This is a genomic window from Streptomyces sp. NPDC054813 (assembly GCF_053611365.1).
On sequence record NZ_JBSHAF010000042.1, the window covers coordinates 12,721 to 66,181 of the forward strand.

The following is a 53,461-nucleotide window of genomic DNA, read 5'->3' on the forward strand; positions in this document are numbered from 1 at the left end:
CCACAAAACTCAACACCACACACGAGACACACCCCCCCCGCGCGCGCGCCGCGGGCGCGCGCGGTCTTCCCGGCCCCGCCCCGCGCCCCCCCCCCGCCCCGCCCCCCCCCACCCATCCTTTGCTGTCAGGGAGCGTCAATCACTGTGGCTCGGCTCAGTCCCAGCCGCCCCCGCCCCAGCCGCCGCCGCCCCAGCCGCCGTAGTTGTCGTCGTCGCCCCAGCCGCCCCAGCCGCCGTGGCCGCCGCCACCGTAGCCACCGCCACCGTAGCCGCCGTAGCCACCGCCACCGTAGCCACCGTGACCGCCGCCACCGTAGCCACCGCCGCCGTGATCGCCGCCGCCGTAGCCACCGCCGCCGTGGCCACCGCCACCGCCGCCGTGACCGCCGCCGCCGCCGTGGCCTCCGCCACCGCCGCCGTGGCCTCCGCCACCGCCGTTGTCCTGGTACGCGACAACGTGGTCAGGCGCCGCGTGGGTGGCCGCGCTGGCGACTCCGGCTCCCGCGGCAAGCGCCAGGATGGGTGCCGAGATCGCAGCGATGGCGACCCTCTTCATACGTGTGGTGTGCGCGCGCATGATTCGCCCCTCTCCGAGGGTGTGGTTGTGTTACGGCGGCGCTCGAGGCCGCCCTGCGTGCACTCCAGAGCCTGCGCGCAGCCCTGAGCGCGTCCGCCGCCCTTGATGCCGGTTCTCCGCACCGCACGGGCTCTCCGGCGGACCACGTCACGTCCTAGGTTGAAACGGACATTAGTGACGTTCATGTATAAACCTACGGCGCGGGCGTGACGAAGTCAAAAGCAGGACCGAACCCAGCCAAAGAAGAACAAGTAAAGCCTCCGGGACCGCCGTTCAGGCCGACATCTTCCGGCCGGACGGGGTGCCGGGATAGCCTCGGAGGCGCGGCATCTCTGACTCAGTCAACCATCGGGGTCCAGCCATGACCGTCCAGGACATCCGTGCCTTCAACCGCTTCTACACCAACGTCATCGGCGCCCTCGACTACGGCCGCCACCTCTACGCCCCGTACACCCTCACCAAGGCCCGGGTGCTGTACGAGCTCGCGCACTCCGCCGACACCGACGCGGCCGACCTGCGCACCGATCTCGCGCTGGACGCCGGGTACTTGAGCCGGATCCTCAACAAGTTCGAGGAGGCCGGCCTGGTCGAGCGCTCCCCCTCCGAGAAGGACACGCGACGGCGGCGGGTGTCGCTCACCGCGGACGGCCGGTCCGCCGCCGAACTGCTCGACGAGCGCGCCCGGGACTCGGTCGGCTCGCTGCTGGGCGCCGTCGACCCCGGTGCCCGGCCACGGCTCGCCGAGGCCATGCGCACCATCCGTACGATCCTCGGCGACGCGCACACCCCCGACGGCGCCGGCGAGGTCGTGCTGCGCGAGCCGCACCCCGGCGACCTGGGCTGGATCGTGCAGCGCAACGCCGCCCTGTATGCGTCCGAGTACGGCTGGAACACCGACTACGAGGGCCTGGTGGCCCGGATCGTCGCCGACTACGCCGAGGACCACGACCCGCACCTGGAGCGGGTCTGGATCGCCGAGTGGGCGGGGCGGCCCATGGGGTGCGTGATGTGCGTACGGGACGACGCCCCGGGCACCGCACGGCTGCGGCTGCTGCTCGTCGAACCGGAGGCGCGGGGGCTGGGCATCGGGGACCGGCTGGTCACCGCCGTGATCGACTTCGCGCGCGGGGTCGGCTACCGCGACCTGGTGCTGTGGACCAACGACGTCCTCGCCGCCGCCCGCCGCCTCTACCAGCGGCACGGTTTCGTCCTCAGCGCCGAGAAGCCGCACCGCTCCTTCGGCAAGGACCTGGTCGGACAGGACTGGCGACTGGACCTGCACGGAACCGGTGGCTGAGAAGTAGGTTGGTGGACATGAGGTTCGCCTTCTCCACCCTCGGGGTTCCCGGTCTGCCGGTGCCGGACGTGCTGGCGCTCGCCACCACCCACGGCTACCACGGCGTCGAGCTGCGCGCCCATCCGGAGGAGCCGGTGCATCCCGGCCTCGGCCCGGCCGCACGGGCCGACGTGGCCGCCGAGTTCAAGGCGGCCGGGGTGGAGGTCCTGGGCGTCGCCGGGTACGCGCGCGTCGCGGCCCCCGGCGAGGACGCCCCGGTCCTCGACGAGGTGCGCCAACTCCTCCAGCTGGCGCACGACCTGGGCGCCTCCTTCGTCCGTGTCTTCCCCGGCGCCGACCCGGCGCTGCCCACCGCCGAGTCCGACGCGACCGCCGCCCGGCGGCTCGGCACGGTCGCCGAGGACGCCTCCGCGCTCGGTGTCCGGGTCCTGCTGGAGACGCACGACTCGCACCGCACCGGCGCCGCCGCGATCCGCATCCTCGGCCCGGTCGGCCACCGCATGGTCGGCTCCCTCTGGGACGTCATGCACACCTGGCTGGGCGGCGAGCAGCCCGCCGATACCTACGCGGCGCTCGCCCCGCACCTCGGCTATGTCCAGGTCAAGGACATCGCCTCGGCCGAGGACACCACCCCGCTGCCGCTCGGTGCCGGGGTCCTGCCCCTGTCCGAGTGTGTCGAGGTGCTCTCCCGGCACGGCTGGGACGGCTGGCTGTGCTGGGAGTACGAGAAGCGCTGGTACGAGGCGGCGGCCCCGCTGCCCGGCCTGCTGACGGCGGGCCGGGACCACCTGGCACGCCTGCTCAACGAGTCGGCGTGAACGGAACGACCGGCCGCCGCGAGCGGTAGGCCCCCGGCGCCGAGGTCACAGCGCCCAGGTCAGGCGCCGAGGTCACAGCGCCCAGGTCAGGACGCCGAGGTCACAGCGCCCGGGTCACAGCGCCCAAGTCAGGCGCCGACGTCACAGCGCCGAGGTCACCGCGCCGTCGTAAGAGATTCCCCACCCCGCGGCCAGCTCCCCGAAGGCCTCGTGGAAGTCCGGGAACGTCTTCTTCACGCGCCCAGGGTCGTCGAAGGAGATCCCCGGCGTGCGCAGGCCGGTCACCGCGAAGGACATGACGATGCGGTGGTCGCCGAAGGTCGTGATCCCGGCCGGGGCGGGGGTGCCGGGCCGGATCTCGATCCAGTCCTCGCCGGTGCCGACCCCGATCCCCAGCCTGCGCAGGTTCTCCGCGCAGGCGTCCAGCCGGTCGCACTCCTTCACCCGGGTGTTGGCGACGTCCTCGATCCGGACGGGGCCGTCCGCGAAGGGGGCGATCGCCGCGAGGGTCGGCATGGTGTCGGAGATGTCCCGCATGTTCACGGTGAGGCCGCGAAGCCGGCCCGTCCCGCGGACGGTCGTCCGGTCGGCACCGATCTCCACGTCCGCGCCCATCCGGCGCAGTACGTCGACGAAGCCCAGGTCGCCCTGGAGCGCGCCCCGCCCGAGCCCCGGGACGGTCACCTCGCGGCCCGTGACGGCCGCCGCGGCGAAGAAGTAACTGGCGGTGGAGGCGTCGGGCTCGATCGCGTAGGTGGTGGCCCGGTAGCCGCCGGGCGGCACCACGAAGACGTCCCCCTTGTCCTCCTCCCGCGCCACCGCCACCCCGAACGACCGCATCATCGCGATCGTGATGTCCACGTACGGCGCGGAGACCAGGTCCGTCACCCGGATCCGCAGCCCCTTGCGGGTCAGCGGGCCGAGCAGGAGCAGGGCGGTGAGGTACTGCGAGGCCTGCCCGGCGTCGAGGGTGACCTCGCCGCCCTCGACCCCGGCCGCCTCGATGCGCAGCGGGTGGTGGCCCTCCGCCTCCTCGTGCCGCAGGTCGACACCGAGGTCGCGCAGGGCGCGGGTGAGCGGGGCGAGGGGGCGGCGGCGCATCTGCTCGGAGGCGTCGAAGCGGTAGCTGCCGTGGCCGGCCGCGGCGAGGGTGGGCAGGAAGCGGGCGGTGGTGGCGCCGTCCCGGCAGTGGACCTCGGCCTCGGGCAGCGCGGGGCCCTGCGGGCGGCCGTCCACCTGCCAGGTGTCCGGGGTACGGCCGACGCGGTAGCCGAGCCGGGTGAGGCCCTCGGCGAAGCCCTCGGTGTCGTCGGAGCGGAGGGGGCGGAGGAGGGTGGTGACTCCGTCGGCGGCGGCCGCGAGGAAGAGGGCGCGGGCGGTGACGGACTTGGAACCGGGGATCGCGACGAGGGGCATGCCCTTCATGATCGCCGGTTTTCCGGAGCGGGGGATGTCTGTCCACGGGGCGGAAGCGGTTGTTCGTCGTGTGCGGGCCCGTGGGGGTCGATCGCGCCCACCCGGCGGAGCCGTATACCGATACGGCCCCGCGCCCCTGAAGGGGGCGCCTCACTCACGTCCCTTGCATACCTTCCGTCCCGACTTCCCTGAGTCGGGAACCCTGCCTCCTTCCGGTCCGTCCAACCCTCAGGCTGTCGGAAGAGTCTCCGTGGTGCGGTGTCGGCCCTCGCTGCTGGCTGCGATGCCCGACCTACCCTCTCCGCCGCACCACGGCCGCCGGCCCGCCGCCATCGACGTGCCCCCCTCCAATGCGCCGATGGCGGCCCCTTTCTGGTTACTGTGCATTCCCTTGACGGAAAGAAACTTCCCGAATATTGGTGTGCCTACGGAAGTTTCCTTCAGCCGGTTCTCCACCGGAAGGAGCGCACGTGCCCTCCAGACGCACCGTCCTCGCCGCGACCGCGGGCGTCACCGCGGGACTGACCGTCGGCAACAGCGCGTACGCCTTCGGCTCCGACGACAAGAACGCCGGCCACCGGAACGCCGACGACAAGAAGCTCCGCTCGCTCATCTCCCGTATGTCCCTTGAGGAGAAGGTCGGCCAGCTGTTCGTGATGCGGGTCTACGGCCACTCCGCCACCGCCCCCGACCAGGCCGACATCGATGCCAACCTCGAGGAGATCGGCGTCCGTACGGCCGCCGAGCTGATCGCCCGGTACCGCGTCGGCGGGATCATCTACTTCACCTGGACGCACAACACCCGGGACCCGCGGCAGATCGCCGAACTGTCGAACGGCATCCAGAAGGCCTCCCTGGACCAGCCGCGCGGCCTCCCCGTGCTCATCGCCACCGACCAGGAGCACGGCGCCGTCTGCCGGATCGGCACGCCCGCGGCCCTCTTCCCGGGCGCGATGGCCATGGGAGCGTGCGGTTCGCGCGCCGACGCCCGTACCCTCGGCCGGATCTCCGGCGCCGAGCTGCGGGCGATGGGTGTCCGGCAGGACTACTCCCCCGACGCCGACGTCAACGTGAACCCGGCCAACCCCATCATCGGCGTACGGTCCTTCGGGGCCGACCCGGACGCGGTCGGCGCGCTGGTCGCCGCCGAGGTGCAGGGATACCAGGACGCCGGGGTCGCGGCCACCGCCAAGCACTTCCCGGGCCACGGCGACACCGCCGTCGACAGCCACACCGGCTTCCCGGTCATCACGCACAGCCGGGAGCTGTGGGAGAAGCTGGACGCGGCCCCCTTCCGGGCGGCGGTGGAGGCGGGCATCGACTCGATCATGACCGCGCACATCCAGTTCCCGGCGCTGGACGGCTCCGGCGACCCGGCGACCCTCTCCCACCCGGTCCTCACCGGCATCCTGCGCGGTGAACTCGGCTACGACGGGGTCGTGGTGACCGACTCGCTGGGCATGGAGGGCGTGCGGACGAAGTACGGCGACGACCGGGTCCCGGTGCTCGCCCTGAAGGCCGGGGTCGACCAGCTCCTCAACCCGCCCACCCTGGAGGTGGCCTGGAACGCCGTCCTGAAAGCCGTTCAGGACGGGGAGCTGACCGAGGCGCGGCTGGACGAGTCGGTCCTGCGCATCCTGCGGCTGAAGTCCCGGCTGGGGCTGCTGGACCGGCCGTACGTCAACGCCAAGGACGTCGACCGGGTGGTGGGCACGGCCCGGCACCTCGCCACCGCCGACCGGATCGCCGAGCGCACCACCACCCTGCTGGTCAACGAGGGCGGGCTGCTCCCGCTGTCCCGCCGCACGCACGGCAGGGTGCTGGTGGTGGGCGCCGACCCGGCCTCCCCGTCCGGTACGACGGGGCCGCCCACCGGCGTGCTCGCCGCCGCCCTCACCGAACTCGGCTTCACCGCGACCTCGTTGGCCACGGGTACGGAACCGTCCGCGGCGACGATCGACAAGGCGGTCGCGGCGGCCCAGGGCGTGGACGCGGTGGTCGTCGGGACGTACAACGTGACGGCGGACAGCGGACAGCGGCGGCTGGTGGAGCAGTTGCTCGCGACCGGCCGGCCGGTGGTGGCGGTGGCCGTGCGCAACCCGTACGACATCGCCCAACTGCCCACCGTGCGGGCCTGTCTGGCGTCCTACTCCTGGACGGACGTCGAACTGCGGGCCGCGGCCCGGGTGATCGCCGGCCGGGTCGCGCCGCGCGGCAGGCTGCCGGTGCCGGTGCAGCGGGCGGACGATCCGGCGCAGGTGCTGTACCCGATCGGCCATGGGCTGACGTACTAGACGTACGTAACGGATCGGGCGTAACACCCCCAATAGGCGGAAAGCATCCCGCACAGCTGGCGTGGGCCGTGATCGCGGGCCACGCTGGCAGGGGGGTTGGTATGAGGAGCAGACGTTTCGCGGGGGTGCTGGTGACGCTCGCCGTCACCCTGCTGTCGGCCGGGTGCCGGCTGTCCTCGTCCGGGGAACCGGCGGGCAGCGCGCGGCCGGCGGCGAGTCCGGCGGCCTCCGGGTACGGCGCCCGGTTCCTCGCGGTCGACGAGTGCAGCTCGTTCGGGACCGCCAGTTTCACCGAGGTGCCCTGCACCGGCGAACGGGCGGCGGCCCGGGTCGTCGCCCGGTACGACGGAACGGTCGCCGCCGGCCCGGCGTGCCCGGCCACCACCGACTTCGTGCTGCACATCAGCGCCCAGCGCACAGGCGGCGACGTGGACGGTGACGGAACGATCCCTCAGGGCTACGCCTGCATGCGCAACCTGGAGCCGCCGCATCCCGGGGACCCCGGCGGAGGCGGTGGACCGCGCACGATCGTCGGCGACTGCGTCTACGGCTCGGGCCACGGCCAGGTCCGGGAGACCGCCTGCGACGGCTCGGGAAAGCGGAAGCCGCAGTACGAGGTGGTGCGGGCGGTGACCGCGCGGGACGGGTGCCCGGCGTCGACGGCCCTGTACGTCCGGCTCGGCGGCGAACGGCCGGTGGGCTGCGCCCGCCGCGTGTGAACGCTCCGTGTCGGCCTCGGCCGCACAGGTGATCCGCACGACGCCGGCGACCGGTCACAGCGTCAGCACCGGCGACCGGTCACGGCGTCAGCAGAGGATCCATCCCGAGCTGACCGAGCTCCGCCCCACCGCGCCCTTGACCCAGATGCACCGGTGCCCGGCGTGCACGGTCACCGGGCCCGCGTGGTACTTGTACTTGCCCTTGTCGACGACCGGCCGGTTGCCGCGGGCCTGGACGCTGACGGACATCATGCGTTTGCCGCCGGACGACTTGGGGAGCGTGATCGCGCAGACGTAGCCGCCCTGCCGGTAGATGTGCACGGTGCCGGTGGCGAAGGGCAGGGTCCGCACCTGGCGTCCGGCGCAGTCGGCCGCCGTCACGGCCTGGGCCTCGGCCGGCGCCACGAGGGCGAGCGCCCCGGAGGCGGCCAGCACGGCCGCACCGAGCGCCAGCCGCCGCCGTATCGCACCACTGTCCACAGTCGTCCCCTCCCGCACCGCACCGCAGCTGTGCCCCAGCCATGACCGTACTGATGTACGGACGCACGACATATGTCGGATGGTTGCACGACCGTCAGCGACCGCATGACCCGCCCTGGACCACAGCAGGTCACGACGTCGGCGGCTCAGCGGGTGGCGCCGACCGGTTCCTCCGGTTCCTCGGACTGGCCGATGAAGGTGCGCCACAGGTCGGCGTAGCGGCCGTCGCGGGCGAGGAGTTCGTCGTGGGTGCCGTCCTCGGCGACCCGGCCGTGGTCCATGACCACCACGCGGTCGGCGCGGGCGGCCGTGGTCAGCCGGTGGGCCACCACAAGGGTCGTACGACGGCCCGCGAGGCGGTCGGTGGCCAGGTTCACCTGGGCCTCCGTCGCCAGGTCCAGGGCCGCCGTCGCCTCGTCGAGGAGCAGGACGTCGGGGTCGACGAGTTCCGCGCGGGCCAGCGCGATCAGCTGGCGCTGGCCGGCCGAGAGGTTGCGGCCGCGCTCGGCCACCTCGTGGAGGTAGCCGCCGTCGAGGGTGGCGATCATCTCGTGGGCGCCGACCGCGCGGGCCGCCGCCTCCACCTCGGCGTCGGTGGCGTCCGGGCGGCCGTAGGCGATGGCGTCCCGGACGGTCCCCTGGAAGAGGTAGGCCTCCTGCGGAACGACCCCGAGGCGATGGCGGTACGCGGTGAGGTCCAGGGTGCGCAGATCCCTGCCGTCGACCGTCACCCGGCCGCCCGTCGGGTCGTAGAACCGCGCGACCAGCTTGACGAGGGTGGACTTGCCGGCGCCGGTCTCGCCGACGAAGGCGACCGTCTGCCCGGCGGGGATGGTCAGGTCGATGCCGCCCAGGGCCTCTTCATCGGCCCCGTACGCGAAGTGCACGTCCTCGAAGGCGATCTCGCCCCGGAGTTCGGGCACCTCCCTCGGCTGGTCCGCCGCCTGTGTCGACGTCCGCTCGCGGAGCAGTTCCTGGATGCGGCCGAGGGAGACGGTGGCCTGCTGGTAGCCGTCGAAGACCTGGGAGAGCTGCTGGACGGGGGCGAAGAACAGGTCGATGTAGAGGAGGTAGGCGACCAGCGCGCCGGTCGTCAGCGTCGCCGCCTCGACGCGGTGGGCGCCCGCGATCAGGACGCTCGCCGCGGCCACCGACGACAGCAGCTGCACGAACGGGAAGTAGACCGAGATCAGCAACTGGCCCCTGCGACGGGCCGCGCGGTAGCTCTCGCTGCGCTCGGTGAAGCGGCGGCCGCTGTCCTGCTCGCGCCGGAAGGCCTGCACGATCCTGAGGCCCGACACCGACTCCTGGAGGTCGGCGTTGACCACCGACACCCGCTCACGGGCGAGTTCGTAGGCCTTCACGCTGGCCCGGCGGAAGAAGAAGGTCGCGACGATCAGCGGCGGCAGGGTGGTGAAGACGACCAGCGCGAGCTGTACGTCGATCACCAGCAGGGCGACCATGATGCCGAAGAAGGTGACGACGGAGACGAAGGCGGTGACCAGGCCGGTCTGCAGGAACGTGGAGAGGGCGTCGACGTCCGTCGTCATCCTCGTCATGATCCGGCCGGTCAGCTCCCGCTCGTAGTAGTCGAGTCCGAGCCGCTGGAGCTGGGCGAAGATCTTCAGGCGGAGGGAGTAGAGGACGCGTTCGCCGGTGCGGCCGGTCATCCGGGTCTCGCCGATCTGGGCCGCCCACTGGGCCAGTACCGCGACCAGCCCGAGCAGCGAGGCCGCCCAGACCGCGCCGAGCGCCATCTTGGTGACGCCCTGGTCGATGCCGTGCCGGATCAGCACCGGCAGCAGCAGGCCCGTGCCGGCGTCCACGGCGACCAGCGCGAGGCTGACGAGCAGGGGGCGCCCGAAGCCGCGCAGCAGCCGGCGCAGACCGTAGGAGTCCTCGGGCCGTACGGCCCGGGCCTCGTCGATGTCGGGGGTGTCGGTGGCCGGGGGCAGCGCGTCGACCTGGGCGAGGAGTTCGGGGGTGGCCGGGGTGCCGGCGAGGGCGAGGTCCCTGGGCGTACGGTCGCCGGTCCACAGGCGCGGGGTCACGCCGCGCTCGGCGTCGAACTCCGCGTCCAGTTCGTCCCTGACGGACGTGTCCTCGTGCGGGACGGCGGGGAGGGCGTGGCCCGGGGAGACGCCGCCCAGCTCGTCGGGGTCGGTGAGCAGCCGGCGGTAGAGCGCGGACCGCTCCTGGAGCTCCTCGTGGGTGCCGATGTCGGCGAGCCGGCCGCCGTCGAGGACGGCGATGCGGTCGGCGAGGTTGAGGGTGGAGCGGCGGTGCGCGATGAGGAGGGTCGTCCGGTCGCGCATGACGTGTTTGAGCGCCTCGTGGATCTCGTGCTCCACGCGGGCGTCGACCGCCGAGGTGGCGTCGTCCAGGACCAGCAGCCGGGGGTCGGTGAGCAGGGCGCGGGCGAGGGCGACGCGCTGGCGCTGGCCGCCGGAGAGGGTGAGGCCCTGCTCGCCGACCTTGGTGGCGTAGCCCTCGGGCAGCTCGGCGATGAAACGGTCCGCCTGGGCGGCGCGGGCGGCCTCGTGGATCTCCTCGTCGGTCGCGTCGGGGCGGCCGTAGGCGATGTTGCTGCGGACCGTGTCGGAGAAGAGGAAGGAGTCCTCCGGGACCAGGCCGATGGCCGCCCGCAGCGAGTCGAAGGTCAGCTCGCGGACGTCGTGGCCGCCGACCAGGACGGCGCCGTGGGTCACGTCGTAGAAGCGCGGCAGGAGCAGGGAGACCGTGGACTTGCCGGAGCCGGAGGAGCCGACGACGGCGAGGGTCTCGCCCGGCCGGATCTCGAAGCTCAGCCCCTTCAGGACCGGGCGGTCGTGGTGGTACCCGAAGGACACGTCGTCGAACTCGACGGTCGCGGGCGCGTCGGCCGGCAGGGTCTTCGTGCCCTCCTTCAGGGTCGGCTCGGTGTCGATCAGCTCCAGGACGCGCTCGGTGCCGGCGCGGGCCTGCTGGCCGACGGTGAGGACCACGGCGAGCATCCGGACCGGGCCGACCAGCTGGGCCAGGTAGGAGGAGAAGGCGACGAAGGTGCCGAGGGTGATGTGACCGCGGACGGCCAGCCAGCCGCCGAGCGCCAGCATGGCGACCTGGCCGAGGGCCGGGACGGACTGCAGGGCCGGGGTGAACCTGCTGTTCAGCCGGATGGTGCGGAGCCGCCCGGCGAAGAGCCTGCGGCCGACCTCGCGGAGCTTGCCGGTCTCCTGGTTCTCCTGCCCGAAGCCCTTCACCACGCGGACGCCGCTCACGGCGCCGTCGACCACGCCGGCGACGGCCGCGGCCTGGGCCTGGGCGTACCAGGTGGCGGGGTGGAGCTTGCTGCGGCTGCGCTTGGCGATCCAGTACAGGGCCGGGGCCACGGCCAGGGCGACCAGGGTGAGCGGCGGCGACAGCCAGGCCATGATGCCGAGGGAGATCAGGAAGAGGAGGACGTTGCCGATGGTCATCGGCAGCATGAAGAGCAGGCCCTGGATCAGCTGGAGGTCGCTGGTGGCCCGCCCGACCACCTGGCCGGTGGACAGCTCGTCCTGCTGCCGTCCGTCGAGCCGGGTGATGGTGGCGTACATCTCGGTCCGCAGGTCGTGCTGGACGTCGAGGGCGAGCCGGCCGCCGTAGTAGCGGCGGACGTAGGTGGCCGCGTAGACGAGCACGGCGGCGCCGATCAGGGCGCCGGCCCAGGGCCCCATGGCGCGGCTGTGACCGCCGATCACGTCGTCGATGATCACCTTGGTGATCAGGGGTACGAAGGCCAGCACGGCCATACCCGCCAGCGAGGACCCGAGCGCGAGGACGACGTCCCCGGGGTGCCGCCAGGCATACCCCGCCAGCCTGCGCGCCCAGCCCTGCTGCTCCCCCTGTTGCGCTGTCACGCGGCCGCCCTCCGTTTGCCCTGATCTTCCGCATCGCCACAACACGGACGGAACCGGATTTCATCCCTCCGCAACAAAAACTCGGTCGCTGGTCGCAGGGGACTCGGTCCACGGACCTGGGCCGCCGTCCCTCCGGCCGGCGGAACCCGGCCTCGTGGTCGTCCTCCGTGCACGGCGGCGAGATCCGGGCCGTGCTCGTCTACCAGCTGGAGTCCTACCGGTACTGGCGCAAGCAGCTCGGCCGCGACGACCTGACCTTCGGGAGCTTCGGGGAGAACTTCACCGTCGACGGCCTGCCCGACGACGAGGTGTGCATCGGCGACCGGTACCGGATCGGCGAGGCCGCCCTGGGCGTCCCGGCCGATACCGACGCCTATCTCTGCGGACCCACCGCCTTCATGGACGACTTCGGCGGCCTGCTGCGCGCTCACGGTCTGCGCCCCGAGCGGATCCACACGGAACGCTTCAGCGCGCTCGCCGCCGTCAACCCCGGCGTCACCCCCACCGCCGCGGTCCGGCCGCACCAGCCGTCCGGTCCCCCCGGCACCGGCCCCCTCGTCACCTTCGCCCGCAGCGGCGTCTCCACCCCGTGGTCCCCCGCCCACGGCTCGCTCCTCGACCTCGCCGAGGCCTGCGACGTCCCGACCCGCTGGTCGTGCCGCACCGGCGTCTGCCACACCTGTGTCACCCCCCTGGTGACAGGCGACGTCGACTACACCACCCCGCCGCTCGAACTCCCCGAGCCCGGCACCGTCCTCGTCTGCTGCAGCACACCGGCCACCGAGACCGTCCTCGACCTCTGACCCGGGCGGCACGGCCGCGACAGCCGCGGTGACGCGGCACCGCCGCCGTCGGCGCGCCGGTAACGACTAGTCAAACCCTCCCCCGCCCGTACAACCATTCGTGCGAACTCGCGAGTCAATCCGGGTATGACTCACCGGATATCCAGACGCGCCAAGGTGCTGGTGGCGATCGCAGGCGGGGCCGCGTTCACCGCGGGGGTGGCCGCACCCGCCTCGGCAGCCGCTCCCACCGTCAGCTGCACGTCCGCGAAGACGGGCCTGGCCGCGAAGCTGAAGAAGGACATCACGGCGGCGATGGCGAACCGCAGGGGGACCATCGCCGTCGGCCTCTACGACCGTTCCACGAAGACCACTTGCACGCTCCGGGCCACCACGCACTACGACTCGGCGAGCACCGTGAAGGTGACCGTGCTGGCCACGCTGCTGTGGGACGCCAAGAAGCACAACCGCTATCTGACGGCCACCGAGGCATCGCTGACCAAGGCCATGATCACCAAGTCGGACAACGACGCGACCACAAAACTGTGGAAGCAGCTCGGCCTGACGAAGATCAAGGGGTTCCTGACCGCCGCCGGGATGACCCAGACCACCCCGGGCGCCAACGGCTACTGGGGTCTCACCCAGATCGACGTCCACGACGAGCAGCGGCTGCTCACCCTGATCACCGCCAAGAACACGGTCCTGAGCGACAACTCACGGGCGTACATCCAGAAGCTGATGGGGCAGGTCGTCTCGTCCCAGCGCTGGGGCACCCCGTACGGCGCCCCCTCCGGGGTCTCCGTGCACGTCAAGAACGGCTGGCTGCAACGCTCCACGCACGGCTGGCGGGTACACAGTCTCGGCACCTTCAAGGGCGGCGGCCACGACTACATGATGACCGTGCTGACCCACGACAACAGCACCATGAACTACGGGATCACCACGATCCAGGGCATCGCGAAGGCCATCCACAAGGACCTGGCGGCGAGTTGAGCCCGCTCGGGTCATGGCGGGAGCGCGCTCCGGCCATGACCCGACCGTGGTCGTGCCGTGATCCGGCCCCGGACCGGCGGGTGGCCCGACCCTGACCCCACCTTTCACGAGCGGGTCTCCGGTACGCCTACCGCACCGACGACCCGACCCTCGGTGTCCCCGAGGTCCAGGCCCTCCCCGACGGCCGTCTCCTCGTCCTGGAGCGCGTGTTCACCTCCGGCGTCGGCAACACCGTCCGCCTCTTACCCATATCTCACGCACCCACAGCCTGCGCCCAGGATCGGCACAGCCCTCACCCATCGGCCGTCTGCATGGTGGGCTGGTGACATCTGCCACCGATCCCATTCCCCCCACGACCGTGTCCCCCGACTGGGCGCCGCCCACGGCGACCCCCGCGGCTCCCCTGCCGGACAAGGCACCGCGCTGGTCGCTGCCCGCGCTGATCGCGATCCTGGTCCTGGCGGCGGTGCTCTACTCCTGGAACCTCTCCGGTTCCAACATGAACACCTTCTACAGCGGCGCCATCTGGGCCGGTACGAAGAGCTGGAAGGCCTGGTTCTTCGGTTCCCTGGACCCGGGCAACTTCCTGACCGTCGACAAACCGCCGTTCGCGACCATGGTCATGAGCCTGTCGTGCCGGATCTTCGGCTTCGGCACCTGGCAGATGATGGTGCCGCAGGTCGCGGCCGGCCTCGGCACGATCTGGATCCTGCACGCGAACCTGAAGCGGATCTGGGGCCACGGCGCGGCGACCGTCGCCGCGCTGGTGCTCGCGCTGACCCCGATCACCGTCGCGATCAACCGCGACAACAACCCCGACACGATCCTGGTCTTCCTGATGGTCGCGGGCGCGGCGCTGGCGTTCCGCGCCACCCGTGACGAGAAGCTGCTCCCGCTGCTCGGCTCGGCGGCCTGCTTCGGCCTCGCCTTCAACACCAAGCTGCTCGCGGGCTGGATCGCGCTCCCGGCCGTCTTCGCGCTCTACCTGTACGCGTCGAAGGCCCCGTGGGTGAAGCGGATCGTCAACCTGGCGCTCGCCGCGGTCGTGCTGGCCGTCTCCAGCTTCTGGTGGGCGATCGCCGTCTCCCTGGTCCCGGCCTCCGACCGCCCGTACATCGGCGGCTCCACGGACGGCTCCGCCTGGGACCTGATCATGGGGTACGACGGTCTCGGCCGCGTCTTCGGCGGCGAGGGCAACGGCGCCGGGGGCGGAGGCGGCGGCGGCGGCTTCTCCGGCTCCGCCGGTCTCGGCCGGATGTTCAACGACATCCTCGGCGGCCAGATCTCCTGGCTGCTGCCCTTCTCCGCGATCGCCCTGATCGGCGGCCTGGTGCTGTGCGGCCGGGCTCCCCGCACCGACCTCCGCCGGATGGCGCTGATCCTGTGGGGCGGCTGGACCCTCCTGCACTACGTGATCTTCGCGACCGCGCAGGGCACCATGCACCCGTACTACACGACCGCACTGGCCCCCGGCATCGCGGCGCTGTGCGGCGGCGGTGGCGTGATGCTGCTGCACGCGTTCCGCACCGACAAACGGTGGATCTGGGTCCTCCCGGCCGCCTTCGGCGTGACCGGCATCTGGGCGATCGTCCTGCTCCGCCGCGCCTCCGGCTGGAACACCTGGCTGTGGCCGACGATCGGCGTCCTGACGGTGGCCGGCATCGTGGGCATGATCCTTTTTCGGTCCGGCAACCGGGCCCGCCTCCTCACGGCCTCGGTGGCGACGGCCGTGATCGCGGCGCTGGCCGGTCCGACGGCATACGCGGCGGCGGACCCGTTCGGCGGCTCCAGCGGCGGTGGCATGGGCGGTACGAACCCGACGGCCGGCCCCTCGACCGGTAGCGGCGGCTTCGGCGGCGGTCCCGGCGGTGGCGGCGGCAACCGGGGCGGCTTCCCGGGCGGGCAGAACGCCGAGGCCGGCGGCGAGATGGGCGGCGGCTTCCCCGGCGGCACGAACGGCGAGGCGCCGGGCGGCGGTACGGGCGCGACCGGCGGCAGCGGCGCCACCGGCGGTCCTGGCGGTACCGACGGCCAGGCGCCCGGCGGCACCCAGCAGGGCGGCGGCTTCCCCGGAGGCACGAACGGCGAGCTGCCGGGCGGCGCGGCCGGCGGCTCCGGTGGCACCGGCGAGGCGGGCGGCACCCCGCCGAACGGCACCGGCGAGGCAGCCGGCGGCACCGGTCAGCGCGGCGGCTTCGGCGGCGGTGGCATGGGCGGCGGTATGGGCGGCGGCGTGAGCAGCGACCTGATCGCCTATCTGAAGAAGCACATGGACGGCGCCACCTGGCTGCTCGCGGTCTCCAACTCCCAGTCCGCGTCCCAGATCGAGCTGAGCGCCAAGGAGCCCGTGATCTCCATGTGGGGCTTCACCGGATCCGACAAGGCGATGACCGTCGCCAAGCTGAAGGAACTGGTGAAGGCGGGCAAGCTGCACTACATCCAGGTCGGCGGCGGCGGTATGGGCATGGGCGGCAACAACACGCTCAGCTCCGAAGTGACCAGCTGGGTGCAGAAGAACGGGACGGCGGTGAAGGAGAGCGCGTACAGCAAGAGCACGGGCACGACGGAGAACTCGAACTCCAAGTCCTCGACATCTTCGTCCACTTCGTCTTCTTCGTCTTCCTCGTCCACCTCGACGCTCTACCGGCTCGACCCGTCGGACGTCAGCTGACGTATCCCGACACCCGAAGAGACCCCCGACCACACGGTCGGGGGTCTCTTTTTACGTCCCGTTCACCGCGCCGTCCTCATGTTCATGTCACCCTCCTTCTTGCCGCCTCATCAACCCGCGTAGATGGGAAACTCTTTATGCTGGCGACACGAATCCGGCGCTGGAAGTCGGTGGCCCTGACGACCGCCGCCGTCCTGGTCGGCCTGACCGCCCCGGCGCTGACGGCGACTCCGGCCGCCGCCACGACGACCGCGTACGACTCGACGTACTACAAGAACGCGATCGGCAAGTCAGGGACGAGCCTCAAGTCGTCCCTGCACACGATCATCAGCGCGAACGTCACCAAGCTGTCGTACTCGGCCCTGTGGGACGCCCTGAAGAAGACCGACCAGGACCCGAACAACAGCAGCAACGTGATCCTGCTGTACTCGGGCATCTCGCGCAGCAAGACCCTCAACGGCGGTGACAGCGGCGACTGGAACCGTGAGCACGTGTGGGCCATCTCGCACGGCGACCTCACCACGTCCACCGGCCCCGGCACGGACCTGCACCACATCCGTCCCGAGGACGTGGCGGTCAACGGCAAGCGCGGCAACCTCGACTTCGACGAGGGCGGCTCCACCTTCACCAACAGCGGCGGCAGCAAGGCCGACTCGGACTCCTTCGAGCCGCGCGACGCGGTCAAGGGCGACGTGGCCCGCATGATTCTCTACATGGCCGTCCGCTACGAGGGCGACGACGGGTTCGCGAACCTGGAGCCCGACGACAAGGTCAACAACGGCTCCAACCCGTACATCGGCAAGCTCTCGGTCCTCAAGCAGTGGAACGACGAGGACCCGCCGGACTCCTTCGAGGAGAACCGCAACGACGTCATCTACAGCACCTACCAGCACAACCGGAACCCGTTCATCGACCACCCGGAGTGGGTCGACGCGATCTGGTAGGAGAGCCGGTCCTACTACTTACCTCACACAGGTGAAGTCGATCTTGGACTCGGGCGTGTCCGTGTGATCGCCCAGGAGCATGGGGGCGCCCCGGCAGTTCCTCCGGGGCGTCCCCAACTCCCTTTTACGGAGAGTCCCGTGAAGCTTCGTACCTGGTCCCTCGCCGCCGCGCTCGCGCTGACCGCGCTGGTGGTGCCCGCGCAGAGCGCCTCCGCGCAGGCCGCCGCCCCCTCCTGTCCCGACGGCTCGGTGTGCTTCTGGAGCGGGGAGGGCTTCGGCGGCGACTACTGGGAGTGGACGGCCCGCAGCGGATACCGCGACATGCCGCCGGGCCTCCACGACCACGTCGGCTCCTTCGTCGCCTCCACCCGTGCCTGCCTCGTCAACTGGTCCCCGACCGAGAAGCGCGACGTCTTCAACGGCGACTGGCGCTCCCAGTACCTCGGCGACTTCGGCGGCCGCATCGACGGGGTGGGCGCCGGCGCCTGCTGAACCGGTCACCGTCCCCGGGCCGGCCGGTAGGGCGGCCTGCCCGGGGCACTTCGCACTCAGCCCAGATGCGTCGGCGCGAACATCCGCAGCAGTGCCGGGAGCACGACCACCGAGGGGCCCGGTGCGGCCAGGGCCTTCGCCAGGTCCGTCTCCAGGGTTTCGGGGGTCGTGCGGACGCCGGGGACGCCGAAGGACTCCGCCAGGGCCACGTAGTCGGGGCGGGCCAGTTCCGTCGCCGTGGCCTCGCCGAAGGAGCCCGTCATGTACTCGCGCAGGATGCCGTAGCCGCCGTCGTCCACGATGAGCCAGGTGACCGGGAGGTCGTGCTGCCGCGCCGTCGCCAGTTCCGCGATGGAGTAGAGGGCACCGCCGTCGCCGGACACCGCGAGGACCGGTCGGGTCGGGTCGGCCGCGGCCGCGCCGAGCGCCGCCGGGAAGCCGTAGCCGAGACCGCCGGCGCCCTGGGCCGAGTGCATGAGGTTCGTGCCCTGAGGGTCGAACGCCGACCATGCCCAGTAGGCCAGGATCGTCATGTCCCAGAAGGAGGGGGAGGTCCGCGGCAGGGCCCGGCGGACCGCCGCCAACACGTCCTGTTCCAGGGTGAGTTCCTGGGCGGCAATGCGCTCCGAGACGCGGGACAGCAGGTCCCGTACCCGGCCCGCGGCCGTGTCGTCCTCGCGGGGCGACACCGTCTCCAGCAGGGCCTGGAGCCCGAGCCGGGCGTCCGCGTGGATGCCGAGCGCCGGGTGGTTGGACTCCAGCTTGCCGAGGTCCGCCTCGATCTGGACGACCCGGCCCCGCGGCTTGAACGTGTAGTAGTTCGAGGAGAGTTCACCCAGGCCCGAGCCCACGACCAGCAGGACGTCCGCGTCCTCCAGGAGGTCCGTGGTGTGGCGGTCCTCCAGCCAGGACTGGAGGGAGAGCGGGTGGTGCCAGGGGAAGGCGCCCTTGCCGCCGAAGGTGGTGACGACCGGGGCGTTCAGCGTCTCGGCCAGCTGCCGCAGCTTGCCCGAGGCGTCCGCCCGTACCACTCCCCCGCCGGCGATGATCGCCGGGCGGGCCGCGCGGGACAGCAGGTCGGCCGCCACCGCGGTCAGTTCGGGGCGCGGCGGCAGCTCCTCCGGGGTGGCGTCCATCGCCGTCACCACCGGGAGCGGCGTCGGAGCCAGCAGCACGTCCTGCGGGATCTCCACCCACACCGGACCGTGCGGGGCGGAGAGGGCCGACTTCCAGGCCGCCGCGAGAGCGGAGGGGATCTGCGACTGGGTGCGGACGGTGTGGACCGACTTCACCACGCCGCGGAAGGAGGCCGACTGGTCCGGGAGTTCGTGCAGGTAGCCGTGGCGGCCGCCGCCGAGGCCGGCCGTCGGGATCTGGCTGCTGATCGCCAGCACGGGCGCGGAGGCCGAGGCCGCCTCCTGGAGCGCGGCCAGCGAGGTCAGCGCGCCGGGGCCGGTCGACAGCAGCAGCGGGGCCGCCTCGCCGGTGATCCTGCCGTACGCGTCCGCCGCGAAGCCCGCGTTGTTCTCCACCCGCAGGCCGACATAGCGCAGCGACGAGCGGCGCAGGGCGTCGAACATGCCGAGGGCGTGCTGGCCGGGCAGTCCGAAGACCGTCGTCGCGCCGAGCCCGGCCAGCGTCTCCACGACCAGATCCCCGCCGTTGCGGCCGGCGGGCGGGTCGAGGGCTGCGGCCGTCTGCGCCTCCGTCGGGCGGAGTACCAGGTCGTGGTCGTGGGTCACTTCGAACGAGCCTCGGCAATCTGTCGGGTCATGATCGTGGTCAGTTCGTACGCCGTGTGCGAGGCCGCCACCGACGTGATCTCCGCGTGGTCGTACGCGGGGGCCACCTCGACGACGTCCGCCGACACGAGGTTGCAGGAGGAGAGTCCGCGCAGGATCTCCAGCAGTTCCCTGGACGTCATACCACCGGCCTCGGGCGTGCCGGTGCCCGGGGCGTGAGCGGGGTCCAGACAGTCGATGTCGATCGAGATGTACAGCGGGCGGTCGCCGATGCGCTGGCGGAGCTGGTCGGCCACCTCGTCGGCGCCCCGGCGGTAGATGTCCGCCGAGGTCACGATGCCGAAGCCCATCTTCTCGTCGTCGGTCAGGTCCTGCTTGCCGTACAGCGGGCCGCGGGTGCCGACGTGGGAGAGGGCCGAGGTGTCGAGGATGCCCTCCTCGACCGCCCTGCGGAACGGGGTGCCGTGGGTGTACTCGGCGCCGAAGTAGGTGTCCCAGGTGTCCAGGTGGGCGTCGAAGTGGAGGAGGGCGACCGGGCCGTGCTTCCTGGCCACCGAGCGCAGCAGCGGCAGGGCGATGGTGTGGTCGCCGCCCAGGGTCATCAGCCGGGCGCCGGTGCCGAGCAGCTGGTCGGCCGCCGCCTCGATCGTCTCGACCGCCTCGTTGATGTTGAACGGGTTGACGGCGATGTCCCCGCCGTCCGCGACCTGCGCCAGGGCGAAGGGGGACGCGTCCTGGGCCGGGTTGTAGGGGCGCAGCAGCCGGGACGCCTCGCGGATGGCGTTGCCGCCGAAGCGGGCGCCCGGCCGGTACGAGACACCGGAGTCGAACGGCACGCCCACCACCGCGACATCGGCGGTACCGACCTCGTCGAGGCGGGGCAGCCGGGCGAAGGTCGCGGGACCGGCGTACCGCGGGATGCGGGAGGAGTCGACGGGGCCGCGGGGTGTCTCGTTGCTGCTCATGAGGTCATGCCTTCTTTCCTACGCTTCGTCGCGTATGTACTGCTTCTGTCTACGACTTTACTGGGCGGCCGGGACCGGTTCGGACACGAGTTCGGGAGCTGCGCGGCCCGCGAGCCGTTCCCGCCAGTTGGCCAGCACGGCCGCGTCGGTCGGCCTGGTCGCCAGGGAGACGGCGACATACGCGGCCAGGGAGGCGAGGAGGCCGTAGTAGACGGGCTCGTTGGCGAGGATGCCGTAACCCGCCATCAGGCCGATCACCGCGAGGCCGCCGACGGTCACGGCGGCGAGGGCGCCCTGGACCGTGCCGCGCTTCCACAGCAGCCCGCCGAGGATCGGCACCAGGAGGCCGCCGACCAACAGGTTGTACGCCACGGTCAGCGCCTCGACGACGTTGTTGAGCGCGATGGCCGTGCCGATCACCCCGACGCCCATGATCAGGATGAAGACGCGGTTGCCCCGCACCTCGTCATGGTCACCGGACCTGCCCTTCCCCCGGATCCGCGACCAGATGTCGTTGTTGGCGACGGTCGCGCAGGCGATCAGCGCGCCGGAGGAGGTCGACATGACCGCGGCCAGGGCGGCGGCCAGCACCAGCCCCCGCACCCCGATGGGGAGTTCGTCCTTGACGATGGTCGCGAAGGCGTCGTCCGGGCTGCCCAGCTTCGGGTACAGCACCTTGGCGGCCGTACCGATCACGGCGCCGGCGAGGGCGTACACCAGGCAGTAGGTGCCGGCGACGGTGCCGCCCCACTTCGCCGTCCGGTCGCCCCGGGCCGTGAACACGCGCTGCCAGATGTCCTGGCCGATGAGCATCCCGAACGTGTAGATCAGCATGTAGGTGAAGATCGTCTCGCCACCGATGCCCAGCGGGTCGAAGTACGTCGTGGGCAGCTTGGCCTTCATCTCGGAGAAGCCGCCGGCCTTGACCACCGCGATGGGCAGCAGCAGGAGCAGTACGCCGATGGTCTTCACCACGAACTGCACCATGTCCGTGAGCGTGATCGACCACATGCCGCCGAGCGTCGAGTAGGCGACGACGATCGAGCCGCCGATGACGATCGCGAGCGTCCGGTTCATGTCGAAGAGGACGTCGAAGATCGTGGCGTACGCGATGGTCGAGGTGACGGCCAGCATCAGGGTGTACGCCCACATCACGACACCCGAGATCACGCCGGCCCGGCCGCCGTACCGCAGGTCCAGCATCTCGGAGACCGTGTACACCTTGAGGCGGGCGATCCGGGCCGAGAAGAAGACCGAGAGGGCCAGCAGCCCGAGGCCGATGGTGAAGACCATCCAGGCGCCGGAGAGGCCGTACTGGTAGCCGAGGCCCACGCCGCCGATGGTGGAGGCGCCGCCGAGGACGATCGCGGCCATGGTGCCGGAGTACATGGCGGGACCCAGGCGGCGGCCCGCCACCAGGAAGTCGCTCTTGGACCTGGCGCGGCGCATGCCCCACCAGCCCATGGCCAGCATGCCGGCCAGATAGATCACGATCACTGCGTAGTCGACGGCCACAGGGCCCTCCTTCGCCGGGGGTCTCGCCGGTGGGTGACGGTCATCGACACTAGGTGGCCGGAAAGCGACTGCGAAGTGTACGTTTCATCCATTCGAGCCCTACCGGATGGAGGGAACGCACACCATGCCGGATCCCGCTGTTCCCCCCACGCCCCCGGTGCCCCTCGCCGCCCTGCTGGCCCGCGAGGACCTCGCCCTGCGCCAGATCGCCGGGCCGTCCGACCCGTCCCTGGTGGTCCACTGGGTGCACACCTCGGAGATGGCCGACCCGTACCCCTACCTGCTGGGCGGGGAGCTGCTGCTGACCGCCGGGGTTCACATCCCGGACGCGGCCGGCGCGGGCACCTACTTCGACGACTACGTGTCACGGATCGTGGCGGCCGGCGGCGCCGCCCTCGGCTTCGGGGTGGCCCCCGTCCACGACACGGTCCCGCGCGCCCTGGTCGCGGCCTGCGAGGCGTACGACCTCCCGCTGGTCGAGGTCCCGCCGGGGACCACCTTCTCCGCCGTCGCCCGCGCGGTCTGGCAGCTGATGGCCCAGGCCCGCCTCGCCGAGCTGCGCCGGGTCACCGAGGCCCAGCAGAGCCTCGCGGCGGCCGCCGCCCGCCCCGACCCGGTCCCCTCGGTGCTGCGCCAGCTGGCCCAGCGGGTGGGCGGCTGGACGGCCCTGTACGGCCCGGAGGGAGCGGAGACCGCCTCGGCGGGGCGGGAGCCGGAGGCACCGGTACGCGGCTCGCTGGCCGAGCTGACGGAGGTGGTACGACCGTCGGGCCCCGGCACCCCCACCTCGGCGACCCATGCCACGGCGGGCACCCACCTCGCGGCCTACACCCTCAGCACCGGCTTCGTCCTCGGGGTGGCCACCCCGGCCCGCGAACCGGGCGACCACACCATCGCCTCGGTGGCCGCGGTCCTCCTCACCCTCCTCACCGGCGAACAGCACAGCGGCTCGGGCGCGGCCCGCAACGCGGCGCTCGTGCGACTGCTGCTGGGAGATACCGCGGAGGAGGTGGCGCCACTGATCGGAAGAGGGGACGCCTGGCTCGTTGTACATGCCTGCCCAGACGACCAGCGGGACCGTCCCAACCTCTCAGGGGCGCGGGGCCCCATCGATATGCGGCTCCGCCGCGGGGCGCGACCCGCCACACCCCACCCGCACCCGCCCGACCTCCTGGCCGCCACCGCACTGGGCGCCTCACTCGGCTCGACTCTCATCGACCCCGTAGGGGACATCGTCCAGGTCCTGGTCCCCGCCGACCGGCAACCCGCACCACAACCCGGATGGACCCTTGGCGTCAGCGCGCCCGTACCCGCACACCAACTCTCGGCCGCCGCCGCGCAAGCGTCCCGCGCCCTGGCCCGCGCCCGGGCGACCCGCACCCCCCTGGTCCGCCACAGCACCCGCCCCGCCCTCGACGAACTGATCCCGAGGGAAGAGGCCCAGGCCCACGCCCACGCCCTCCTCGGCCCCCTCGCGGAGCACCCCGCCCTCACCGACACCCTCCGCACCTGGCTCTCCCTGCACGGCAGTTGGGACCGCACGGCGGTGGCACTCTCCGTGCACCGCAACACCGTGCGCCAGCGCATCGCCCGCTGCGCGGCGCTGCTCGGTGCCGAACTCGACGACCCGGACGTACGGATGGAGCTGTGGTTCGCGCTGCGGCAGGACTGATCCAGGGCCGTGATCCACCACAGTGACGCACGTCCCAGCGGGCGATACGCAGGGAAATCGCGTAGCGCCCTGCCTCACAATGGAGTTATGCCGATACCCGGGACACCCAGCCGCGCCGAGCTCGTCGAGCACCTTGTGAAGACCCGTATCGCGGGCGATGTCGCCACGCCCCGCGAGAACAACCTGCTCCACTACCGCAAGCTGGCCAACGGCGAGCGCAACTGGTGGCTCGGACTGGAACTCGGCGACCGCTGGACCGACGAGCAGGACGTGCTGGCCGTGATGGCCGAGCGGGTCGGGGTGAACGACGACCCCGAGTACCGGTACGGCCAGGACACCATCGACCCCGAACTGACCGTGGACGGCCTGGACCGGCTGGCGGCGCGGCTGCGTAAGGCGGCCGAGGGGCGGCAGCGGGTGCTGTTCGCGACCGGGCACCCGGGCGGCCTGCTGGACGTGCACCGGGCCACCGCTGCCGCGCTGCGCGCCGCCGGCTGCGAGGTCGTGGTCATCCCGGACGGGCTCCAGACGGACGAGGGATACGTCATGCAGTTCGCCGACGTGGCCGTCCTGGAGCACGGGGCGACGCTGTGGCACACGCATTCCGGTGAGCCGATGAAGGCGATCCTGGGCGGGCTCGAGCGCGAGGGGCGGCCGGCGCCCGACCTGGTCGTCGCCGACCACGGCTGGGCGGGGTACGCGGCGCAGGTGGGCCTGGACTCCGTCGGTTACGCCGACTGCAACGACCCGGCGCTGTTCCTCGCCGAGGCGGAGGGCACCCTCCAGGTGGCCGTACCGCTCGACGACCATGTGCTCAGCCCGCGGTACTACGACCCGATGACCGCGTACCTGCTGTCGGCGGCGGGGCTCGCGTAGCCGCGCCGGACCGGGCGAGGTGCGGCCCCCCTCGGACGGGAACCGCACCTCGTGGCCTGGCCTAGATCCCTGAATTGGCTGATGTCTGTTCGCGTCCGGTCGGCTCAGAACCCGAGCCCGCCGTAGCCGAACCCGCCGTAGCCGAAGCCACCGAAGCCACTGACGCCGTACCCGACGGTGGGGACGACCACGACGGGGACGACCGCGACGGGGGCGTAGCCGTAGCCGCCATAGCCGCCGTAGCCGCCGTAGCCGCCGCGGCAGTTGTTGTAGAACCCGCCACCGCCGAACCGGGAGTTGCAGCCGAAGCCGCCGGTGACCACGTTCTGGTGAGTGGAGGCGGGGGCCGCCGAGGCGGTGCCCGCGGCGCCGATCGCGGCCCCACCGGCCAGCAGCAGGCCGGCGGCGGACATCGCCGCGATGCGCCTCACGCGCTGTACTCGCATGGGAAATACCTTTCTGCCGGACTTACGTCCGCTACGCGGCACGTCCGCTATGCGGCACATGCACTGTGCGGCATTTCACTCATAGAGCTTAATCCGCGACAAGTCGCCCGGCACTTCGGGTGCTCACTGCCCGTGATCGACCGAGGTCGCGGGCCCCGGAGTGGGATCCAGGTAGACCCGGCCGATCATGGGGACCGCGGCCCGCAGCCGCTGTTCGGCCCGTTCGCAGGCCCACTCGATCTGGGCCGCCGTCGACACGTCCCGGAAGTCCACCTTGGCCGCGACCAGCGCCTCGTTCGGGCCCTGCACCAGGGTGGTCAGCTCCAGTACGGCCACGATGTGCTCGGACTCCAGCAGCTCCGCCCGGATCCGCTCCCGCACGGCCTTCGGCAGCGGCCGGCCGATGAGGAACTCGGCGTTCGAGCGGCCCAGCACCCAGGCGACGTACAGCAGGAGCACGCCGATGAGGAGGGAGGCGAGGCCGTCCCAGACGCCGGAGCCGGTGAGCTGCCCGCCGAGCAGGCCGCCGGCCGCGAGCACCAGGCCGACGAGCGCCGCCGAGTCCTCCATCACCACGGCCTTCACGGCTGTGTCGGGGGTGCGCCGGAGATACCGCTTGAACGACACCCGGACCCGGGCCGCCTCCCCGTACGCCTGCCTGAGCCCCGTACGCAGGGAGAACCCCTCCAGGACGAAGGCGACCGCGAGGACGATGTACGACACCAGCGGGTTGCCCAGCTCCTCGCCCGCGGTAAGGGTGTGGATGCCGTCGTAGAGGGAGAAGACCGCGCCGCCGACGAAGGTGGCGACGGCGGCCAGCATGGCCCAGATGTACCGCTCGGGGCCGTAGCCGAACGGGTGCTCCTCGTCGGCGGGTTTCTCGCTGCGTTTGAGCGCGGTGAGCAGCAGCAGCTCGGTGACCGTGTCGGCGACCGAGTGCGCCGCCTCGGAGAGCATCGCGCTGGACCCGCTGATCACCCCGGCGATCGCCTTGGCGAGGGCGATCCCGAGGTTGGCGACGGCGGCGACGATCACCGTGACGGTGCTCTCGCCACCACCCTGTTCGGCTCCGCCGCTCGGTTCGGCTCCGCCACTCTGTTCGGCTTCGGACATGCCCCCAGTTCTACCTGGGGACGCGGACGACACCCTCCTGGATCACGGAAATAGCCAGTGAACCGTCCTGGGTGTAGATCCGGGCCTGCCCGAGCCCGCGGCCGCCGTACGCCGACGGGGACTCCTGGTCGTACAGCAGCCACTCGTCGGCGCGGAACGGCCGGTGAAACCACATGGCGTGGTCCAGCGAGGCCCCCACCACGTCCCCGACGGCCCAGCCGCCGCGGCCGTGCGCGAGCAGGACGGAGTCGAGCAGGGTCATGTCGGAGACGTACGTCGCGAGCACCACGTGCAGCAGAGGATCGTCGTCGAGCTTGCCGTTGGTCCGGAACCACACCTGACTGTGCGGCTCGCGCGGCTCGCCGAACTTCCCGTACGGCGGCTCCTCGACGTAGCGCAGGTCGATGGCCTCGCGGGCCTCAAGAAACTTCTCCACGACAGCGGGGTCAAGATGGTCGTAGCCGCGCAGCCGCTGCGCCGAGGTGGGCAGGGTCTCCGGGTCCGGCGCGGGCGGCATCGGGGTCTGGTGGTCGAGGCCGTCCTCGTACACCTGGAAGGACGCCGAGAGGGTGAAGATCGGCCTGCCGTGCTGGACGGCGACCGCGCGCCGGGTGGTGAAGGAGCGGCCGTCGCGGATCCGCTCGACGTTGTAGACGATGGGCGCGCCCGGGTCGCCGGCGCGCAGGAAGTACGCGTGCAGCGAGTGGGCGTGCCGGTCCGCCGGGACCGTGCGCCCGGCGGCGACCAGCGCCTGGGCCGCGACCTGTCCGCCGAACACGCGCGGGACCACGGCGGACCGGGACTGGCCTCGGAAGATGTTCTCCTCGATCTGCTCCAGGTCGAGCAGATCGAGGAGATCGTTCAGTGCCTCGTTCATGGCACCTTTTCTACTGGCCGGTAATTGCGGGGACCTTACAGGCCCATGTCCTTCGCGATGATCGTCTTCATGATCTCGCTGGTGCCACCGTAGATGCGGTTGACACGGTTGTCCGCGTACAGGCGGGCGATCGGGTACTCGTTCATGAAGCCGTAGCCGCCGTGCAGCTGGAGGCAGCGGTCGATCACGCGGTGGGCGACCTCGGTGGTGAACAGCTTGGCGCTGGCGGCCTCGGCCGGGGTCAGCTCACCGGCGTCGAGGGCCTCCGTGGCGCGGTCGACGACGGCCTCGGCCGCGTCCACCTCGGCCTGGCAGGCGGCCAGCTCGAACTTGGTGTTCTGGAAGGCGGCGACGGGCTGGCCGAAGACCACCCGCTCCTGCACGTACTGCTTGGCGAACCGGACGGCGGCCTTGGCCTGCGCGTAGGCGCCGAAGGCGATGCCCCAGCGCTCGGAGGCGAGGTTGTGGCCGAGGTAGTAGAAGCCCTTGTTCTCCTCGCCGAGGAGGTCCTCGACGGGGACCTTGACGTCGACGAACGCCAGCTCGGCTGTGTCGGAGGTCTTCAGGCCCAGCTTGTCGAGCTTGCGGCCGACCGAGTAGCCCTCGGCCTTGGTGTCCACCACGAACAGGGAGATGCCGTGGCGGCGGTCCTCCTTGGTGGGCGCGGAGGTGCGGGCGCAGACGATCATGCGGTCGGCGTGCACACCGCCGGTGATGAAGGTCTTGGCGCCGTTGAGGACGTAGTGGGTGCCGTCCTCGGAGAGCTTGGCGGTGGTCTTCATGCCCGCGAGGTCGGAGCCGGTGCCCGGCTCGGTCATCGCGATGGCCCACATCTCCTCGCCGGAGACGAACTTCGGCAGGTACTTCTTCTTCTGCTCGTCATTGGCGAGCAGCTTTATGTACGGCAGGCCGAGCAGCACGTGCACACCGGAACCGCCGAAGGAGACACCGGCGCGGGCGGTCTCCTCGTACAGGACGGCCTCGAACTTGTAGGAGTCGATGCCGGCGCCGCCGTACTCCTCGTCGACGCGGATACCGAAGACACCCAGCTCGGCAAGCTTGTAGTAGAAGTCGCGGGGCGCCTGGCCGGCCGCGAACCACTCGTCGTACACGGGTACGACCTCGGCCTCGATGAAGGCGCGGAGGGTCTCCCGGAACGCCTCGTGATCCTCGTTGAACAACGTACGGCGCACGGCCGCCACCTCCAGGCACGGTTCATATGTCTAAGCGCTTGCTCAGACTTCACCGTACCGGTGGGTAGGCGGATGGGTCCAGGGTGCGAGAGGGGGGAGGGGCGTAACGCTCATCACGCCGCCGCGGCCTCGAACGCTCCCCGCGCCATCCGGTGCAGGAGTACCGCCGTCGTCCCGCGCCCCGGCAGGGAACCCGGCCGGCCCAGGTGCGGGGTCGAGTTCAGGAGGCCGAAGACCGAGTGGACCGCCGAGCGGGCCGCGGGTTCCGGGAGGGCGGGGTAGACCTCGCGGAGGACCTCCACCCACAGTTCGACGTACTGGCGCTGCAGCTGGCGTACCAGCTTGCGGTCGGTGTCGCGCAGGCGGTCCAGCTCCCTGTCGTGCAGGGTGATCAGCGGGCGGTCGTCGAGGGCGAAGTCGATATGACCCTCGATGAGGGAGTCCAGGACCGCCGACGGCGCGGTCTGACCGTCGGCCTCCGCCAGCCGCCGCTTCGCGCCCGTCAGCAGCTGTCCGCTGATCCCCACCAGCAGCTCCGCGAGCATCGCGTCCTTGCCCGGGAAGTGCCGGTAGAGACCGGGCCCGCTGATGCCGACCGCGGCGCCTATCTCGTCCACGCCGACACCGTGGAAGCCGCGCTCGGCGAAGAGCCGGGCGGCCTCCTTGAGGATCTGCTCGCGACGGGTCGGGGCATCGGTTCTCGTGGCCATGAGGGCAATTCTAGACAGGGAGGTTAGCGGTCGTTAACCTTAAGGAAATGCGTTAACGCTCATTAACAAAGTGAGGGGATCGCGGGTATGGACCAGGCACCGGAGCTGACGAGCGCGGCAGACCCCGCGTCGGAGGCCTGGCGGGCCAACGAGGCGGCGCACCGCGCCCTCGTCGAGGAGCTGCACGCCAAACTCGCCGCGGCCGCGCTGGGCGGCGGCGAGAAGGCGCGGGCCCGGCACACCGCGCGCGGCAAACTGCTGCCCAGGGACCGGGTGGACACGCTGCTGGACCCCGGCTCGCCGTTCCTGGAGCTGGCCCCGCTGGCCGCCGAGGGGATGTACGAGGGGGCGGCCCCGGCGGCCGGCGTGATCGCCGGCATCGGGCGGGTCAGCGGGCGCGAGTGCGTGATCGTCGCCAATGACGCCACGGTCAAGGGCGGCACGTACTACCCGATGACCGTGAAGAAGCACCTGCGGGCGCAGGAGGTGGCCCTCGACAACCGGCTCCCCTGTCTCTACCTGGTGGACTCCGGCGGCGCCTTCCTGCCCATGCAGGACGAGGTCTTCCCGGACCGCGACCACTTCGGGCGGATCTTCTACAACCAGGCCCGGATGTCGGGGGCGGGGATCCCGCAGATCGCCGCCGTCCTCGGCTCGTGCACCGCCGGCGGCGCGTACGTACCGGCGATGAGCGACGAAGCGGTGATCGTCCGCAACCAGGGCACGATCTTCCTCGGCGGCCCACCGCTGGTGAAGGCCGCCACCGGTGAGGTCGTCACGGCGGAGGAGCTGGGCGGCGGCGAGGTGCACTCCCGCGTCTCCGGCGTCACCGACCACCTCGCCGAGGACGACACCCACGCGCTGCGGATCGTCCGGAACATCGTCGCCACCCTCCCCGCCCGCCGCGACCTGCCCTGGACGGTCACCCCGGTCGTCGAGCCGAAGGTCGACCCCTACGGCCTCTACGGCGCCGTCCCGGTCGACTCCCGCACGCCCTACGACGTCCGCGAGATCATCGCCCGGATCGTGGACGGGTCCCGGTTCGCCGAGTTCAAGAGCGAGTTCGGGCAGACCCTGGTCACCGGCTTCGCCCGGATCCACGGCCACCCGGTCGGGATCATCGGCAACAACGGCATCCTCTTCTCCGAGTCCGCCCAGAAGGGCGCCCACTTCATCGAGCTGTGCGACCAGCGCGGGATCCCGCTGGTGTTCCTGCAGAACATCTCCGGCTTCATGGTGGGCAAGGACTACGAGGCCGGCGGCATCGCCAAGCACGGCGCCAAGATGGTCACGGCGGTGGCCTGCACCCGCGTCCCGAAGCTGACCGTCGTCGTCGGCGGCTCCTACGGCGCCGGGAACTACTCCATGTGCGGCCGGGCCTACTCCCCCCGCTTCCTGTGGATGTGGCCGAACGCCAAGATCTCGGTGATGGGCGGCGAACAGGCCGCGTCGGTCCTCGCGACGGTGAAGCGGGACCAGCTGGAGGCACGCGGCGAGGACTGGCCGGCCGAGGACGAGGAGGCCTTCAGGGCGCCCGTCCGCGCGCAGTACGAGCGCCAGGGGAACGCCTACTACGCGACCGCCCGGCTCTGGGACGACGGGGTCATCGACCCCCTCGAAACCCGGCAGGTGCTCGGTCTGGCCCTGACGGCCTGTGGCAACGCGCCGCTGGGTGACCCCCAGTTCGGCGTCTTCCGGATGTGAGGAGGGGACTCGTGTTCGACACCGTACTCGTGGCCAACCGGGGCGAGATCGCCGTCCGGGTCATCCGTACGCTGCGCTCGCTGGGCGTGCGCTCGGTGGCGGTGTACTCCGACGCCGACGCGGACGCGCGGCACGTCCGGGAGGCCGACACGGCGGTACGGCTCGGTCCGGCACCGGCGGGCGAGAGCTATCTGTCCGTGGAGCGGCTGCTGAAGGCGGCCGCCGTGAGCGGTGCCCAGGCGGTCCACCCCGGGTACGGCTTCCTCGCCGAGAACGCTGCCTTCGCGCGTGCCTGCGAGGAGGCGGGGCTGGTGTTCATCGGCCCGCCGGCCGACGCGATCGCGCTGATGGGCGACAAGATCCGCGCGAAGGAGACGGTGAGCGCTGCCGGGGTGCCGGTGGTGCCCGGCGGCCGTGATCCCGAACTCGCGGAGGCCGCCCGCGCGCTGGGGGCACCCGTGCTGCTCAAGCCCTCGGCGGGCGGGGGCGGCAAGGGCATGCGGCTGGTGCGGGATCTGACGCTGCTTGACGAGGAGATCGCCGCCGCCCGCCGCGAGGCCCGCGCCTCCTTCGGCGACGACACGCTTCTGGTCGAGCGGTGGGTCGACCGCCCCCGGCACATCGAGATCCAGGTACTGGCCGACGGCCACGGGAACGTGGTGCACCTGGGCGAGCGCGAGTGCTCGCTCCAGCGCCGGCACCAGAAGGTCATCGAGGAGGCGCCGTCGGTCCTGCTGGACGAGGAGACGCGGGCCGCGATGGGCGAGGCCGCGGTGCAGGCGGCGCGCTCGTGCGGGTACCGGGGCGCGGGCACGGTGGAGTTCATCGTGCCGGGCGGCGACCCTTCGTCGTACTACTTCATGGAGATGAACACCCGCCTCCAGGTGGAGCACCCGGTGACCGAGCTGATCACCGGCCTTGATCTGGTGGAGTGGCAGCTGCGGGTTGCGGCCGGGGAGCGGCTCGGGTTCGCGCAGGAGGACGTCCGGCTGACCGGGCACGCGGTGGAGGCCCGGATCTGCGCCGAGGACCCGGCGCGCGGGTTCCTGCCCACCGGCGGCACGGTGCTGCTGCTGCACGAGCCGTCGGGGGACGGTGTGCGCACCGACTCCGGGCTCAGCGAGGGCACCGAGGTCGGCAGCCTCTACGACCCGATGCTGTCCAAGGTGATCGCGTACGGCCCGGACCGGGAGACCGCGCTCCGGAAGCTGCGCGGTGCCCTCGCGGAGACGGTCACGCTGGGCGTGCAGACCAACGCCGGGTTCCTGCGCCGGCTGCTTGCCCATCCGGCGGTGGTGGCGGGCGAGTTGGACACGGGCCTGGTCGAGCGGGTGGTGGACGAGCTGGTCTCCACGGACGTTCCGGACGAGGTGTACGAGGCGGCGGCGGCCGTACGGCTGGAGGCGCTGAAGCCCGCCGTCGGTGCGGGCTGGACCGATCCGTTCTCGGTGCCGAGCGGCTGGCGGCTCGGCGGCACCGCCATGCCGGTCGGCTTCCACCTGCGGGTGCAGGACCCGGTGGAGTACGTCCCGCACGGCACGCACTCCGTCGCCCCCGACCGCGTGTCGGTCACCCTGGACGGCGTCCGCCACACCTTCCTCCACACCGCCGACTGGATCGGCCGGGACGGCGACGCCTGGCAGGTCCGCGACCACGACCCGGTCGCCGCGTCCCTGAACCGGAGCGCACACGCCGGCGCCGACTCCCTCACCGCACCCATGCCGGGCACGGTGACCGTCGTGAAGGTCGCCGTCGGGGATCAAGTGATCGCCGGTCAGAGCCTGTTGGTGGTGGAGGCGATGAAGATGGAGCACGTCATCTCCGCCCCGCACGCCGGCACGGTCGCCGAGCTCGACGTGAAACCGGGCGCCACGGTAGCCATGGACCAGGTGCTGGCCGTGATCGCCCCGCACGAGGAGGAGACCGCATGACCACCCCGGAGAGCCCCCTCCCCATGGTCGTACCGGCCACCGACCTGCCCGCCCGCGTCCGCATCCACGAGGTCGGCGCACGCGACGGCCTGCAGAACGAGAAGTCGACGGTCCCCACGGAGGTCAAGGCCGAGTTCATCCACCGCCTGGCCGACGCCGGCCTGACGACGATCGAGGCGACCAGCTTCGTGCACCCCAAGTGGGTGCCCCAACTGGCCGACGCGGAGGACCTGTTCCCCCTCGTCACCGATCTCGGGGCCGACCTCCCGGTCCTGGTGCCCAACCAGCGCGGCCTGGACCGGGCGCTGGCCCTCGGGGCCCGCCGGGTCGCCGTCTTCGCCAGCGCCACCGAGTCCTTCGCCAAGGCCAACCTCAACCGCACGGTGGACGAGTCGCTGGCCGTCTTCGACCCGGTCGTCCGGCAGGCGAAGGACGCCGGCGCCCATGTCCGCGGGTACGTCTCGATGTGCTTCGGCGACCCCTGGGAGGGCGCGGTGCCGCTCCACCAGGTGGTCCGGGTCTGTCAGGCGCTGCGGGACATGGGCTGCGACGAGCTGAGCCTCGGCGACACGATCGGCGTGGCCACCCCCGGCCACGTCCTCGAACTGCTCTCCTTGCTGAACGAGGAAGGCGTGCCGACGAACGTCATCGGCGTGCACTTCCACGACACCTACGGCCAGGCGCTCGCGAACACCTACGCGGCCCTGGAACACGGCGTGACGACGGTCGACGCGTCCGCCGGCGGGCTCGGCGGCTGCCCGTACGCCAAGTCCGCCACCGGCAACCTCGCCACCGAGGACCTGGTCTGGATGCTCCAGGGCCTCGGCATCGAGACCGGAGTCGACCTCGGCAAGCTCACCGCCACCAGCGTGTGGATGGCCGAACAACTGGGCCGACCCAGCCCGTCCCGTACCGTCCGCGCCCTCTCCCACCAGGAGTGACGACCATGGACCACCGCCTCTCCCCCGAACTGGACGAACTCCGCCGCACGGTGGAGGAGTTCGCCCACGACGTCGTGGCGCCGAAGATCGGCGACTTCTACGAACGGCACGAGTTCCCGTACGAGATCGTCCGCGAGATGGGCCGCATGGGCCTGTTCGGACTGCCGTTCCCCGAGGAGTACGGCGGAATGGGCGGCGACTACCTCGCGCTCGGTATCGCCCTGGAGGAACTGGCCCGCGTCGACTCGTCGGTGGCGATCACGCTCGAAGCCGGGGTCTCCCTGGGCGCCATGCCCATCCACCTCTTCGGCACGGAGGACCAGAAGCGGGAATGGCTGCCCCGCCTGTGCGCGGGCGAGATCCTCGGCGCTTTCGGCCTCACCGAACCCGACGGCGGCAGCGACGCGGGCGCGACCCGTACGACGGCCCGGCTGGACGAGGCCACCGGCGAATGGGTGATCAACGGCACCAAGTGCTTCATCACCAACTCGGGCACGGACATCACGGGTCTGGTCACCGTCACCGCGGTCACCGGCCGCAAGCCCGACGGCAAGCCGCTGATCTCCTCGATCATCGTCCCCTCCGGCACCCCCGGCTTCACGGTCGCCGCGCCCTACTCCAAGGTCGGCTGGAACGCCTCCGACACCCGTGAGCTGTCCTTCGCCGACGTCCGGGTCCCCGCCGCCAACCTGCTCGGCGAGGAAGGCCGCGGTTACGCCCAGTTCCTGCGCATCCTGGACGAGGGCCGCATCGCCATCGCGGCCCTCGCGACCGGCCTCGCCCAGGGCTGCGTGGACGAGTCGGTGCGGTACGCGAAGGAACGGCACGCCTTCGGCCGGCCGATCGGCGCCAACCAGGCCATCCAGTTCAAGATCGCCGACATGGAGATGAAGGCCCACACGGCCCGCCTGGCCTGGCGCGACGCGGCCTCCCGCCTGGTCTCCGGGGACCCCTTCAAGAAGGAGGCGGCCCTCGCCAAGCTCTACTCCTCCACCGTCGCCGTGGACAACGCCCGCGACGCCACCCAGGTGCACGGCGGCTACGGCTTCATGAACGAGTACCCGGTGGCCCGCATGTGGCGCGACTCCAAGATCCTGGAGATCGGCGAGGGCACGAGCGAGGTCCAGCGGATGCTGATCGCGAGGGAGCTGGGGCTGGTCGGCTGACCCGAGCCGCGGCCTCCCTAACGGCACGAAGGCGCCCGTCCCGATGACCGGGGCGGGCGCCTTCGTGTGCGGGGCGCGGACGCCCGGGCGGAGCGTCCGGGACAGCTGATTCCGCCGGTGCCCTATGACGTCCCTCACAGATCGTCGGCATTTCGCCGTCGCGCTTAGTAGACACGGCGTGGTGGACATTTGACCGTTTGTCCGTCTTGAGACGAATGCCGATCCCGGCGTGCGCCGCGGAATTTCGCCCGCCTGCCCGCATGCCCGACTGCCTGTGAGGCAAGGTTTCTGACGCCGCGCCACCTTTCCCGACCGTCGCCGCCTGCGGACCGGAGCCCCGCGCACCGCCCCGGTGCGGTCCCGGGACCTACGAAGCGACTTAGTGGTGGGACCCCTTTGCAACCCTTTGCGCTCTCTGTGGGGCCGTTCTAAGAATGTCGACCCACAGGACGTCGCCGCAGCTCGGAACCGGTGTTTTCGCAGAACCGACAACGCACCGGGCGCTCGGCGTCACCGAGTGAGTAGGAGCCCCCCCACATGAAGTCGTCCCGAACGCCCGCGAGACTCCTCACCCTCGCTCTCGGCCTTGGTCTGGCCTCCAGCGCGCTGGGCGCGGCGGTGCCGGCGAGTGCCGAACCGTCCGCCGCCCCGGCCGCCTCCGCCGGCACCTCCACGGCGCGGTACGACGGGTCGGCGGAGGAGGCCGCCGGCAACAAGGCGTTCTTCGAGGCCGTGCTCAAGTCGGTCGCCGCGAAGGGCGCCGCCCAGTCCGGCACGCAGGCGGTGACCGTCACCTACGACGCCTCCCACGCGCCGAGCTTCCGTTCGCAGATAGCGAGCGCGGCCTCGATCTGGAACAGCTCCGAGACCAACGTCAAGCTCCAGGAGGCGTCGAGCGGCGCCGACTTCTCCTACTACGAGGGCAACGACCAGCGCGGCTCGCACGCCTCCACCAACGGCCACGGAAGCGGCTACATCTTCATCGACTACACGCAGGCCCGGCAGAACGACTCGATCCGCGTCGTCACCCACGAGACCGGGCACGTGCTGGGCCTGCCGGACGACTACAGCGGGCCGTGCAGTGAGCTGATGTCGGGCGGCGCCCCCGGCCCGTCCTGCACCAGCCGATACCCGGACGCCGCCGAGCGCTCGCGTGTCGACCAGCTGTGGGCCACCGGAGTCGCGCAGGCCCCGGGCACGGCGAACCAGGCCACCGGAGTCGCGCAGGCCCCGGGCACGGCGAACCAGGCCACCGGAGTCGCGCAGGCCCCGGGCACGGCGAACCAGCCCCCTGCCCAGCCGAGCGTTGCACCGCCGGTCCTGACCGTGGTGCCGGGGAGCGGTCCGTGGCGTCCGACCCCCGGGATGCCCTGGAGCTGATCACGTTCCCAAGTGGGGTGTGGGTGGGTGTACGGGGCCTTCACCCGCCTTCATGGGCGGCTCGCCATCAGATCGGGATCGGCTTCCGGTCCCGGCTGAACGGCGTTGAACGAGGCTCATGAGACGGAAGGCGAGACGGGCGCGGCGGTCGTTGTCAGTACAGCCTTGTACGGGGCCGTATTCGGCTGTTCGGCCAACGAAAAGACATGCCGTGCCGGGCGTCGCGGGCGTCAGAGGTGTTCGACCTGTGATCATGGAGCGTTCATTAAGAGTGATCGACGAGGAGTTCCAGGTCGCGGGGGCCGATGTGCCGCCGCCGTGGGGCGCTCGCGGGAACGCGCTGTAGGTGATGTGGTGAACTGGTTGACCTCGCTGCCGGCAATGGTGCTGGTTGTGGCCGGGCTCCTGCTTGCCTTACTGGTCGCGGCCGTGGGGCGGGTCGGCGTCCGGGCGCTCGTACCGGTCGAGGAACGGGATCGGGTGCCGCAGATCGCCACGCCACTCATGCCGACACTCGGCGCTGCCTTCGCGATCTTTGCGGCACTCTCGCTTTCCAGCGAGGCCGGCTACCTGCGCGCAGCCGAGGGGCTGGTGAGCGACGAGGCGGCCGCGGCCTCCCGCCTGGCATGGGCGGCGACCAGTCCGCGAGTGCAGTCGGATCCGATCCACGCGGCGCTGCTGGACTACTTGCAGACCACGCGTGCCAGGGAGTGGGGGGGTGCAGCAGCCGCGTCCGGTGACGACCCGGCCACCGCTCGCGCGATCGCGCGGCTGGAGCGGAGTGTGCGCACCGAGGCGGCCCGGCCCGAGGTGGGAACCACGACAGGCACGGAGCTGGTGGGTTCCCTGGACGGTGTCACCAGTAGTCGTCGCGCCCGCGTTGCGGCCGCCTCGCGCGACGTTCCCGCGCTGTACGTCGTCACGCTCATGGTCAGTGGACTGGCCCTGATCGTGAACTCCGGCGCGCTGGTCTTCCGCAGCAGCCTGCGAACGTCACTGCTCATCGTAGGTATTGCGAGTGTGGTCGGGCTGAGCCTGGCGTTGCTCTTCGCACTCAGCGCGCCCTGGAGCGGACCGTTCATCGTCAGTGGGCATCCACTCGACACCACCATCGGGGACCTGAGGTCCGGCTTCTTCCACAGCGGGCCGTAGGCGGCGGGCGCGAGTACACGTCACCCTGGCGTGAGGCGTTACCGATCATGCGGCGCACCTCAACGGAGTGTGGCCACAGCTCCGTGCCGCCCAGAAGGCAGAAGGTCGATGGCGAGGTGGAAGCACACCTCGGCGCTCAGCGCGAACAGGGCCATCAGCAGTGAGTTGAGGGTCCTGCCGTGGGCGAGAAAGTTCGCACCGAATACAGCGGCACCGATGACCAGGAGCGCCCCGAGCACGGTCCAGAATGCGACCGCGCGCCGACGGAGCAGCACGGCGCGCGCTGCCGCGACGATCGACAGCAGGACGAGCGTGAGGCCGAGCACGGTGTGCACGGCGAGGGCGAGAGTGCCGTGCCCGACCGCCCAGGCGAAGCTCTCGTAGGCCCTGATGCGGTGAGCCCCCGTCCGAGAGCCCCGTTGGCGGGCCGGATAGAGACCGTAGAGATTGACGACCAGGCCGACCCCCGCCTGCACAAGCACCAGGAAGCCGGTGGCGAGCAGGAGGCGGCGGACGGCACTGGGAGCGGCCATGAGGAGACCATACACAGAGTGACCATCGAACGCAGAACGTGACCGTGCGGGTTGGACGCGGCGCCTGCCGGGACGCCGGCGCGGGCCTCCGTGCGGCTGGCGGGCGTCGTCGATCATTCGGGAAGGTACGCCGTCCGCGTGCATCCCGAGCCCTGTCCACAGGTCCTCGGAACGGCTCCCGCCCCGAACGTGGTTGAGTCGCCGGTATGACCAAGAGTGACGCCGCGGCTCTGTTCGGCAACCGTTTCCTGACCGCGCCCGCTCCCTCGGGGAAATTCCCCGAGGAGGGCATGACCGCGACGGACGCCATGAGGCTGCTGGACGCGGACCTCGCCATGGAGGGCGACCCGCAGCGCAACCTCGCCACGTTCGTCACCACCTGGATGGAGCCGGAGGCGCAACGGATCATCGCCGAGAACCTCCACCGCAACTTCATCGACCACGCGGAGTACCCCATCTCCGCCGAGATCGAACAGCGCTGCGTTCGCATGCTCGCCGACCTCTTCCACGCACCGGGCAGGACCACCGGATGCCGGACCCAGGGCTCGTCAGAGGCGATCATGCTCGGCGCGCTGTCGCTGAGGTGGAAGTGGCGGGAGCGCCGCCAGGCGGCCAAACTCTCGGCCGACCGGCCCAACCTGGTCTTCGGCGGCGACGTCCACGTCGTGTGGGAGAAGTTCTGCCGCTACTTCGACGTGGAGCCGCGGATCGTGCCGCTTGCGGAGGACAAGTACACGATCGGCCCGGAGGACGTGGAGCCCCACCTCGACGAGAACACGATCGGCGTCGTCGCCGTCCTCGGCACCACGTTCACCGGCCACAAGGACGACGTCGTCGGGATCGACAAGCTCCTGCGGGACATCCGCAAGAAGCGGGACCTCGACATCCCGATCCACGTCGACGCAGCCAGCGGCGGCTTCGTGTGGCCCTTCCTCTACCCGGACTCGAAATGGGACTTCCGGCTCGAGCAGGTCCGCTCGATCAACGTATCGGGACACAAGTACGGCCTGGTCTACCCCGGCATCGGCTGGCTGGTCTTCCGCGAGGAGTCAGACCTGGCCAAGGACCTCGTGTTCCACGAGAACTACCTGGGCAAGACCGACGCGACGTTCACGCTGAACTTCTCGACCGGCGCGGCGATGGTGCTCGCCCAGTACTACAACTTCGTGCGACTGGGCCGCCAGGGCTACACCTACGTCATGGAGGCGATGCAGAAGAACGCCCTCGCGTTGGCGGACAACCTGCGTGACAGCGGCCGCTTCGAAGTGATCGGCAGCGGCCTCGAGCAGCTGCCGCTGGTCGCTTTCCGCCTTGCCGGCAAGCACGCCTACGACGAGTCCGACGTCGCCTGGCAGCTCTCGGCCGAGCGCGGCTGGATGGTGCCGGCGTACACGCTGCCGCCCAACGCGGAGCGGGTGAAGATCCTGCGTGCCCTGGTCAAGGAGACCCTGAGCCGCGAGCAGATCGAGCGTCTGACCCAGGACATCGCCGACGCGTGCGGCACCTTGGACCACAAGGGTGCGACCACCGGGATCGAGCGGGCCCAGGTCAAGCGCGGCACCGGCTACTGACGCCCGCAACCGGCACCCCGAACTGTCGGCAGCGAGGTCATTGCGGTTTGACGGATCCTCAGTTCGGGTGAGGGGTTCGGCGCGCGCGTGGCATCCTCGACCCCTTCATCACGGCGTCCCCTGCTCACCGTCCACCCGCCCCGGCACACCACCAGGCGTGTACCCGGCCTCCACCGCGCGGCGGTACCAGTCTCGCGCCTCCTCCTCTTCGCCACGTCGGCTCAGGCCGTACGCCAGATTCATCATGGCCGGTGGGGATCCGCGGTCCGCCGCGCTCCGGTAGACCGCGAGAGCGCCGTCCTGGTCGCCCGCCTGCTCGAGGGCGAGTCCGAGGTTGAACAGCTGAAGTCCGGCCCTGCGAGGCGCCAGCCTGGACAGATACTGCCGTTCGACAGGCTCCAGCCCCTCGCGGCGATAGGCATTGAGCAGGAGGTTCGTCGCGCTTCTGGTACCCAGCGGGGTGGAGCCCCAGGCAAGCGGCAGACCGATGCAGATCGCCAGAGCCGCGATCGTCCACGACGCCCAGGCCGGCGCGCCGATCGCCGAACGGCTCCAGCCCGTGACGGCTCCTAGGACGAGCACCACCGGAACTCCCACCGAGACCACGAAGAGGGACACGAGCGAACGTCTGCTCCAGCCGTAAGTCACCGCACAAGGTGAGCACGCCGACGAGCGGGCATCAAGGGTCGGTCGCTCACGGGGCCGGCGGAGTCTCCGTCGACGCACCTTCGATCCTGGAACCGAAATGTCAAGGACGGCCATCGGTACGGAAGTTGGCAGGCCTGAGCCGGTCTCGTGCGGGAGGCCCCAAGGGTGGATCTAGACAAGATGTGAGGTTAGGCTAACCTAATCAGCGACTTGTCCGGCGGTGTTTCCGCACGTCCGAAAGCAGCCACACCTATGTCCAACGTGAGAGCAGCCCACCTCACTCGCCGCGGCATCCTCGCCGCCGGTGGCGCCCTCGGCCTCGGTGCCGTGCTCGCCGCCTGCGGGGACGACGACGCGAAAAGCGGTGGTTCCTCCGACAAGGAGACGACGGCCGCCAAGTCCGGCCCCTGGACCTTCAAGGACGACCGCGGGACCACGGTGAAGCTGGACAAGGTCCCGGCGAACATCGTCGCCTTCGTCGGCGTCGCCGCCGCGCTGTACGACTACGGCGTCGACGTCAAGGGCGTGTTCGGCCCGACGAAGACCAAGGACGGCAAGGCGGATGTCCAGGCCGGTGACATGGACATCAGCAAGGTGACCGTCCTCGGCAACACCTGGGGCCAGTTCAACGTCGAGAAGTACGCGGCCCTCGCCCCCGAGGTCCTCATCACCACGATGTTCGACGGCGCCGGCACCCTCTGGTACGTCCCGGACGAGTCCAAGGACAAGATCGCCAAGCTCGCCCCGAGCGTCGGCATCTCGGCCTACGACCGCCGGCTGACCGTCCCGCTGCAGCGCGTCTGGGCCCTGGCCGAGTCGCTCGGCGCGGACATGACGGCGAGCAAGGTCACCGACGCCAAGAAGCGCTTCGAGGAGGCCTCCTCCCGGCTGCGCGCCGCCGCCAAGGCGCACCCCGACATCAAGGTGCTGGCCGGCTCGGCCGCCCAGGACCTGTTCTACGTCTCCGGCTCCAACCTCTCGGTGGACCTGGAGTACTTCAAGGCCCTCGGGGTGAACTTCGTCGAGCCGTCGGCGTCCGTGCTGAAGAAGAGCGGCGGCTGGTACGAGGACCTGAGCTGGGAGAACGTCGACAAGTACAAGGCCGACGTGATCATGATGGACGACCGCTCGGCGACCACCCAGCCCGCCGACATCACCCAGGCCACCTGGAAGAAGCTCCCCGCGGTCAAGGCCGGCCAGGTCATCGCCCGCTCCCCCGAGCCGATCTTCTCCTACGACAAGTGCGTCACGATGGTGGAGAACCTCGCCAAGGCGCTGGAGACGGCGAAGAAGGTCAGCTGACCCCGCCCGGGCACACCCCGACAACTTCCTGAGTCTCAGGAGCTCATATGACGACGGCCGTGGCCGCCCCGTTCCGTTTCTTCTCCCTCCAGGTCGTACGGACGAGGCGGCTCGGTCCGTCTCTGGTCCGGGTCACCTTCACCGGCGCCGATCTGGCGCACTTCCACTCCGACGGACGCGACCAGTCCCTCTCCCTGTTCATCCCGGCCGAGGGCCGCGCCGAGCCCGCCGTGCCCATCGAGCTGGGCGAGGGCTGGTTCCAGGGCTGGCGCGAACTCCCGGACGACGTACGGGCCGTGATGCGCTCGTACACGCTCCGGGAGCTGCGCCGCGACCCGGACGAGATCGACATCGACTTCGCGCTGCACGGGGTCGAACCGGGGGCCGCCACCCCCGCGGGGCCCGCTTCCCGGTGGGCCTCCCGGGCCGCCGCCGGCGACCGGGTGGTCCTGCTCGGCCCGGCGGTCGCCGACAACCGCGCCATTCGCTTCCGGCCGCCCGAGGACACCGATCTGGTGCTGATCTGGGGCGACGAGACCGCCGTGCCCGCGGCGACCGCCATCCTCGAATCCCTCCCCGCCGGCACCCGGGTGCGCGCCTGGCTGGAGGTGCCGCGCACCGGGGACATCCAGGACGTGACGACCGCGGCCGACGCGGAGATCGACTGGGTGGTGGGCGGCACCGCCGAGGCGGCGATCCGGGGCGCCCTGCTGCCCGCCGCGGAGCGCCCGTACGTCTGGATCGCCGGTGAGTCCGGGCGGGTCAGGGAACTGCGCCGGCACTTCGTCGGGGAGCGGGGCGTGGACCGGCGCCGGGTCACCTTCGTCGGCTACTGGCGGCAGGGCCTGACGGAGGAGCAACTCCGGGCGGCCTGCGAGTAGTTACGAGGCCGAGGTGACGGCTTTCACGGGAGGGGCAGCGCTTCCATCGTTACTTAGCTTAGGCTAACCTAAGTTGGAGCCATTCGCTCCCTTCCCCCGCCCGGATCGTCCCCGGAGGACCCCCACATGCGCTCGCACCTGCTCAATGACCTCACCGCGGAGCACTACCGCCGCTCCGTGACCGAAGGAGTAGAGCGGGTGGCGGCCAAACTCGCCACCACCGACCGGCCGTTCACGGGTGTCACCGTCGACGCCCTGTCCCCGCTCATCGACGGCATCGATCTCGACCGGCCGCTGCACGACACCACCGCGGTCCTGGACGAGCTGGAGGACGTCTACCTCCGGGACGCCGTCTACTTCCACCACCCCCGCTACCTCGCCCACCTCAACTGCCCGGTGGTCATCCCGGCGGTGCTCGGCGAGGCGGTGCTCACCGCCGTCAACTCCTCCCTGGACACCTGGGACCAGTCGGCCGGCGGCACCCTCATCGAGCGGAAAGTGATCGACTGGACGACCGCCCGTATCGGCCTCGGCGACGCCGCCGACGGCGTGTTCACCTCGGGCGGCACCCAGTCCAACCTCCAGGCGCTGCTCCTGGCCCGGGAGGAGGCGAAGACCGACTCCCTCTCCAGACTGCGCATCTTCGCCTCCGAGGTCAGCCACTTCAGCGTGCAGAAGTCGGCGAAACTGCTCGGCCTCGGCCAGGACGCGGTGGTCTCCGTCCCCGTCGGCCAGGACAAGCGGATGCAGACCGTCGCCCTCGCCCACGAGCTGGAACGCTGCAAGAACGACGGCCTGGTGCCCATGGCGGTCGTCGCCACCGCCGGCACCACCGACTTCGGCTCCATCGACCCGCTGCCGGAGATCGCCGAGCTGTGCGAGCAGTACGGCGTCTGGATGCACGTGGACGCGGCCTACGGCTGCGGTCTGCTCGCCTCCCTCAAGCACCGGGACCGGATCACCGGGATCGAGCGCGCCGACTCGGTCACCGTCGACTACCACAAGTCCTTCTTCCAGCCGGTCAGTTCGTCCGCCGTGCTGGTCCGGGACACCGCCACCCTGCGGCACGCCACCTACCACGCGGAGTACCTCAACCCGCGCCGGACGGTCGAGGAGCGCATCCCCAACCAGGTCGACAAGTCCCTGCAGACCACCCGCCGCTTCGACGCCCTCAAGCTGTGGATGACGCTGCGCACCATGGGCGCCGACGGCATCGGCCGGCTCTTCGACGAGGTCTGCGACCTGGCCGCGGAGGGCTGGCGACTGCTCGCCGCCGACCCGCGCTTCGACGTCGTCGTCCAGCCGTCCCTGTCCACCCTCGTCTTCCGTCACATCCCGGCGGCCATCACCGACCCGGCCGAGATCGACCGCGCCAACCTGTACGCCCGCAAGGCCCTGTTCGCCTCCGGCGACGCGGTGGTCGCGGGCACCAAGGTGGGCGGCCGCCACTACCTCAAGTTCACCCTGCTCAACCCCGAGACCACGACGGCCGACATCGCCGCCGTCCTCGATCTGATCGCCGGCCACGCCGAGCAGTACCTGGGAGAGTCCCTTGACCGCGCGTCCTGAAAACCCGACCAAGACCTATGACTTCGTGGGCATCGGGCTCGGGCCCTTCAACCTCGGCCTCGCCTGCCTGACCGAGCCGATCGCCGAACTGGACGGCGTCTTCCTGGACGCGAAGCCCGACTTCGAGTGGCACGCCGGCATGTTCCTGGACGGCGCCCACCTGCAGACCCCGTTCATGTCGGACCTGGTCACCCTGGCCGACCCCACCTCGCCGTACTCCTTCCTCAACTACCTGAAGGAGAAGGGCCGGCTGTACTCGTTCTACATCCGCGAGAACTTCTATCCGCTGCGGGTGGAGTACGACGACTACTGCCGCTGGGCCGCGAACAAGCTGACCAACGTCCGCTTCAGCACCATGGTGACGGAGGTCCGGTACGACGACGGGCTGTACGTCGTCGCCACGGCCGCCGGTGACACCTACCGCGCCCACCGGCTGGTCCTCGGCACCGGCACCCCGCCGTACATCCCGGAGGCCTGCCGGGGACTCGGCGGAGACTTCATCCACAACTCGCGCTACCTGAGGCACAAGCAGGAACTCCAGTCCAAGGAGTCGATCACGCTGGTCGGCAGCGGCCAGTCCGCCGCCGAGATCTACCACGACCTGCTGAGCGAGATCGACGTCCACGGCTACCGCCTGAACTGGGTGACCCGCTCGCCGCGCTTCTTCCCCCTCGAATACACCAAGCTCACGCTGGAGATGACCAGCCCCGAGTACATCGACTACTACCATGCCCTGCCCGAGGCAACCCGCTACCGGCTGACCGCAGAGCAGAAGGGCCTGTTCAAGGGGATCGACGGCGACCTGATCAACGAGATCTTCGACCTGCTCTACCGGAAGAACCTCGGCGGCCCGGTCCCCACCCGGCTGCTCACCAACTCCAGCCTGAACGCGGCGGCCTACGAGAACGGCACCTACACCCTCTCCCTGCGCCAGGAGGAGCAGGGCAAGGACTACGAGCTGGAGACCCAGGGCCTGGTCCTGGCCACCGGCTACAGGTACGCCGAGCCCGAGTTCCTCCGGCCCGTCCGGGACCGGCTGCGCTACGACTCGCACGGCAACTTCGACGTGGCCCGCAACTACGCGATCGACGTCACCGGCCGGGGCGTCTTCCTGCAGAACGCCGGCGTCCACACCCACAGCATCACCAGCCCCGACCTGGGCATGGGCCCCTACCGGAACGCGTACATCATCCGCGAGCTGCTCGGCTCGGAGTACTACCCGGTGGAGAAGACCATCGCCTTCCAGGAGTTCGCCATATGAGCGCCACCGCCACCCTGACCTTCACCTTCCGGCCCCTTGACCCGCTCGAGGACGCCGAGCTGCTGCACCGCTGGGTGACGCACCCCAAGGCCGCCTACTGGATGATGCGGGACGCGAAGCTGGAGGACGTCGAGCGGGCGTACATGGAGATCGCCGCCGACGAGCACCACCACGCGCTGCTGGGGCTCGGCGAGGACGGCGAACCCGCCTTCCTCATGGAGAAGTACGACCCCGCCCACCGCGAGCTGGTCGGGCTGTACGACCCCGAGCCGGGGGACGTCGGGATGCACTTCCTGACGCCGGCCACCGAGACGCCCGTGCACGGGTTCACCAAGGCCGTCATCACCGCCGTGGTCGCCCATCTCTTCGAGGATCCGGCGGCCCGCCGGATCGTCGTCGAGCCGGACGTGCACAACACGGCCGTGCACGCGCTGAACGAGGCCGTCGGGTTCGTGCCCGTACGCGAGATCCAGAAGCCGGAGAAAACGGCGTTGCTGAGCTTCTGCACCCGGGAGCGGTTCGAGAAGGCGGTGTCCGTATGACCCTCGCGGACGCGGTCGCCCATCTCTCCCCCGAGCGCTGGGAGAAGGCCAACCGGCTCCTGATACGCAAGGCGCTCGCCGAGTTCGCCCACGAGCGCCTGATCACCCCGGAGCAGGACGGCCAGTCGTATGTCGTCCGCAGCGACGACGGGCTCACCCGGTACCGCTTCAGCGCCGTCCGCCGGGCCCTGGACCACTGGCAGGTGGACGCCGACTCCATCGGCCGGGTCCGCGACGGCGCCGAACTCCCGCTCGCCGCACTCGACTTCTTCGTCGAGCTGAAGGACTCGCTGGGCCTGAGCGACGAGATCCTGCCGGTCTATCTGGAGGAGATCTCCTCCACCCTCTCCGGCACCTGCTACAAGCTCACCAAGCCGCAGATCCCGGCCGCCGAGCTGGTACGGGCCGACTTCCAGGCGATCGAGACCGGGATGACCGAGGGCCACCCCTGTTTCGTCGCCAACAACGGCCGGCTCGGCTTCGGCGTCCACGAGTACCTGTCGTACGCCCCCGAGACCGCGAGCCCGGTCCGGCTGGTCTGGCTGGCGGCGCACAGGTCGCGTGCCGCGTTCACGGCGGGCGTGGGCATCGACTACGAGTCCTTCGTACGGGACGAGCTGGGCGAGCAGACGGTGGAGCGCTTCCACGGCGTCCTGCTCGACCGGGGCCTGGACCCCGCCGACTACCTGTTCATCCCGGTCCACCCCTGGCAGTGGTGGAACAAGCTCACCGTCACCTTCGCCGCCGAGGTCGCCCGCGGGTACCTCGTCTGCCTGGGCGAGGGCGACGACGAGTACCTGGCCCAGCAGTCCATCCGGACCTTCTTCAACAACAGCCACCCCGAGAAGCACTACGTCAAGACCGCCCTGTCGGTCCTCAACATGGGCTTCATGCGCGGTCTTTCGGCCGCCTACATGGAGGCCACCCCGGCGATCAACGACTGGCTGGCCCAGCTCATCGACAACGACCCGGTGCTGAAGTCCACCGGCCTGTCGATCATCCGGGAGCGGGCGGCCGTGGGCTACCGGCACCTGGAGTACGAGCAGGCGACCGACCGCTACTCGCCGTACCGGAAGATGCTGGCCGCGCTCTGGCGGGAGAGCCCGGTGCCGTCCCTCCAGGAGGGCGAGTCACTCGCGACGATGGCCTCCCTGGTGCACGTGGACCACGAGGGCGCGTCCTTCGCCGCCGCGCTGATCGAGCGGAGCGGACTGACCCCGAAGGACTGGCTGCGGGCCTATCTGAAGGCCTACTTCACCCCGCTCCTGCACAGCTTCTACGCCTACGACCTGGTGTTCATGCCGCACGGCGAGAACGTCGTCCTGGTCCTGAAGGACGGCGTGGTCCAGCGGGCGGTCTACAAGGACATCGCCGAGGAGATCGCGGTCATGGACCCGGAAGCGGTGCTGCCGCCGACGGTCGAGCGGCTGCGCGTCGAGGTCCCCGAGGACAAGAAGCTGCTGTCGATCTTCACGGACGTCTTCGACTGCTTCTTCCGCTTCCTCGCCGCGAACCTCGCGGCCGAAGGGGTCCTCACGGAGGACGACTTCTGGCGGACGGTCGCCGAGGTCACCCGTGCGTACCAGGAGTCGGCGCCCGAACTCGCCGACAGGTTCGCGCAGTACGACATGTTCGCGCCCGAGTTCGCGCTGTCCTGCCTCAACCGGCTCCAGCTGCGCAACAACAGGCAGATGGTGGACCTGGCGGACCCGTCGGGCGCCCTCCAGCTGGTCGGAACCCTGAAAAATCCCGTCGCGGGGTTCTGATCCGGGCGGACGGGCTCCCCCGAGTACGGTCCTCGGGGGAGCCCGTCGGTCTTTCCGGTTCGGTCTACTTCGCAGGCCAGGGCACCTGCGGCGAACGGTAGTAGCCGATGCCCAGGGCGTCCCAGCGGGGCGCCTGCGCGGCGAGCCGCACCTTGTAGGCGTCCCAGTCGTGCGTGGACGCCGGCGACCAGCCCAGCTCCGCCACCCCCGGCAGCCGCGGGAAGGCCATGTAGTCGATGTCGGCGCTGGTCACGAGGGTCTCGGACCACAGCGGCGCCTCGACCCCCCGCACCGCCGAACTCGGCGCACCCGCGAGGTAGTTGCCCGGATCCCAGTCGTACGACCGCTGCACCTCCACCAGACCGGCCCAGTCCTGGCCGAGCGGGGTGTCCTCGGTGTACTTCATGTCGAGGTAGAGCCGGTCGGCGGGCGACAGGATCAGCCCGGTGCCGTTCTGGGCGGCCTTGGCCACCTGGGCCTTCTCGTCCGCGCCGGTGTCGTCCAGCCCCCAGTACTGGGCGATCGCCCCCGGCACCGGATGCGCGCCGGTCAGCTGGTGCCAGCCGATCACCGTCTTGCCGTACTTCGCGACGATCGGCTGCACCCGGTCCATGAACGCCACATAGTCCTCGTGGCTGGTGGAGTGCGCCTCGTCGCCGCCGATGTGGAGATAGCGGCCCGGGGTGAGGGCGGCCAGCTCGCGGATGACGTCGTCCACGAAGTCGTACGTCACCTGCTTCGACACGCACAGCGAGCTGAAGCCGACGTCCGTGCCGGTGTACAGCGGCGGTGCGGTGCCGTCGCAGTTGAGGTCGGCGTAGGAGGCGAGGGCCGCGTTGGTGTGGCCGGGCATGTCGATCTCGGGGACGACTTCGAGGTAGCGGGAGGCCGCGTACCGGACGATCTCCTCGTACTGGGCCTTGGTGTAGTGGCCGCCCGGGCCGCCGCCGACCTGGGTGGAGCCGCCGTAGGTCGCGAGACGCGGCCAGGAGTCGACGGCGATGCGCCAGCCCTGGTCGTCGCTGAGGTGCAGATGCAGTTCGTTGATCTTGTAGAGGGCCAGCTCGTCGATGTACCGCTTGACCTGGGCCACGGTGAAGAAGTGCCGGGAGACGTCGAGCATCGCGCCCCGGTAGGCGTAGCGCGGGCGGTCGGTGATGGTGCCGCCCGCGACCAGCCAGGGGCCGGGCTGCACGGTGTCCTTCTCGACGGCCGCCGGGAGCAGCTGACGCAGGGTCTGGACGCCGTGGAAGAGGCCGGCGGGTTCGGCGGCGGTGATGGTGACGCCGTCGCGGCCGCTGTCGAGGCGGTACCCCTCGGCGCCGAACGGGCCTTTGGCGAGGCGGAGTCGAATACCCGAGGTGCCGTGCGTGGGCAGGGGCAGCCGGTAGCCGGTGGACGGCCGCAGCAGGTCCGCGAGGTACTCGGCGACCCCGCGGGCCTCCCGGGAGCCGTCGACGCGGATGGCGGTGTCACGGGTGATGCGGTACGGCGCTCCGCCCGCCCTGACCGAGGCGGGCGCCGGGACGACCCGGTCGAGCGGGGCCGGGGCGGGCTTCGGCGTGGCCGGGGTGGCGCCGACCGTGAAGGCGCCGGCCGCCGCGACCAGCAGCAGGGACCCCAGGACGCGGGCCATGCGGGGAGTACGGGGAGTCGTTCCGTGGTGCCGTCTCACATGCGCTCCCATCGAAGAACTCTGTGCGGAGGACTTGCAGAGGACTCGGCTGAGGATGCACCACCGACCGGGATTGGTCGAGACCACCCGGCCGTACTTCCGGTGGAACAATCCCCCCATGGCGGAAATCATCCAGAAGGACGCCACCTGGGCCTTCGACGGAGACGCTTTACGGCTGACTCCCGGGCGGGACAGGAACGTCAGTGTGCTGCGCCGGACGCTGGGTGAACTGGTCGTCCCGCTGGCCGCGTTGGCGGGTGTCTCGTTCGAGCAGGGCCGCAGGTCGGGGCGGCTGAGGCTGCGGCTGCGGGACGGCGCCGATCCACTGCTGCACGCCACCGGCGGCCGTCTCGCCGAGACCCACGACCCCTACCAGCTGGCCGTGGAGCCGGACCGGTACGGCGTCGCCGAGTACTTCACGGACCAGGTGCGCGACGCGCTGCTGCTGGAGCGGGTCCCGGGCACGCCGGTGACCGGGTATCTGCTGCCGGGTCCGCAGCTGCCGCTGTCGGTCTCCGCCGGGGACGGCACGGCCGGCTTCGACGGCGAGCGGGTGCGGCTGGAGTGGAACTGGAAGGCGGAGGACGTGAAGGCCGCCGCCGGTCCCCGCACGCTGGCCCTGGCGGACATCCTGGCCGTGGAGTGGCAGCCCTCCGCCGGGCTGGAGAACGGCCATCTGCGGTTCCGGGTGCGCGGTGCGCCGGCCAGGGCGCGGGCCAGGTACGACCCCAACGCGGTGGAGCTGTGGGGGTTCAAGCGGGATCCGCTGATGGCGCTGGTCGCGGCGGCGGTGCAGGCGCGGCTGCCGCATCCGTCGGCGGCCGTACCCGAGGCGCCCCGGGTGGCCCAGGAGCCGGAGGCCGATCACGACGCGCTGCTGCGCCGGCTGCGCGAGCTGGGCGAGCTGCATCGCGCGGGCGTGCTCACGGACGAGGAGTTCGCGTTGGCCAAACAGGCGGTCCTCAATCGCTTGTGAGGACCGCCTGCGGGTGCCCTGCGCCCTGCCTTCCGGGCGTACGGCCTTACTGGGTCTACCGGGTCCTACTTGGCCTTGCGGGCCACCGTGAAGTGGTCGATGCGGTCGCCGGTCTCGGCGACGCCCGACACCTTCAGCTTGGCGTACTGGCCGCGCGGCGCCGGCTCGACGTCCACGCGCAGGAACGAGTAGTTGAGGTAGCGCACCCGGGACCAGGTGACGGTCTCGTTGACCTTGCCGTCCTTGGTGTTGATGAAGGAGGCGACGGAGTCGACCTCGTTCAGGTGCCCCTCGTAGGAGTCCGGCGCGGTGAACGCGTACAGGCTGCGGCCCGCGGCGCCCGCCGTGACGTAGACGACACCCTCGGTCTCGGAGTAGGCCGTCTCGCCGATCGGGAGCTTCTTGACGACCTTGTCGCCCTTGATGACGTCGGTGCGCTCGTACTGGTGGTTGTGGCCGTTGATGACCAGGTCCACCGTGTACTTCTCGAACAGCGGCACCCACTCCTGTCGCACGCCCCCCTCCGAGGCGTGCGCCGTGGAGGTGCAGTAGGCGCAGTGGTGGAAGAACACGACGATGAAGTCGATGTCCCTCGATGCGCGGAACTTCTTGAGCTGCGCCTCGAACCACTTGGTCTGGGTGCCGCCGGAGATGCCCAGGTTCGCGGGTATCTCGAAGGAGACGTCGTTCGGGTCCAGCGAGATGATCGCCGTGTTGCCGTGGACGAAGGAGTAGACGCCCGGCAGGTTCTTCTTGTCCGGCCCGTTGTCGGGCAGGGTGAAGCGGGCCTCCTCGCCGCCGTAGCCGTTCGGCGAGTACCAGGCCTCCATGTCGTGGTTGCCGTAGGAGACCATCCACGGCACCGACTTGGCGACCGACTCGGTCTGGGCCAGGAACTGGTCCCACACGCGCGAGTCGAAGCCGGTGTCGGCGGTCTTGCCGGCGCCGGACGGGTCGGCGTACGCGATGTCGCCGGCGTGCAGGTGGAAGCTGGGGTTCTGGCCGAGGATCAGGCTGTCGTTGGCCAGACCGTGGTAGCTGACGCCCTGGTCGCCGAAGGCCGTGAAGGTGAACGGCTCCTTGTGCGAGGGGGCGGTGGTGAAGGTGCCGATGGTGCTCGCGAACTGCGGCGAGGCCGGGTCGAAGCCCTCGTGGCCGACGCCGTAGAAGTAGGTGCGGCCCGGCTTGAGGTTGGCCAGCTTGGCGTGCACGTAGTACTGGGTGTGGTCGCCGCTGGCGCCGATGCCGGCCGGGGTGTACAGGGTGCGGATCTCGGCGTCGATCTTGACCGAGAGGTGCGAGGCGTGGGTGCCGATGCGGACGAAAGGCTTCTTCACCGCGACCGGGACCTGCCAGGAGATCGTCATCTCCGTGCTGGCGTCGTTGCCGTAGGCCAGGTGACGACCGAACGGCGCCACGAAGGCGCCGTCGACGTACTGGGTGGCGGGGGCGGAGGACTGGGTGGGGACGGCCGCCTGCGCGGTGCCACCCAGCACGAACGAGCCGCCCGTGACGGCGCCGACAGTCACGGCGCCGCCTCTGATCATCGACCGCCGGGAGAATTTGGCGCGGAGGTACTCGTGCTGCTCGGCCATGCTCATGCGCTCGGCCAGCTTGTCGGGTACTCCCATACGAGGAATGTCCATGACGTCTGAAACTCGTCTCCACAAGCAACGTGGCGCAAGACACAGGATGGACAGGCTACGAACAGAGCCCCATAAGAGACTGAACAGGCCGTTGCCCGGAATCGGGCAGGATTCTTGCTAAACCGCCATCCCGTACTCCAGGATCTACGGGTGCACGACGAACTTGTTGATCATCTGACGCGGTCCTCGCCCCTGAGCCGGGGCGAGGCGCTGCGGGTGATACAGGACGTGCTCGCCTACTTCGACGAGACGGCCGGGGACTACGTCCGGCGCCGCCACCGCGAACTGCAGGCAGAAGGCCTGGTGAACGCGGAGATCTTCGAACGGATCGAGGCGGATCTGAAGTACAGGGCGGTCGCCCCGCCGGAGCTCACCCTCCGGCAGCTGCGCCGCATGGTCTACGGCTGAGGAATACGGAACACCTATATATGTGCGGAATTGTCGGATACATCGGTAAGCGTGACGTGGCCCCGCTCCTCCTGGAGGGTCTGCAGCGGCTGGAATACCGCGGCTACGACTCGGCGGGCATCGTCGTCACCTCCCCGAAGGCGGCCGGCCTGAAGATGGTCAAGGCCAAGGGCCGGGTCCGGGACCTGGAGGCCAAGGTCCCGGCGCGCTTCAAGGGCACCACCGGTATCGCCCATACCCGCTGGGCCACCCACGGCGCACCCTCCGACGTGAACGCCCACCCGCACATGTCCGCCGACCAGAAGGTCGCCCTCGTCCACAACGGCATCATCGACAACGCCGCCGACCTGCGCCGCAAGCTGGAGGCGGACGGCGTCGAGTTCCTCTCCGAGACCGACACCGAGGTCCTCGTCCACCTCATCGCCCGCTCCCAGGCGGAGACCCTGGAGGAGCGGGTCCGACAGGCGCTGCACCTGATCGAGGGCACCTACGGCATCGCCGTGATGCACGCCGACTTCCCCGAGCGCATCGTGGTGGCCCGCAACGGCTCCCCGGTCGTCCTCGGCATCGGCGACAAGGAGATGTTCGTCGCCTCCGACATCGCGGCCCTGGTCACCCACACCCGTCAGATAGTGACCCTGGACGACGGCGAGATGGCCACCCTCAAGGCCGACGACTTCCGGACATACACCACCGAGGGCACCCGCACGACCGCCGAGCCGACCACCGTGGAGTGGGAGGCCGAGTCGTACGACATGGGCGGCCACGACACCTACATGCACAAGGAGATCTCCGAGCAGCCCGACGCGGTCGACCGCGTGCTGCGCGGCCGGATCGACGACCGCTTCTCCACCGTGCACCTCGGCGGCCTCAACCTGGACGCCCGGGACGCGCGTGCCGTGCGCCGGGTGAAGATCCTCGGCTGCGGCACCTCGTACCACGCGGGCATGATCGGCGCCCAGATGATCGAGGAGCTGGCCCGGATCCCCGCGGACGCCGAGCCGGCCTCCGAGTTCCGCTACCGCAACCCGGTCGTCGACCCCGACACCCTGTACATCGCGGTCTCCCAGTCCGGTGAGACGTACGACGTGCTCGCCGCCGTCCAGGAGCTGAAGCGCAAGGGCGCGCGGGTGCTCGGCGTGGTGAACGTGGTCGGCTCGGCGATCGCCCGCGAGGCGGACGGCGGCATGTACGTGCACGCCGGGCCGGAGGTCTGCGTGGTCTCGACGAAGTGCTTCACCAACACGACGGTCGCGTTCGCGTTGTTGGCACTGCACCTGGGTCGCACCCGTGACCTCTCCGTCCGCGACGGCAAGCGGATCATCGACGGACTGCGCAAGCTGCCGGCCCAGATCTCGGAGATCCTCGCCCAGGAGGCGGAGATCGAGAAGCTGGCCGCGGAGTACGCCGACGCCCGCTCGATGCTCTTCATCGGCCGCGTCCGGGGCTACCCGGTGGCCCGCGAGGCGTCCCTGAAGCTCAAGGAGGTCTCCTACATCCACGCGGAGGCCTACCCGGCGTCGGAGCTGAAGCACGGCCCGCTGGCCCTGATCGAGCCGGCGCTCCCCACGGTGGCGATCGTCCCCGACGACGACCTCCTGGAGAAGAACCGTGCGGCCCTGGAGGAGATCAAGGCCCGCAGCGGAAAGATCCTGGCGGTGGCCCACCAGCACCAGGAGAAGGCGGACCGCACGATCGTCGTCCCGAAGAACGAGGACGAACTCGACCCCATCCTGATGGGCATCCCCCTCCAACTCCTCGCCTACCACACGGCGAAGGCCCTGGGCCGCGACATCGACAAGCCGCGGAACCTGGCGAAGTCGGTGACGGTGGAGTAGGACCGTTCGGTTGTGCGGGCCGATGGGGGCTGGTCGCGCAGTTCCCCGCGCCCCTTTGGGGCGCGTTGATCCAGCGTCCCGTCAGGGGCGCGGGGAAC

General features: G+C 70.7%; 43 protein-coding genes and 1 pseudogene. 28 read left to right on the forward strand and 16 right to left on the reverse strand.

The window, feature by feature from the left end; translation table 11 throughout:
• Nucleotides 1–154 precede the first annotated feature (154 nt).
• The gene (locus ACWGJB_RS46820) at nucleotides 155–577 is read right to left on the reverse strand and encodes a hypothetical protein (protein WP_453386141.1); all 423 of its coding nucleotides are present in this window, start codon (nucleotides 575–577) and stop codon (nucleotides 155–157) included.
• A 361-nt stretch (nucleotides 578–938) separates the two neighbouring features.
• Between ACWGJB_RS46820 and ACWGJB_RS46825 the strand changes: the two genes are divergently transcribed.
• Entirely contained in the window at nucleotides 939–1,874 is a 936-nt protein-coding gene (locus ACWGJB_RS46825) for a bifunctional helix-turn-helix transcriptional regulator/GNAT family N-acetyltransferase (protein WP_453386142.1), read from the forward strand.
• 17 nt (nucleotides 1,875–1,891) lie between these two features.
• The gene (locus ACWGJB_RS46830) at nucleotides 1,892–2,692 is read left to right on the forward strand and encodes a sugar phosphate isomerase/epimerase family protein (RefSeq protein ID WP_453386143.1); all 801 of its coding nucleotides are present in this window, start codon (nucleotides 1,892–1,894) and stop codon (nucleotides 2,690–2,692) included.
• A gap of 141 nt (nucleotides 2,693–2,833) precedes the next feature.
• Here the strand turns inward: ACWGJB_RS46830 and aroA are convergent, their stop codons facing one another.
• Complete coding sequence (aroA, locus tag ACWGJB_RS46835) at nucleotides 2,834–4,108, reverse strand: 3-phosphoshikimate 1-carboxyvinyltransferase (RefSeq protein ID WP_453386144.1); 1,275 nt, start codon at nucleotides 4,106–4,108, stop codon at nucleotides 2,834–2,836.
• A gap of 470 nt (nucleotides 4,109–4,578) precedes the next feature.
• Between aroA and ACWGJB_RS46840 the strand changes: the two genes are divergently transcribed.
• Entirely contained in the window at nucleotides 4,579–6,402 is a 1,824-nt protein-coding gene (locus ACWGJB_RS46840) for a glycoside hydrolase family 3 protein (protein ID WP_453386145.1), read from the forward strand.
• Nucleotides 6,403–6,503: 101 nt separating this feature from the next.
• Entirely contained in the window at nucleotides 6,504–7,121 is a 618-nt protein-coding gene (locus tag ACWGJB_RS46845; RefSeq protein ID WP_453386146.1) for a hypothetical protein, read from the forward strand.
• An 87-nt stretch (nucleotides 7,122–7,208) separates the two neighbouring features.
• Here ACWGJB_RS46845 and ACWGJB_RS46850 read toward each other — a convergent pair whose 3' ends face one another.
• Entirely contained in the window at nucleotides 7,209–7,601 is a 393-nt protein-coding gene (locus ACWGJB_RS46850; RefSeq protein ID WP_453386147.1) for a hypothetical protein, read from the reverse strand.
• Between the two features lie 146 nt (nucleotides 7,602–7,747).
• Nucleotides 7,748–11,482, reverse strand: a complete 3,735-nt coding sequence (locus tag ACWGJB_RS46855; RefSeq protein ID WP_453386148.1) for an ABC transporter ATP-binding protein — start codon at nucleotides 11,480–11,482, stop codon at nucleotides 7,748–7,750.
• 167 nt (nucleotides 11,483–11,649) lie between these two features.
• Between ACWGJB_RS46855 and ACWGJB_RS46860 the strand changes: the two genes are divergently transcribed.
• The 6 genes and pseudogenes from ACWGJB_RS46860 (at nucleotide 11,650) to ACWGJB_RS46885 (ending at nucleotide 17,364) form a co-directional block, all read left to right on the forward strand.
• Nucleotides 11,650–12,285, forward strand: coding sequence for an MOSC domain-containing protein (locus ACWGJB_RS46860; protein WP_453386149.1), 636 nt, complete (start codon nucleotides 11,650–11,652; stop codon nucleotides 12,283–12,285).
• A gap of 126 nt (nucleotides 12,286–12,411) precedes the next feature.
• Entirely contained in the window at nucleotides 12,412–13,257 is an 846-nt protein-coding gene (locus tag ACWGJB_RS46865) for a serine hydrolase (protein ID WP_453386150.1), read from the forward strand.
• 113 nt (nucleotides 13,258–13,370) lie between these two features.
• A pseudogene (locus ACWGJB_RS46870) lies at nucleotides 13,371–13,499 on the forward strand (esterase-like activity of phytase family protein); the annotation flags it as partial.
• An 80-nt stretch (nucleotides 13,500–13,579) separates the two neighbouring features.
• Nucleotides 13,580–15,928, forward strand: coding sequence for an ArnT family glycosyltransferase (locus tag ACWGJB_RS46875; RefSeq protein WP_453386151.1), 2,349 nt, complete (start codon nucleotides 13,580–13,582; stop codon nucleotides 15,926–15,928).
• A gap of 137 nt (nucleotides 15,929–16,065) precedes the next feature.
• Nucleotides 16,066–16,872, forward strand: a complete 807-nt coding sequence (locus ACWGJB_RS46880) for an endonuclease I family protein (RefSeq protein WP_453386152.1) — start codon at nucleotides 16,066–16,068, stop codon at nucleotides 16,870–16,872.
• Nucleotides 16,873–17,010: 138 nt separating this feature from the next.
• Complete coding sequence (locus ACWGJB_RS46885; protein ID WP_453386153.1) at nucleotides 17,011–17,364, forward strand: peptidase inhibitor family I36 protein; 354 nt, start codon at nucleotides 17,011–17,013, stop codon at nucleotides 17,362–17,364.
• Between the two features lie 56 nt (nucleotides 17,365–17,420).
• On the opposite strand, the gene ACWGJB_RS46890 is transcribed toward ACWGJB_RS46885, so the two are convergent.
• Genes ACWGJB_RS46890 through ACWGJB_RS46900 form a run of 3 tightly spaced genes read right to left on the reverse strand, consistent with a single transcriptional unit; the run spans nucleotide 17,421 to nucleotide 21,586 of the window.
• Nucleotides 17,421–19,106: a thiamine pyrophosphate-binding protein gene (locus ACWGJB_RS46890; protein ID WP_453386154.1), complete on the reverse strand. Its 1,686-nt coding sequence runs from the start codon at nucleotides 19,104–19,106 to the stop codon at nucleotides 17,421–17,423.
• Complete coding sequence (gene speB / locus ACWGJB_RS46895) at nucleotides 19,103–20,071, reverse strand: agmatinase (protein ID WP_351734961.1); 969 nt, start codon at nucleotides 20,069–20,071, stop codon at nucleotides 19,103–19,105. The genes ACWGJB_RS46890 and speB overlap by 4 nt, the downstream gene beginning before the upstream one ends.
• A 57-nt stretch (nucleotides 20,072–20,128) precedes the next feature.
• Entirely contained in the window at nucleotides 20,129–21,586 is a 1,458-nt protein-coding gene (locus ACWGJB_RS46900; protein ID WP_453386155.1) for a sodium:solute symporter, read from the reverse strand.
• Nucleotides 21,587–21,710: 124 nt separating this feature from the next.
• Here ACWGJB_RS46900 and ACWGJB_RS46905 point away from each other — a divergent pair, with 124 nt between their 5' ends.
• Together ACWGJB_RS46905 and ACWGJB_RS46910 are read left to right on the forward strand one after the other, a co-directional pair.
• The gene (locus ACWGJB_RS46905; protein WP_453386156.1) at nucleotides 21,711–23,258 is read left to right on the forward strand and encodes a PucR family transcriptional regulator ligand-binding domain-containing protein; all 1,548 of its coding nucleotides are present in this window, start codon (nucleotides 21,711–21,713) and stop codon (nucleotides 23,256–23,258) included.
• Nucleotides 23,259–23,345: 87 nt separating this feature from the next.
• Entirely contained in the window at nucleotides 23,346–24,134 is a 789-nt protein-coding gene (locus tag ACWGJB_RS46910; RefSeq protein ID WP_453386157.1) for a phosphatase, read from the forward strand.
• A gap of 104 nt (nucleotides 24,135–24,238) precedes the next feature.
• On the opposite strand, the gene ACWGJB_RS46915 is transcribed toward ACWGJB_RS46910, so the two are convergent.
• The 5 genes from ACWGJB_RS46915 to ACWGJB_RS46935 form a co-directional block, all read right to left on the reverse strand.
• The gene (locus ACWGJB_RS46915; RefSeq protein ID WP_453386158.1) at nucleotides 24,239–24,580 is read right to left on the reverse strand and encodes a hypothetical protein; all 342 of its coding nucleotides are present in this window, start codon (nucleotides 24,578–24,580) and stop codon (nucleotides 24,239–24,241) included.
• A 123-nt stretch (nucleotides 24,581–24,703) separates the two neighbouring features.
• Nucleotides 24,704–25,693: a cation diffusion facilitator family transporter gene (locus tag ACWGJB_RS46920; RefSeq protein WP_453386159.1), complete on the reverse strand. Its 990-nt coding sequence runs from the start codon at nucleotides 25,691–25,693 to the stop codon at nucleotides 24,704–24,706.
• Nucleotides 25,694–25,703: 10 nt separating this feature from the next.
• A complete protein-coding gene (gene tesB, locus ACWGJB_RS46925; RefSeq protein WP_453386160.1) occupies nucleotides 25,704–26,570 on the reverse strand; it encodes an acyl-CoA thioesterase II in 867 nt (288 codons plus the stop codon).
• A gap of 35 nt (nucleotides 26,571–26,605) precedes the next feature.
• A complete protein-coding gene (locus ACWGJB_RS46930; RefSeq protein WP_351690714.1) occupies nucleotides 26,606–27,763 on the reverse strand; it encodes an acyl-CoA dehydrogenase family protein in 1,158 nt (385 codons plus the stop codon).
• A 113-nt stretch (nucleotides 27,764–27,876) separates the two neighbouring features.
• Complete coding sequence (locus tag ACWGJB_RS46935) at nucleotides 27,877–28,473, reverse strand: SACE_7040 family transcriptional regulator (RefSeq protein WP_453386161.1); 597 nt, start codon at nucleotides 28,471–28,473, stop codon at nucleotides 27,877–27,879.
• Nucleotides 28,474–28,560: 87 nt separating this feature from the next.
• Here ACWGJB_RS46935 and ACWGJB_RS46940 point away from each other — a divergent pair, with 87 nt between their 5' ends.
• The 6 genes from ACWGJB_RS46940 to ACWGJB_RS46965 all read left to right on the forward strand — a co-directional run bounded on the left by ACWGJB_RS46940 (nucleotide 28,561) and on the right by ACWGJB_RS46965 (nucleotide 36,747).
• On the forward strand, nucleotides 28,561–30,177 hold the full coding sequence (locus tag ACWGJB_RS46940) for a carboxyl transferase domain-containing protein (RefSeq protein WP_453386162.1): 1,617 nt from the start codon (nucleotides 28,561–28,563) through the stop codon (nucleotides 30,175–30,177).
• An 11-nt stretch (nucleotides 30,178–30,188) separates the two neighbouring features.
• Complete coding sequence (locus tag ACWGJB_RS46945; protein ID WP_453386163.1) at nucleotides 30,189–32,108, forward strand: acetyl/propionyl/methylcrotonyl-CoA carboxylase subunit alpha; 1,920 nt, start codon at nucleotides 30,189–30,191, stop codon at nucleotides 32,106–32,108.
• Complete coding sequence (locus ACWGJB_RS46950) at nucleotides 32,105–33,049, forward strand: hydroxymethylglutaryl-CoA lyase (protein WP_453386164.1); 945 nt, start codon at nucleotides 32,105–32,107, stop codon at nucleotides 33,047–33,049. The genes ACWGJB_RS46945 and ACWGJB_RS46950 overlap by 4 nt, the downstream gene beginning before the upstream one ends.
• Before the next feature lie 5 nt (nucleotides 33,050–33,054).
• Entirely contained in the window at nucleotides 33,055–34,215 is a 1,161-nt protein-coding gene (locus tag ACWGJB_RS46955; protein ID WP_453386165.1) for an acyl-CoA dehydrogenase family protein, read from the forward strand.
• Nucleotides 34,216–34,752: 537 nt separating this feature from the next.
• On the forward strand, nucleotides 34,753–35,595 hold the full coding sequence (snpA, locus tag ACWGJB_RS46960) for a snapalysin (RefSeq protein ID WP_453386166.1): 843 nt from the start codon (nucleotides 34,753–34,755) through the stop codon (nucleotides 35,593–35,595).
• A gap of 354 nt (nucleotides 35,596–35,949) precedes the next feature.
• A complete protein-coding gene (locus ACWGJB_RS46965) occupies nucleotides 35,950–36,747 on the forward strand; it encodes a bestrophin-like domain (RefSeq protein WP_453386167.1) in 798 nt (265 codons plus the stop codon).
• A gap of 59 nt (nucleotides 36,748–36,806) precedes the next feature.
• On the opposite strand, the gene ACWGJB_RS46970 is transcribed toward ACWGJB_RS46965, so the two are convergent.
• Entirely contained in the window at nucleotides 36,807–37,280 is a 474-nt protein-coding gene (locus ACWGJB_RS46970) for a hypothetical protein (RefSeq protein WP_453386168.1), read from the reverse strand.
• A 206-nt stretch (nucleotides 37,281–37,486) separates the two neighbouring features.
• Here ACWGJB_RS46970 and ACWGJB_RS46975 point away from each other — a divergent pair, with 206 nt between their 5' ends.
• The gene (locus ACWGJB_RS46975) at nucleotides 37,487–38,851 is read left to right on the forward strand and encodes a glutamate decarboxylase (protein WP_453386169.1); all 1,365 of its coding nucleotides are present in this window, start codon (nucleotides 37,487–37,489) and stop codon (nucleotides 38,849–38,851) included.
• Between the two features lie 108 nt (nucleotides 38,852–38,959).
• Here the strand turns inward: ACWGJB_RS46975 and ACWGJB_RS46980 are convergent, their stop codons facing one another.
• Entirely contained in the window at nucleotides 38,960–39,469 is a 510-nt protein-coding gene (locus ACWGJB_RS46980; RefSeq protein WP_453386170.1) for a hypothetical protein, read from the reverse strand.
• 282 nt (nucleotides 39,470–39,751) lie between these two features.
• Here ACWGJB_RS46980 and ACWGJB_RS46985 point away from each other — a divergent pair, with 282 nt between their 5' ends.
• The 6 genes from ACWGJB_RS46985 (at nucleotide 39,752) to ACWGJB_RS47010 (ending at nucleotide 46,820) form a co-directional block, all read left to right on the forward strand.
• Nucleotides 39,752–40,801, forward strand: coding sequence for an ABC transporter substrate-binding protein (locus ACWGJB_RS46985; protein ID WP_453386171.1), 1,050 nt, complete (start codon nucleotides 39,752–39,754; stop codon nucleotides 40,799–40,801).
• Nucleotides 40,802–40,848: 47 nt separating this feature from the next.
• On the forward strand, nucleotides 40,849–41,682 hold the full coding sequence (locus ACWGJB_RS46990; protein ID WP_453386172.1) for a siderophore-interacting protein: 834 nt from the start codon (nucleotides 40,849–40,851) through the stop codon (nucleotides 41,680–41,682).
• A gap of 126 nt (nucleotides 41,683–41,808) precedes the next feature.
• On the forward strand, nucleotides 41,809–43,251 hold the full coding sequence (desA, locus tag ACWGJB_RS46995; protein ID WP_453386173.1) for a lysine decarboxylase DesA: 1,443 nt from the start codon (nucleotides 41,809–41,811) through the stop codon (nucleotides 43,249–43,251).
• On the forward strand, nucleotides 43,235–44,512 hold the full coding sequence (locus ACWGJB_RS47000; RefSeq protein ID WP_453386174.1) for a lysine N(6)-hydroxylase/L-ornithine N(5)-oxygenase family protein: 1,278 nt from the start codon (nucleotides 43,235–43,237) through the stop codon (nucleotides 44,510–44,512). Before desA ends, ACWGJB_RS47000 begins: the two co-directional genes overlap by 17 nt.
• On the forward strand, nucleotides 44,509–45,054 hold the full coding sequence (locus ACWGJB_RS47005; protein ID WP_453386175.1) for a GNAT family N-acetyltransferase: 546 nt from the start codon (nucleotides 44,509–44,511) through the stop codon (nucleotides 45,052–45,054). The genes ACWGJB_RS47000 and ACWGJB_RS47005 overlap by 4 nt, the downstream gene beginning before the upstream one ends.
• The gene (locus ACWGJB_RS47010) at nucleotides 45,051–46,820 is read left to right on the forward strand and encodes an IucA/IucC family protein (RefSeq protein ID WP_453386176.1); all 1,770 of its coding nucleotides are present in this window, start codon (nucleotides 45,051–45,053) and stop codon (nucleotides 46,818–46,820) included. The genes ACWGJB_RS47005 and ACWGJB_RS47010 overlap by 4 nt, the downstream gene beginning before the upstream one ends.
• A 64-nt stretch (nucleotides 46,821–46,884) precedes the next feature.
• On the opposite strand, the gene ACWGJB_RS47015 is transcribed toward ACWGJB_RS47010, so the two are convergent.
• On the reverse strand, nucleotides 46,885–48,456 hold the full coding sequence (locus tag ACWGJB_RS47015) for a beta-N-acetylhexosaminidase (protein ID WP_453386177.1): 1,572 nt from the start codon (nucleotides 48,454–48,456) through the stop codon (nucleotides 46,885–46,887).
• Between the two features lie 157 nt (nucleotides 48,457–48,613).
• On the opposite strand from ACWGJB_RS47015, the gene ACWGJB_RS47020 reads away from it, so the two are divergent.
• Nucleotides 48,614–49,471, forward strand: coding sequence for a DUF4429 domain-containing protein (locus ACWGJB_RS47020; protein ID WP_453386178.1), 858 nt, complete (start codon nucleotides 48,614–48,616; stop codon nucleotides 49,469–49,471).
• Nucleotides 49,472–49,536: 65 nt separating this feature from the next.
• Here the strand turns inward: ACWGJB_RS47020 and ACWGJB_RS47025 are convergent, their stop codons facing one another.
• Entirely contained in the window at nucleotides 49,537–51,102 is a 1,566-nt protein-coding gene (locus ACWGJB_RS47025) for a purple acid phosphatase family protein (protein ID WP_453386179.1), read from the reverse strand.
• Between the two features lie 165 nt (nucleotides 51,103–51,267).
• Here ACWGJB_RS47025 and ACWGJB_RS47030 point away from each other — a divergent pair, with 165 nt between their 5' ends.
• Nucleotides 51,268–51,525: a hypothetical protein gene (locus tag ACWGJB_RS47030; RefSeq protein ID WP_351734897.1), complete on the forward strand. Its 258-nt coding sequence runs from the start codon at nucleotides 51,268–51,270 to the stop codon at nucleotides 51,523–51,525.
• A 20-nt stretch (nucleotides 51,526–51,545) separates the two neighbouring features.
• On the forward strand, nucleotides 51,546–53,363 hold the full coding sequence (gene glmS, locus ACWGJB_RS47035) for a glutamine--fructose-6-phosphate transaminase (isomerizing) (RefSeq protein WP_453386180.1): 1,818 nt from the start codon (nucleotides 51,546–51,548) through the stop codon (nucleotides 53,361–53,363).
• Nucleotides 53,364–53,461 lie beyond the last annotated feature (98 nt).

Coding starts and splice junctions, on each gene's coding strand:
- ACWGJB_RS46820 (WP_453386141.1), bottom strand. CDS start 577: ATGCGCGCGCACACCACACGTATGAAGAGGGTCGCCATCGCTGCGATC.
- ACWGJB_RS46825 (WP_453386142.1), top strand. CDS start 939: ATGACCGTCCAGGACATCCGTGCCTTCAACCGCTTCTACACCAACGTC.
- ACWGJB_RS46830 (WP_453386143.1), top strand. CDS start 1,892: ATGAGGTTCGCCTTCTCCACCCTCGGGGTTCCCGGTCTGCCGGTGCCG.
- aroA (WP_453386144.1), bottom strand. CDS start 4,108: ATGCCCCTCGTCGCGATCCCCGGTTCCAAGTCCGTCACCGCCCGCGCC.
- ACWGJB_RS46845 (WP_453386146.1), top strand. CDS start 6,504: ATGAGGAGCAGACGTTTCGCGGGGGTGCTGGTGACGCTCGCCGTCACC.
- ACWGJB_RS46865 (WP_453386150.1), top strand. CDS start 12,412: ATGACTCACCGGATATCCAGACGCGCCAAGGTGCTGGTGGCGATCGCA.
- ACWGJB_RS46880 (WP_453386152.1), top strand. CDS start 16,066: ATGCTGGCGACACGAATCCGGCGCTGGAAGTCGGTGGCCCTGACGACC.
- speB (WP_351734961.1), bottom strand. CDS start 20,071: ATGAGCAGCAACGAGACACCCCGCGGCCCCGTCGACTCCTCCCGCATC.
- ACWGJB_RS46905 (WP_453386156.1), top strand. CDS start 21,711: ATGCCGGATCCCGCTGTTCCCCCCACGCCCCCGGTGCCCCTCGCCGCC.
- ACWGJB_RS46910 (WP_453386157.1), top strand. CDS start 23,346: ATGCCGATACCCGGGACACCCAGCCGCGCCGAGCTCGTCGAGCACCTT.
- ACWGJB_RS46915 (WP_453386158.1), bottom strand. CDS start 24,580: ATGCGAGTACAGCGCGTGAGGCGCATCGCGGCGATGTCCGCCGCCGGC.
- ACWGJB_RS46920 (WP_453386159.1), bottom strand. CDS start 25,693: ATGTCCGAAGCCGAACAGAGTGGCGGAGCCGAACCGAGCGGCGGAGCC.
- tesB (WP_453386160.1), bottom strand. CDS start 26,570: ATGAACGAGGCACTGAACGATCTCCTCGATCTGCTCGACCTGGAGCAG.
- ACWGJB_RS46935 (WP_453386161.1), bottom strand. CDS start 28,473: ATGGCCACGAGAACCGATGCCCCGACCCGTCGCGAGCAGATCCTCAAG.
- ACWGJB_RS46940 (WP_453386162.1), top strand. CDS start 28,561: ATGGACCAGGCACCGGAGCTGACGAGCGCGGCAGACCCCGCGTCGGAG.
- ACWGJB_RS46950 (WP_453386164.1), top strand. CDS start 32,105: ATGACCACCCCGGAGAGCCCCCTCCCCATGGTCGTACCGGCCACCGAC.
- ACWGJB_RS46955 (WP_453386165.1), top strand. CDS start 33,055: ATGGACCACCGCCTCTCCCCCGAACTGGACGAACTCCGCCGCACGGTG.
- snpA (WP_453386166.1), top strand. CDS start 34,753: ATGAAGTCGTCCCGAACGCCCGCGAGACTCCTCACCCTCGCTCTCGGC.
- ACWGJB_RS46970 (WP_453386168.1), bottom strand. CDS start 37,280: ATGGCCGCTCCCAGTGCCGTCCGCCGCCTCCTGCTCGCCACCGGCTTC.
- ACWGJB_RS46975 (WP_453386169.1), top strand. CDS start 37,487: ATGACCAAGAGTGACGCCGCGGCTCTGTTCGGCAACCGTTTCCTGACC.
- ACWGJB_RS46985 (WP_453386171.1), top strand. CDS start 39,752: ATGTCCAACGTGAGAGCAGCCCACCTCACTCGCCGCGGCATCCTCGCC.
- ACWGJB_RS46990 (WP_453386172.1), top strand. CDS start 40,849: ATGACGACGGCCGTGGCCGCCCCGTTCCGTTTCTTCTCCCTCCAGGTC.
- desA (WP_453386173.1), top strand. CDS start 41,809: ATGCGCTCGCACCTGCTCAATGACCTCACCGCGGAGCACTACCGCCGC.
- ACWGJB_RS47005 (WP_453386175.1), top strand. CDS start 44,509: ATGAGCGCCACCGCCACCCTGACCTTCACCTTCCGGCCCCTTGACCCG.
- ACWGJB_RS47010 (WP_453386176.1), top strand. CDS start 45,051: ATGACCCTCGCGGACGCGGTCGCCCATCTCTCCCCCGAGCGCTGGGAG.
- ACWGJB_RS47015 (WP_453386177.1), bottom strand. CDS start 48,456: ATGGCCCGCGTCCTGGGGTCCCTGCTGCTGGTCGCGGCGGCCGGCGCC.
- ACWGJB_RS47020 (WP_453386178.1), top strand. CDS start 48,614: ATGGCGGAAATCATCCAGAAGGACGCCACCTGGGCCTTCGACGGAGAC.
- ACWGJB_RS47025 (WP_453386179.1), bottom strand. CDS start 51,102: ATGGGAGTACCCGACAAGCTGGCCGAGCGCATGAGCATGGCCGAGCAG.
- glmS (WP_453386180.1), top strand. CDS start 51,546: ATGTGCGGAATTGTCGGATACATCGGTAAGCGTGACGTGGCCCCGCTC.